The 56,874-nt window shown below is 63.5% G+C and carries 53 protein-coding genes and 1 pseudogene; 38 read left to right on the top strand and 16 right to left on the bottom strand.

What is annotated here, in order from left to right; genetic code table 11:
* The first annotated feature begins 250 nt into the window (after positions 1-250).
* The 5 genes and pseudogenes from AKG11_RS27920 to AKG11_RS27900 all read left to right on the top strand — a co-directional run bounded on the left by AKG11_RS27920 (position 251) and on the right by AKG11_RS27900 (position 5,196).
* Positions 251-1,243, top strand: coding sequence for an ABC transporter substrate-binding protein (locus tag AKG11_RS27920; protein ID WP_050746260.1), 993 nt, complete (start codon positions 251-253; stop codon positions 1,241-1,243).
* A pseudogene (locus tag AKG11_RS27915) lies at positions 1,240-2,280 on the top strand (FecCD family ABC transporter permease). The gene AKG11_RS27920 and the pseudogene AKG11_RS27915 overlap by 4 nt, the downstream one beginning before the upstream one ends.
* A gap of 2 nt (positions 2,281-2,282) precedes the next feature.
* Positions 2,283-3,317, top strand: a complete 1,035-nt coding sequence (locus tag AKG11_RS27910) for a FecCD family ABC transporter permease (protein ID WP_050746259.1) — start codon at positions 2,283-2,285, stop codon at positions 3,315-3,317.
* The gene (locus tag AKG11_RS27905; protein ID WP_023515878.1) at positions 3,314-4,135 is read left to right on the top strand and encodes an ABC transporter ATP-binding protein; all 822 of its coding nucleotides are present in this window, start codon (positions 3,314-3,316) and stop codon (positions 4,133-4,135) included. The genes AKG11_RS27910 and AKG11_RS27905 overlap by 4 nt, the downstream gene beginning before the upstream one ends.
* The gene (locus AKG11_RS27900) at positions 4,132-5,196 is read left to right on the top strand and encodes a DUF2218 domain-containing protein (protein ID WP_050746258.1); all 1,065 of its coding nucleotides are present in this window, start codon (positions 4,132-4,134) and stop codon (positions 5,194-5,196) included. Before AKG11_RS27905 ends, AKG11_RS27900 begins: the two co-directional genes overlap by 4 nt.
* A gap of 162 nt (positions 5,197-5,358) precedes the next feature.
* Here AKG11_RS27900 and AKG11_RS27895 read toward each other — a convergent pair whose 3' ends face one another.
* The 4 genes from AKG11_RS27895 to AKG11_RS27880 form a co-directional block, all read right to left on the bottom strand.
* Entirely contained in the window at positions 5,359-6,816 is a 1,458-nt protein-coding gene (locus tag AKG11_RS27895) for a UdgX family uracil-DNA binding protein (protein WP_050746257.1), read from the bottom strand.
* A complete protein-coding gene (locus AKG11_RS27890; RefSeq protein ID WP_024269883.1) occupies positions 6,816-8,045 on the bottom strand; it encodes a putative DNA modification/repair radical SAM protein in 1,230 nt (409 codons plus the stop codon). Before AKG11_RS27890 ends, AKG11_RS27895 begins: the two co-directional genes overlap by 1 nt.
* A 135-nt stretch (positions 8,046-8,180) precedes the next feature.
* Entirely contained in the window at positions 8,181-9,383 is a 1,203-nt protein-coding gene (locus AKG11_RS27885) for an NAD(P)/FAD-dependent oxidoreductase (protein ID WP_050746256.1), read from the bottom strand.
* Between the two features lie 22 nt (positions 9,384-9,405).
* Positions 9,406-10,368 (bottom strand): 2-hydroxyacid dehydrogenase, encoded by a 963-nt coding sequence (locus AKG11_RS27880; protein WP_050746255.1) that lies wholly within the window; start codon positions 10,366-10,368, stop codon positions 9,406-9,408.
* 217 nt (positions 10,369-10,585) lie between these two features.
* Here AKG11_RS27880 and AKG11_RS27875 point away from each other — a divergent pair, with 217 nt between their 5' ends.
* The 9 genes from AKG11_RS27875 (at position 10,586) to AKG11_RS27835 (ending at position 18,096) form a co-directional block, all read left to right on the top strand.
* Entirely contained in the window at positions 10,586-11,386 is an 801-nt protein-coding gene (locus tag AKG11_RS27875; RefSeq protein WP_050746254.1) for a creatininase family protein, read from the top strand.
* Between the two features lies 1 nt (position 11,387).
* The gene (locus AKG11_RS27870; RefSeq protein ID WP_023512614.1) at positions 11,388-12,212 is read left to right on the top strand and encodes an ABC transporter ATP-binding protein; all 825 of its coding nucleotides are present in this window, start codon (positions 11,388-11,390) and stop codon (positions 12,210-12,212) included.
* The gene (locus tag AKG11_RS27865) at positions 12,199-13,047 is read left to right on the top strand and encodes an ABC transporter permease (protein WP_371260158.1); all 849 of its coding nucleotides are present in this window, start codon (positions 12,199-12,201) and stop codon (positions 13,045-13,047) included. The genes AKG11_RS27870 and AKG11_RS27865 overlap by 14 nt, the downstream gene beginning before the upstream one ends.
* Positions 13,048-13,052: 5 nt before the next feature.
* A complete protein-coding gene (locus AKG11_RS27860; protein ID WP_050746267.1) occupies positions 13,053-14,267 on the top strand; it encodes an amidohydrolase family protein in 1,215 nt (404 codons plus the stop codon).
* Complete coding sequence (locus AKG11_RS27855; protein ID WP_023512617.1) at positions 14,264-15,631, top strand: FAD-binding oxidoreductase; 1,368 nt, start codon at positions 14,264-14,266, stop codon at positions 15,629-15,631. Before AKG11_RS27860 ends, AKG11_RS27855 begins: the two co-directional genes overlap by 4 nt.
* Before the next feature lie 22 nt (positions 15,632-15,653).
* Positions 15,654-16,664, top strand: a complete 1,011-nt coding sequence (locus tag AKG11_RS27850) for an ABC transporter substrate-binding protein (RefSeq protein ID WP_050746253.1) — start codon at positions 15,654-15,656, stop codon at positions 16,662-16,664.
* A gap of 73 nt (positions 16,665-16,737) precedes the next feature.
* On the top strand, positions 16,738-17,361 hold the full coding sequence (locus AKG11_RS27845; protein ID WP_050746252.1) for a TetR family transcriptional regulator C-terminal domain-containing protein: 624 nt from the start codon (positions 16,738-16,740) through the stop codon (positions 17,359-17,361).
* A gap of 3 nt (positions 17,362-17,364) precedes the next feature.
* A complete protein-coding gene (locus AKG11_RS27840; protein ID WP_050746251.1) occupies positions 17,365-17,745 on the top strand; it encodes a RidA family protein in 381 nt (126 codons plus the stop codon).
* 27 nt (positions 17,746-17,772) lie between these two features.
* Positions 17,773-18,096, top strand: coding sequence for a 2Fe-2S iron-sulfur cluster-binding protein (locus AKG11_RS27835; protein ID WP_023512077.1), 324 nt, complete (start codon positions 17,773-17,775; stop codon positions 18,094-18,096).
* Positions 18,097-18,181: 85 nt separating this feature from the next.
* Here AKG11_RS27835 and fabI read toward each other — a convergent pair whose 3' ends face one another.
* From fabI to AKG11_RS27790, 9 genes are all read right to left on the bottom strand, one after another.
* Entirely contained in the window at positions 18,182-18,928 is a 747-nt protein-coding gene (gene fabI, locus AKG11_RS27830) for an enoyl-ACP reductase FabI (RefSeq protein ID WP_050746250.1), read from the bottom strand.
* A complete protein-coding gene (locus tag AKG11_RS27825; RefSeq protein WP_050746249.1) occupies positions 18,925-20,037 on the bottom strand; it encodes an acetate/propionate family kinase in 1,113 nt (370 codons plus the stop codon). The genes fabI and AKG11_RS27825 overlap by 4 nt, the downstream gene beginning before the upstream one ends.
* Positions 20,034-20,963 (bottom strand): bifunctional enoyl-CoA hydratase/phosphate acetyltransferase, encoded by a 930-nt coding sequence (locus tag AKG11_RS27820; protein WP_050746248.1) that lies wholly within the window; start codon positions 20,961-20,963, stop codon positions 20,034-20,036. Before AKG11_RS27820 ends, AKG11_RS27825 begins: the two co-directional genes overlap by 4 nt.
* A gap of 39 nt (positions 20,964-21,002) precedes the next feature.
* Complete coding sequence (locus AKG11_RS27815; RefSeq protein WP_050746247.1) at positions 21,003-22,100, bottom strand: ABC transporter ATP-binding protein; 1,098 nt, start codon at positions 22,098-22,100, stop codon at positions 21,003-21,005.
* Between the two features lie 2 nt (positions 22,101-22,102).
* A complete protein-coding gene (locus AKG11_RS27810) occupies positions 22,103-23,146 on the bottom strand; it encodes an NAD(P)-dependent alcohol dehydrogenase (protein ID WP_050746246.1) in 1,044 nt (347 codons plus the stop codon).
* Between the two features lie 17 nt (positions 23,147-23,163).
* Positions 23,164-23,976 (bottom strand): carbohydrate ABC transporter permease, encoded by an 813-nt coding sequence (locus AKG11_RS27805; RefSeq protein ID WP_050746245.1) that lies wholly within the window; start codon positions 23,974-23,976, stop codon positions 23,164-23,166.
* Positions 23,973-24,836 (bottom strand): carbohydrate ABC transporter permease, encoded by an 864-nt coding sequence (locus AKG11_RS27800; protein WP_023512084.1) that lies wholly within the window; start codon positions 24,834-24,836, stop codon positions 23,973-23,975. Before AKG11_RS27800 ends, AKG11_RS27805 begins: the two co-directional genes overlap by 4 nt.
* A gap of 66 nt (positions 24,837-24,902) precedes the next feature.
* Complete coding sequence (locus AKG11_RS27795; RefSeq protein ID WP_082342712.1) at positions 24,903-26,180, bottom strand: ABC transporter substrate-binding protein; 1,278 nt, start codon at positions 26,178-26,180, stop codon at positions 24,903-24,905.
* 201 nt (positions 26,181-26,381) lie between these two features.
* The gene (locus AKG11_RS27790) at positions 26,382-27,344 is read right to left on the bottom strand and encodes an AraC family transcriptional regulator (protein ID WP_371260157.1); all 963 of its coding nucleotides are present in this window, start codon (positions 27,342-27,344) and stop codon (positions 26,382-26,384) included.
* A 436-nt stretch (positions 27,345-27,780) separates the two neighbouring features.
* Here AKG11_RS27790 and AKG11_RS27785 point away from each other — a divergent pair, with 436 nt between their 5' ends.
* The 8 genes from AKG11_RS27785 to AKG11_RS27750 all read left to right on the top strand — a co-directional run bounded on the left by AKG11_RS27785 (position 27,781) and on the right by AKG11_RS27750 (position 35,429).
* Positions 27,781-28,473 carry a GntR family transcriptional regulator gene (locus AKG11_RS27785; protein WP_050746243.1) on the top strand — a complete coding sequence of 231 codons (693 nt, stop codon included), beginning with the start codon at positions 27,781-27,783 and terminating at the stop codon, positions 28,471-28,473.
* Positions 28,470-29,330, top strand: coding sequence for an ABC transporter permease (locus tag AKG11_RS27780; RefSeq protein WP_023515415.1), 861 nt, complete (start codon positions 28,470-28,472; stop codon positions 29,328-29,330). The genes AKG11_RS27785 and AKG11_RS27780 overlap by 4 nt, the downstream gene beginning before the upstream one ends.
* Positions 29,327-30,115 (top strand): ABC transporter permease, encoded by a 789-nt coding sequence (locus AKG11_RS27775; protein WP_050746242.1) that lies wholly within the window; start codon positions 29,327-29,329, stop codon positions 30,113-30,115. The genes AKG11_RS27780 and AKG11_RS27775 overlap by 4 nt, the downstream gene beginning before the upstream one ends.
* Before the next feature lie 27 nt (positions 30,116-30,142).
* The gene (locus AKG11_RS27770; RefSeq protein WP_050746241.1) at positions 30,143-31,171 is read left to right on the top strand and encodes an ABC transporter substrate-binding protein; all 1,029 of its coding nucleotides are present in this window, start codon (positions 30,143-30,145) and stop codon (positions 31,169-31,171) included.
* A 67-nt stretch (positions 31,172-31,238) separates the two neighbouring features.
* Positions 31,239-32,363 carry an ABC transporter ATP-binding protein gene (locus AKG11_RS27765; RefSeq protein ID WP_050746240.1) on the top strand — a complete coding sequence of 375 codons (1,125 nt, stop codon included), beginning with the start codon at positions 31,239-31,241 and terminating at the stop codon, positions 32,361-32,363.
* Positions 32,364-32,377: 14 nt separating this feature from the next.
* Positions 32,378-33,073 carry an RraA family protein gene (locus AKG11_RS27760; RefSeq protein WP_050746239.1) on the top strand — a complete coding sequence of 232 codons (696 nt, stop codon included), beginning with the start codon at positions 32,378-32,380 and terminating at the stop codon, positions 33,071-33,073.
* The gene (locus AKG11_RS27755; RefSeq protein WP_050746238.1) at positions 33,066-33,788 is read left to right on the top strand and encodes an HpcH/HpaI aldolase family protein; all 723 of its coding nucleotides are present in this window, start codon (positions 33,066-33,068) and stop codon (positions 33,786-33,788) included. Before AKG11_RS27760 ends, AKG11_RS27755 begins: the two co-directional genes overlap by 8 nt.
* A gap of 27 nt (positions 33,789-33,815) precedes the next feature.
* Complete coding sequence (locus AKG11_RS27750; RefSeq protein WP_050746237.1) at positions 33,816-35,429, top strand: 5-guanidino-2-oxopentanoate decarboxylase; 1,614 nt, start codon at positions 33,816-33,818, stop codon at positions 35,427-35,429.
* Positions 35,430-35,530: 101 nt separating this feature from the next.
* Here the strand turns inward: AKG11_RS27750 and AKG11_RS27745 are convergent, their stop codons facing one another.
* Positions 35,531-36,400 (bottom strand): LysR substrate-binding domain-containing protein, encoded by an 870-nt coding sequence (locus AKG11_RS27745; protein ID WP_050746236.1) that lies wholly within the window; start codon positions 36,398-36,400, stop codon positions 35,531-35,533.
* A 75-nt stretch (positions 36,401-36,475) separates the two neighbouring features.
* On the opposite strand from AKG11_RS27745, the gene AKG11_RS27740 reads away from it, so the two are divergent.
* The 13 genes from AKG11_RS27740 (at position 36,476) to AKG11_RS27680 (ending at position 49,633) form a co-directional block, all read left to right on the top strand.
* Positions 36,476-37,645: a four-carbon acid sugar kinase family protein gene (locus AKG11_RS27740; protein ID WP_050746235.1), complete on the top strand. Its 1,170-nt coding sequence runs from the start codon at positions 36,476-36,478 to the stop codon at positions 37,643-37,645.
* Positions 37,642-38,643, top strand: coding sequence for a 4-hydroxythreonine-4-phosphate dehydrogenase PdxA (gene pdxA, locus AKG11_RS27735; protein WP_050746234.1), 1,002 nt, complete (start codon positions 37,642-37,644; stop codon positions 38,641-38,643). The genes AKG11_RS27740 and pdxA overlap by 4 nt, the downstream gene beginning before the upstream one ends.
* Before the next feature lies 1 nt (position 38,644).
* Positions 38,645-39,280: a 4-hydroxythreonine-4-phosphate dehydrogenase gene (locus tag AKG11_RS27730; RefSeq protein WP_245290256.1), complete on the top strand. Its 636-nt coding sequence runs from the start codon at positions 38,645-38,647 to the stop codon at positions 39,278-39,280.
* Between the two features lie 571 nt (positions 39,281-39,851).
* The gene (locus AKG11_RS27725) at positions 39,852-41,330 is read left to right on the top strand and encodes a sugar ABC transporter ATP-binding protein (protein WP_023516242.1); all 1,479 of its coding nucleotides are present in this window, start codon (positions 39,852-39,854) and stop codon (positions 41,328-41,330) included.
* A 54-nt stretch (positions 41,331-41,384) separates the two neighbouring features.
* Positions 41,385-42,389 carry an ABC transporter permease gene (locus AKG11_RS27720; RefSeq protein WP_050746265.1) on the top strand — a complete coding sequence of 335 codons (1,005 nt, stop codon included), beginning with the start codon at positions 41,385-41,387 and terminating at the stop codon, positions 42,387-42,389.
* Between the two features lie 84 nt (positions 42,390-42,473).
* Complete coding sequence (locus tag AKG11_RS27715; RefSeq protein ID WP_050746233.1) at positions 42,474-43,460, top strand: substrate-binding domain-containing protein; 987 nt, start codon at positions 42,474-42,476, stop codon at positions 43,458-43,460.
* Positions 43,461-43,520: 60 nt separating this feature from the next.
* Positions 43,521-44,294, top strand: coding sequence for an SDR family oxidoreductase (locus tag AKG11_RS27710; protein WP_050746232.1), 774 nt, complete (start codon positions 43,521-43,523; stop codon positions 44,292-44,294).
* An 11-nt stretch (positions 44,295-44,305) separates the two neighbouring features.
* A complete protein-coding gene (locus tag AKG11_RS27705) occupies positions 44,306-45,298 on the top strand; it encodes a dihydroxyacetone kinase subunit DhaK (RefSeq protein ID WP_050746231.1) in 993 nt (330 codons plus the stop codon).
* A 13-nt stretch (positions 45,299-45,311) separates the two neighbouring features.
* Positions 45,312-45,953: a dihydroxyacetone kinase subunit DhaL gene (gene dhaL / locus AKG11_RS27700; RefSeq protein ID WP_050746230.1), complete on the top strand. Its 642-nt coding sequence runs from the start codon at positions 45,312-45,314 to the stop codon at positions 45,951-45,953.
* A 136-nt stretch (positions 45,954-46,089) separates the two neighbouring features.
* Positions 46,090-48,207 (top strand): bifunctional sugar-binding transcriptional regulator/dihydroxyacetone kinase subunit DhaK, encoded by a 2,118-nt coding sequence (locus AKG11_RS33845; RefSeq protein ID WP_082342708.1) that lies wholly within the window; start codon positions 46,090-46,092, stop codon positions 48,205-48,207.
* 29 nt (positions 48,208-48,236) lie between these two features.
* A complete protein-coding gene (dhaL, locus tag AKG11_RS27685; protein WP_050746229.1) occupies positions 48,237-48,872 on the top strand; it encodes a dihydroxyacetone kinase subunit DhaL in 636 nt (211 codons plus the stop codon).
* A gap of 180 nt (positions 48,873-49,052) precedes the next feature.
* Positions 49,053-49,253 carry a type II toxin-antitoxin system VapB family antitoxin gene (locus tag AKG11_RS33840; protein WP_023517619.1) on the top strand — a complete coding sequence of 67 codons (201 nt, stop codon included), beginning with the start codon at positions 49,053-49,055 and terminating at the stop codon, positions 49,251-49,253.
* The gene (locus AKG11_RS27680) at positions 49,250-49,633 is read left to right on the top strand and encodes a type II toxin-antitoxin system VapC family toxin (protein ID WP_037406692.1); all 384 of its coding nucleotides are present in this window, start codon (positions 49,250-49,252) and stop codon (positions 49,631-49,633) included. Before AKG11_RS33840 ends, AKG11_RS27680 begins: the two co-directional genes overlap by 4 nt.
* Before the next feature lie 231 nt (positions 49,634-49,864).
* On the opposite strand, the gene AKG11_RS27675 is transcribed toward AKG11_RS27680, so the two are convergent.
* Positions 49,865-52,978, bottom strand: coding sequence for a multidrug efflux RND transporter permease subunit (locus AKG11_RS27675; RefSeq protein ID WP_050746228.1), 3,114 nt, complete (start codon positions 52,976-52,978; stop codon positions 49,865-49,867).
* A gap of 10 nt (positions 52,979-52,988) precedes the next feature.
* Positions 52,989-54,152: an efflux RND transporter periplasmic adaptor subunit gene (locus tag AKG11_RS27670; protein WP_037406702.1), complete on the bottom strand. Its 1,164-nt coding sequence runs from the start codon at positions 54,150-54,152 to the stop codon at positions 52,989-52,991.
* 161 nt (positions 54,153-54,313) lie between these two features.
* On the opposite strand from AKG11_RS27670, the gene AKG11_RS27665 reads away from it, so the two are divergent.
* From AKG11_RS27665 to AKG11_RS27655, 3 genes are all read left to right on the top strand, one after another.
* Positions 54,314-55,003, top strand: a complete 690-nt coding sequence (locus AKG11_RS27665) for a response regulator (protein WP_050746263.1) — start codon at positions 54,314-54,316, stop codon at positions 55,001-55,003.
* Positions 55,000-56,061, top strand: coding sequence for an ATP-binding protein (locus AKG11_RS27660; protein WP_024270423.1), 1,062 nt, complete (start codon positions 55,000-55,002; stop codon positions 56,059-56,061). Before AKG11_RS27665 ends, AKG11_RS27660 begins: the two co-directional genes overlap by 4 nt.
* 217 nt (positions 56,062-56,278) lie before the next feature.
* A complete protein-coding gene (locus AKG11_RS27655; protein WP_050746227.1) occupies positions 56,279-56,830 on the top strand; it encodes a GNAT family N-acetyltransferase in 552 nt (183 codons plus the stop codon).
* The last annotated feature ends 44 nt before the right edge of the window (positions 56,831-56,874 follow it).

Genomic DNA, 56,874 nt, shown 5'->3' with positions numbered 1-56,874 from the left:
GACGGCAGGTCCTGCCGAATGCCAGCCGGAACAGGCGTAAACCTGCGCATCCCCCCTCAGGCCGATGCGGCTGTCCCTTGAAGCGGGAATAACTTGAGACCTACTATCCAGTATTGTAGATTTCCATGGTTTTGTAGGAAACCCCGGAAACTTCGCCGCCGCCTCCCAACAAGCCGTGCCTTCGCCTTGACGCCGCCCAATGAACCTGAAACGGAAACTCCACTTTTAACCGCCCTGGAGGGTTTCGCCCATGTCGCGGCTTTTGCGCTTCCCGCTGATAGTTGTCGCCGCCTGCCTCTGGATTGCGACGACGGCATGGGCCGCGGACGAAACCGCCTATCCCATCGTCATCGAGCACGCCTTCGGAACGACGACGATCACGAAGAAGCCGGCGCGCGTGGCGACCGTCGCCTGGGCGAACCATGAAGTGCCGCTGGCGCTCGGCATCGTGCCCGTGGGCTTTGCCGCCGCCAATTTCGGCGACGACGATGGCGATGGTCTCCTGCCCTGGGTGGCGGAAAGGCTGACGGAACTCGGCGGCGAAAAGCCCGTCCTGTTCGACGAGGGCGACGGTATCGATTTCGAGGCGGTCGCGGCGACGAGGCCGGATGTCATCCTCGCCGCCTATTCCGGCCTCAGCCAGGCGGACTACGAGACGCTGAGCCAGATCGCCCCCGTCATCGCCTACCCGCAATCCGCCTGGTCAACCGACTGGCGCGAGACGATCCGGCTCAACAGCGCCGGGCTCGGCATGGCAAAGGACGGCGAAGCGCTGATCGTACGCATCGAGAAGGAAATCGCCGGCACGGTCGCCGGCTATCCGGTCCTCAAGGGCAAATCGGCGATCTTCGTCACCCATCTCGACGCGACCGACCTCAGCATGGTGAACTTCTATACCGCCAACGACACGCGCATCAAATTCTTCCGCGACCTCGGCCTCGCCTCTCCCAAAAGCGTGCTGGACGCAACGAAGCCCGGACAATTCGCCGCCAGCGTCAGCGCCGAACAGGTCGACGCCTTCGACGATGTCGATATCGTCGTCAGCTACGGCGGCACGCCGCTGCTCGACGCCGTGAAGGCCGATCTCCTGCTCTCGCGCATGCCCGCCGTCAGCAAGGACGCGCTCGTCATGCTCGGCCGCGACCCGGTCGGCACGGCCGCCAATCCAACGCCGCTGTCGATCTCCTGGGTGCTGAAGGACTATGTCGCGCTTCTTGCGGAAGCGGCCGGGAAATCGAAATGACATCGCACGCCGCCACGGCACGAAATCCGGCGCCGGCCGGACGCCTCAAGCGCCTGCGCGGGCTCTGGCTTTTGCTGGTCGCCGCTACGCTCGTCGTGCTGGTGGCGCTGTCGGTGGCGATCGGCACGCGGAATGTCGGCCTTGGCGACATCCTTTCCGCGCTTGGCGGCAGGGTCGAGACGATCAGTGAGGCGGCAGTGGCGATGCGCATTCCCCGCACGCTGCTGGCGCTGCTCGCCGGCGCCGCGCTCGGCCTTGCCGGCGCGATCATGCAGGGCGTGACGCGCAATCCCCTCGCCGATCCCGGCATTCTCGGTGTCAACATGGGGGCATCGCTCGCCGTCGTCGTCAGCGTCGCCTGGTTCGGTATCTAAACCGCCTATGCCTATATCGTCACCGCCATCCTCGGCGCGGGGGCGGCGGCGATCTTCGTCTATGTCATCGGCGCGCTTGGGCGGGGCGGGGCGACGCCGCTGAAGCTGGCGCTCGCAGGGGCCGCCACGTCCGTCGCCTTCTCCTCGCTGGTCATCGCCGTCGTCCTGCCGCGCGCCGACATTGCCGGTGGCGTGCGCGCCTGGCAGATCGGCGGCGTCGGCGGGGCGACCTTCGAACGCATCCTTCCTGTCCTGCCCTTCCTCACCGCCGGCTTCGCCATCAGCCTCCTCTCGGCCCGCAAGCTCAACGCGCTCGCGCTTGGCGACGAGCTTGCCGCCGGCCTCGGCGAACATGTCGCGACCACCCGCGCCGTCGCCGCCTTCGGCGCAATCCTGCTCGCAGGCGCGACGACGGCCGTCTGCGGCCCGATCGGCTTTCTCGGCCTCATCGTACCGCATCTCGTTCGCCTCCTGACCGGCAGCGATCATCGCTGGCTGCTGCCCTTTTCCGCCCTCGGCGGCGCCTGCCTGCTGATCGCCGCCGATATCGTCGGGCGCATCGTGGCAAGGCCGGCCGAACTGGACGTCGGCATCGTGACGGCGCTGATCGGCGCGCCCTTCTTCATCTGGATCGTCCGCCGCCAGCGGGTGCGGGACCTTTGACCATGCTCGCTCCCTTCATCGATTCCATTGCGAGAAACCGCCATCGCCGCGCCCGCCGGCACCACTGTGTCATCGGCCTCCTCTTCACGCTCGTCGCCGCGACCTTCCTGCTGACCCTGCTGCTCGGCCAGTCCTTAACCCCGCCGCAGGACATTTTCCGCGCATTGATGGGCGAGGATGTGCCTGATGTCGCCTTCACGGTCGGCCAGCTCCGGCTGCCGCGCGCCATGCTCGCGATCCTCGCCGGCCTCAGTTTCGGTCTCGGCGGCGTCGCCTTCCAGATCATGCTGCGCAATCCGCTGGCGAGCCCCGACATTATCGGCATAAGCTGGGGGGCGAGCGCCGCCGCGGTCTTCGCCATCGTCGTGCTCGGGCTTTCGGGGCCAATCGTCTCGATCCTCGCCGTTATCGCCGGGCTCGGCGTGGCGCTCGTCGTCTACGCGCTCTCCTTCCGCAACGGCGTCGCGGGCACGCGGCTCATCCTCGTCGGCATCGGCGTTTCGGCCATGCTGGAGAGCGTCATCGCCTACATCCTCTCCACCGCCCCCGCCTGGACCATGCAAGAGGCGCTGCGCTGGCTCACGGGCAGCGTCAACGGCGCACAGCTCGGCCAGAGCCTGCCGCTCGTCGTCGCGCTCGCCGTCTTCGGCGGCCTGCTGCTTTCCCGCGCCCGCGACCTCGAAGCCCTGCGGCTTGGCGACGACACCGCGGCCGCGCTCGGCGTTCGGGTCGGCCAGACCCGCGTGCTCGTCATCATCGCTGCTGTCGGCATGATCGCCAGCGCCACGGCCATTTCGGGACCGATCGCCTTCGTCGCCTTCCTCGCGGGGCCGATTGCCGCCCGCATCGTCGGCAACAACGGCTCGCTGCTCGTCCCAGCGGCACTGACAGGCGCGGCGCTGGTATTGGTCGGCGATTATTGCGGCCAGTTCCTGCTGCCGAGCCGCTATCCCGTCGGCGTCGTCACCGGGGCGCTCGGTGCGCCCTACCTGATTTTCCTGATCGTGCGCGTCAACCGGTCCGGAGGCTCCCTATGAAACCGCACACCCTCCTCGCCACCGGCCTTTCCGCCGGGTACGGCGAAACACGCATCCTCGACGGGCTGGACCTTGCCGTGCCGCCCGGGAGGATCACCGTCATTGTCGGGGCGAACGCCTGCGGCAAGTCCACGCTGCTGCGCACCCTCTCGCGCCTGCTGCCGGCCCAAAGAGGGCAGGTGTTGCTGGACGGCAAGTCGATCCATCGCATTCCCTCAAGAGATCTTGCCCGTACGCTCGGCCTCCTGCCCCAATCGCCCATCGCGCCCGAGGGCATCACCGTCGCCGACCTTGTCAGCCGCGGCCGCCATCCGCATCAGGGGGTCTTTTCCCGCTGGACGCGCGAAGACGACGTAGCGGTCGCCGCCGCCCTTGCGGCGACGAAGACCGACGACCTTGCGGAACGGCCGATCGACGAACTCTCGGGCGGTCAGCGCCAGCGTGTCTGGATCGCCATGGCGCTTGCCCAGCAGACGGACCTCCTGCTGCTCGACGAGCCCACCACCTTCCTCGACATCAGCCACCAGATCGAGGTGCTGGACCTCCTGACCGACCTCAACCAGACGCGCGGCACCACCATCGTGATGGTGCTGCACGATCTGAACCTTGCCGCGCGCTACGCCGACCACCTTGTCGCGATGGCGAACGGCCGACTGCATGTAGCCGGCCCGCCGGAGACCGTCCTGACGGAAGACCATGTGCGACAGGTCTTCGGACTCGAAAGTCGCATCATCACCGACCCGACCTCCGGTCGGCCGACCATGTTGCCGATCGGCCGCCATCGCATGATTTCCCCCGTAATCAAGGAGCCCGCATGAACGCCCTCCCGCAATTCAAGCTCACCGGTGTCGCGCTGCCGAAGGATGCGCTGAAAATGCTCGATGAGGTCTGCGAGCACTTCGTCGAGCACGCCGAGGTGCGGCGCACGGAAAATGCCGCAACGCTGACGAGCGAGATCGGCACAGCCGATATGCGTCTCGACGGCGGACGGCTCCTCATCGATCTCGCCTGCCCGAGCGACGAGACGCTTCAGATGAGCCGCACGGTCATCGCCGAGCACCTCTTCTATTTCGCCGGCGAGGACCCGCTGGAACTCACCTGGTCCGAACCGGCGACGCGTTCGCGGCTCGCCAATCTTCATGAAGTGACCGTCGTCTCGGCCGAGGACGTGACGCCGCACATGCGGCGCGTCATCTTTGCTTGCACAGACGTGAAGCCTTTCATCGGCGAGGGCATGCATGTGCGCCTGCTGGTGCCGCCGAAAGGCCGGACGCCGGTCTGGCCGGGGCTGCGCGATGACGGCCGCATTGCCTGGCCGGAGGGCGAGGATGCGCTGCTCGTGCGCGTCTACACGATCCGCGCCGTCAACGCCGAGCGCGGCGAACTCTCGGTCGACTTCCTGCAGCATCCCCTGCCCGGCGTTGCGACACCCGGCGCGGATTTCGCCCGGGATGCGCAGCCGGGGGACAGGCTCGCCCTGCTCGGCCCCGGCGGCGGCGACCTTCCGCAGGCCGAAACCATCTTCCTTGCCGGGGACGAAAGCGCCTTGCCCGCCATCGCCCGCATCGCCGCCGAAGCGCCCGAAGGCACGAGGATGCAGGCGATCATAGAGGTGGCGGATGCGGCGGAAGAGCAGCCGCTGCCGACCGCCGGAACGCTCGACATACGCTGGCTGCACCGCGCCAGCTACCCGGCGGGCAACAAGAACATGCTCGCGCAGACGGTGATAGAGGCACTTGCTGCCGTGGATGAAGAAGCCTTCGTCTGGGTCGCCTGCGAGCGGGAGGATGTCCGGCTTGTCCGCGCGTTCCTCAAGGGCCGCGGGCACGATCGCAAGCGCACCTATGCCGCCTGGTACTGGGATCGCGACAACGCCTGACGGAACGGCACCTTTCCCTATCCAAAGACGGCTTCTCCGGGTCGCAACCGGTTGAGATCCCGGCTGGCATGAGGCAACCCATAAATTGCCGGGCAGGGAACGACCTTTATCGAGAAGGCGGCGCAACGCCCCCTGAAGCCAAACGCCGCACCACCGATTCCTTCAGCAAAGGGAATGCGCCCGCTCGATCATTGCCCGGATGGCACGCAGATCCTCAACGAAAAGGGCATGCTGCCTCAACCGTTCCGCGCCGTCCGGAAGGCGCAGCAGATGGGATGGGTGGATTGTGGGGTAGAGCAACCGCGCGCCTTCCATGGCGATCGGCTTGCCGCGAACTTCACTGAGCGGGCGGCGCTCTCCGATCAGCGCATGGAGGGCGGTCGCGCCGAGCGTGACGACAAGGCTCGGCTGGACAGCATCGATCTCCTTGGCAAGCCACCACCGGCAGTGCTCGATCTCGCCCCTGTCCGGTCGCTGGTGAAGACGGCGCTTGCCACGAGGGACATATTTGAAGTGCTTTACCGCATTCGTCAGATAGAGACTGTCGCGGGCGATGCCCGCCTCGTGCAGCGCGGCGTCCAAGACCCTGCCTGCCGGGCCGACAAAAGGACGGCCAGCAAGATCCTCCTGATCACCCGGTTGCTCCCCGACCATCATGATCCGTGCACCCTGTGGCCCCTCGCCAAATACGGTTTGCGTGGCGGCGCAATGCAGCGTGCACCGCGTGCACCGTCCTGCCTCTTCGCGCAGCGCATCAAGCGTGCCCGGGCTTTCCAGCCCGACCTGCGGCAATGTCGGGGCGGCATCCTGAAGACGATGGTGAAAGAGCGGCGGATCGCTGGCGGCGCGTTCGGCCATGGCGCGCACATTCGCCTCGGCATGGGCGATGAGGCCTGGAATCAGCGCCGCCTCCGGCAGGTTGCGCCAGTACTTCTTCGGCATCTCCGTCTGCATGGCCTTCACCTTGAGCCGGGCCGGATTGAAGATGCTCGCATAGTAGGTGCACCAGAGGTCATCCGTCGGGTCGTCATGGCCGGGATTTTCACAAGGGCGCGGATCGAAGGCCAGGGTCTCGCCATCCCAGCGCGCCGACCCGCGCGGGGTGGCGATCATCCAGTCCATATCGGCAAAGCGTCGACGGAAGAAAGGCGCCGTGCGGGCAACCACGAAATGCGACGGCTCGAACCAGGCGACGAACCGGCGGCGGCCCACCGCTTCTCCGAAAACCTCCTTGAAGCGTACGAAGGCCGTCATCTTGTGGCTATCGCGATGAACATTTCTGGCAAGCAGCCGTGCCCGGGCAACATCCTCGTCCGCCGGCAGCGCGAGAAGGTTCCTATCGGATTGCAGGCGCCAGAGCAGCCTGTAGAGGAGATGGAAACGGCCGGGTTCGGTATGGCAGACGACCGCCTCGGCCAACTCCAGAAAACCGGCGGGAACGGTGAGCGCCCGCGCCCGAGGCAAGGCTTTCGGCAGGTTCTGCCCCGCCGCAAAGAGCTCGTTCTCCCCCGACGTCCGCCATTCCACCTCCCGCGGTGCAACACCGGCGGCAGCGAGTGCGCGGGCCGCATCCCGCCATTCGGCAAAGTCACCGCGGCCGAGAAGGAAGACCCTGTGCATCAGAGCAGCGAAAGCTGTACCGGCCTGGGTGCGAAGAACGCCTTCAGGTCGGCCCGGTCGGCAAGGCGGCGGGGCGTCCAACCGTCCGTTTCGATGAAGGCACGTACCTTGCGCAGCGAAACGCCGAGCCTTGCCAGGTCCTCCAGCCGCAGACGGCGGAGGCGGCGGCTGGAAAGAATGGCCTCCACGGTCTTCGTGCCGAAGCCAGGCACGCGCAGCAGCCGTTCCCGCTCGGCCCGGTTGACATCCACTGGAAACGCATCGCGATTGGCGAGAGCCCAGGCGAGCTTCGGGTCCATGTCGAGATCGAGCATGCCGCCGGTTGATGCCGTGATTTCGTCGACGCCGAAACCGTAGAAGCGATAGAGCCAGTCGGCCTGGTAGAGCCGGTGTTCACGAACCAGCGGCGGCTTGATCAGCGGAAGCGCACGGGAGGCGTCAGGGATGGGGCTGAAGGCGGAATAGTAGACACGCTTCAGTCCGTAGCTGCCATAGAGCCGGGCGCTCGTTTTCAGGATGGTTGCATCATCCGCACCGTCGGCCCCGACGATCATCTGCGTGCTCTGCCCACCCGGCACGAAGCGCTTGCGTCGTTTCGACTGTAAGGTCGGCTCGTCCGCCGCTTCGATCTTGCGGCGCAGGTCGCCCATCGCACGGCGAATTCCCTCCGGGCGCTTCTGCGGCGCGAAGCGCCCGATGCCGGCATCCGTCGGAAGCTCGATGTTGAGCGACAGGCGATCGGCGTAAAGCCCCGCCTGTTCGATCAGCTCCGGCGCGGCATCGGGAATGGATTTCAGATGGATGTAGCCGCCAAATCCATGCACCGTTCGCAGCTCCCGCGCCACGCGCACCATCTCTCCCATTGTGTGATCGGGCGAGCGGATGATGCCCGACGACAGGAACAGCCCTTCGATATAGTTGCGGCGGTAGAACTCCAGCGTCAGCCAGACCACCTCTTCTGGCGTGAACCGGGCTCGTTCCACATTGCTGGACGAGCGGTTGATGCAATAGGCGCAATCGAAGATGCAGAAGTTGGTGAGAAGAATCTTGAGAAGCGAAATGCATCGGCCGTCGGGAGCATAGGCATGGCAAATTCCGGCTCCCTCCGTCGAGCCGAGCCCGCCGCTTTCCATGGAGTCCCGCTTCACCGTTCCACTCGAAGCGCACGAGGCATCGTATTTGGCGGCATCCGAGAGGATCGCTAAGCGCTGCTTCATCGATTTCTTCATGAATGTTCACTATATGTTCTTTTGCGCACCGTCAAGCAACCGGCCCAGACGGCGCGCGCATGAATGCATCAGAACGCCGTACGGCCTGCACCACCGCGCCAGACAGACCGCACGGTGGAACACGGCTTGAACCCGTCATATCAGGGTTTTCAAATCGAAACCCGCATCGGCCACCTGCTCCGGCAAGGGTGAACGCCCGGCCTCGATCAAGCGCTTGCCCACCATGTAGCTGCGCGGCTCGTTCATCGCATCGACGGCAAGCAGCACGCCCTCGCGAAAATACCAGTGCGAACGTGCCTTCTCGTTCGCTCCCGATCGCACCACAACCCGGTCAAATGTCGTGTTCAGGCCGGCGATCTGCAGCTTCACGTCATACTGGTCGGACCAGAACCAGGGCTTCGGCACATAATCCATCGCCGCACCCAGCATATTGGCCGCGACGGCTTCAGCCTGGTCGATGGCGTTCTGCACACTCTCCAGCCGGATCATGTCACCGCGATAGGGCAGGCGCGCGCAATCACCGGCCGCCCAGATGGCGGGATCTCCTGTCCTGCCATGCGCATCGACGATAACACCGCCATCGCAGGCGAGACCCGCCGCCGCCGCGAGCCCGTCATTGGCCGTCACGCCGATGCCGGCGATGACGAAGTCCACCTCCCGGCGTGAGCCATCCGCCAACACCACCGAGATCGCCTCCCCGCGTTCCAGCCCAGCCAGGCCGGTGCCCTCGAGGATTTCGACACCGTTGCCGGCATGAAGGCTCCGGAAATAATCGGAAGTTTCCGGCGCGGCGACGCGCTGGAGAATACGGGGCGCCGCCTCAATGAGTGTCACCTTGAGGCCGAGCCTGGCCGCCACCGCCGCGGCCTCCAGCCCGATATAGCCGCCCCCGACGACCAGCACCCGTCGCCCCTCGCGGAACTCCGGGGCCATACGATCGACATCGGCCAGATTGCGCACCACATAGACGCCGGACAGGTCGCCACCGAGCGCGGCCGGCAGTGAACGCGGCGTCGCGCCGGTCGTCAGCGCCAGCTGGTCATAAGATACGCGGTCGTCATCGAGACGGATCTGCCGCGCGGCGCGGTCGATCGCGACGATCCTTTCACCGAGCCGCAGGGCAATGTCATTGTCCGCGTAGAACCGCTCGGGCCGCAGGTGCAGCTGCTCCAGCGTCATTTCCTTCATCAGGTATTTCTTGGAGAGTGGCGGGCGCTGGTAGGGCAGCGTGTCTTCTTCACCGATGAGCGTGATGCGCCCGCCAAAACCAAGGACCCGCAGTTTGGCCGCCAGCGACGACCCGGCCTGTCCTGCTCCCAGGATCGCTATGTGGTTCATGTCGTCCTCCCCTCGCTCCTGCTCACGCGACCCGGTTTTCCAGCGCATCGCCGCGGAAAAAGGCCTCCAGATTGTCGAGCGCCGTCATGCCCATCGCCGCGCGTGCCGCCTGCGTCGCCGAACCGAGATGGGGCAGCAGAACGACGTCGTCACGCTCGCGGAGGGCGGCCGGCACGGCGGGCTCGAATTCATAGACATCGAGCGCCGCCCCGGCGATCTGCCGGCATTCGAGGGCGCGGATCAGGGCCACCTCGTCCACCACCTCGCCGCGCGAGACGTTGACGAGATGCGCCTCAGGCCGCATCAAAGCGAAGGCACGCTCGTCGATCAGGTGGCGCGTCTCGCTGCCACCCGGCACGGTCAGAACGACAAAATCGGCGCGTTGCAGCAGATCGTCCAGGGGCACCTGTGTCGCGTCCATGCCGGACACGGTCTTCGGCGAGCGGTTGTGGAACAGCACCCGCATGCCGAAACCGGCAGCGGCGCGGCGGGCGACCTCCTGCCCGATACGCCCCATGCCGACAATGCCGATCGTGCTGCCGGAAACATCCCGGCCGAGAAGCTGTACGGGATGCCAGCCCTTCCATGCCCCGGACCGCACCAGCCGCTCCCCCTCGCCCGCACGGCGCGCGGTCATCAGGAGGAGCAGCATCGCAAGGTCGGCTGTCGGGCCGGTGACGGCCCCCGGCGTGTTGGTGACGGCAATGCCTGCGCGCGCCGCTGCCGCAAGGTCGATATGGCTGACCCCGGCGCCGAAATTGGCAAGGATGCGGCAGCGCGGCAATGCCCCATCGGCAAACACCGCCGGCGAGAAGACATCGCCGAGAGAAGGCAGGATCGCGTCGTGATCGCGGAGCGCGGCGGAAAGCTCCGCCGCCGTCGTGGCGCCGACGTCCTTGCGGATCGTCAGGTCGAAGAGGGCGCCGGCCCGCTCGTGCACGGCGGCCGGCAAGGGACGGGTGATCAGCAGGCGCGGTCGTTTCATAAATCCCTCCCAGACTGCATTCCAACCACCCTCCCGGCGGCAGAAAGCCACGAATAAACATGATGACAATCAAAAGCTTACCGTAACATCTGGAAAGAACATACCAAATAGTTTGACCATTTGCTATGAGTTTGTTTATCTAACCTCGGAGGAAGAGGAGGAGCAAGATGGAACTTCTGTCATCAACGGGTATCCGTAACGGCATGGAGGCTTCCCGATGAAGCGCTTCTGGGCCGACTATTCCAGCCGTGATTTCGCAGCGCTCGATCGGGGACGCCTCATCGCCGTCCTGCCCATCGGAGCCATCGAGCAGCACGGACCGCACCTGCCGATGTCCGTCGACAGCTGTACCGTCGACGGGGTAGCGCGCCGCCTCGCAAAAGCCCTGCCGGAGGATAGTCCGGTGCTGTTCCTGCCCACGCAGGCCGTCTGCAAGAGCGACGAGCATATCGACTATCCCGGCACGCTCACCCTTTCGGCCGAAACGCTGATCCGCGTGCTGACCGAAATCGGCGCCAGCGTGGCGCGCTCGGGGGTCCGCAAGTTCATCCTCCTCAACGGCCATGGCGGCAACATTCCGGTCATGGACGTCGTGACCCGCCAGCTGCGCGTTGCCCATGACATGCTGGCCTTCTCGGTCAACTGGTTCGGCTTTGGCATGCCCGAGGGCGTCTATTCCGATGTCGAGCGCACCCACGGCATCCATGCCGGCGACATGGAGACCTCCGTCATGCTGGCACTCGACCCCGGCAATGTAACCATGGCCGCGGCCCGTGACTTCCGCTCGCGCGGCCAGGACCTTTTCGAAAACTTCCGCCACCTCGGCCTCGGCCGGGGCGCAAAACCCGGCTGGAAGACACAGGATTTCAGCACGGCCGGGGCCTGCGGCGAGGCGCATCTCGCCACCGCCGAAAAGGGTGATGCGACCCTCGACCACGCCGTGGCGCGCCTCGTCGAGGCCATGGCAGAGATCGACAGCCTGCCAGCCGACTGGCTGGACAGAAAGCCGGAGTGGTAGCATGAACGCGGCAAGCCCTCTCCCCAAGGCCGCCGGCCTGACCGGCGCGCCCGCCCTCATCGACATGAAGGACGTCTACAAGCGCTTCGCAAACGGTACCGTGGCGCTGCGCGGCATGTCGCTGACGATCCGCAGCGGTGAGTTCGTGTCCTTTCTCGGCCCTTCGGGCTGCGGCAAAAGCACCGCGCTGAAGATGATCTCCGGTCTCCTGTCCCTCTCCTCGGGTTCGATCACGGTCAACGGTCATCCGGCCGGCGAAAGTCCCCACGGCAGCGATATCGGCTATGTCTTCCAGGAAGCGACGCTGATGCCCTGGGCAACGGTCTTCGACAACGTCTTCCTCCCCCTGAAACTGCAGGGGCTCGGCAAGGGCGAGGCGAAAGCCCGCGTGGAAGAGGCCCTTTCCATGGTGGGCCTTGCCAATTTCGCCCGCTCCTATCCGCGCGAACTTTCGGGCGGCATGAAGATGCGCGTTTCCATTGCCCGCGCCATGGTGACGAAGCCGAAGCTGCTCTTGATGGACGAACCCTTCGCAGCGCTGGACGAGATGACCCGATCCAAGCTCAACGACGAGGTGCTGGGCCTCTGGCGCTCGCACGGGCTGACAGTGATCTTCGTCACTCATTCGGTCTTCGAATCCGTCTATCTCTCCAGCCGCGTCGTGGTCATGGCCGCGCGCCCCGGCCGCGTGGTGCACGACATCGCGCTGCCCGGCGCCGAGACGCGCACGAGCGCCTACCGCATGACATCCGAGTACACCGAGAACTGCCGTCTGGTCAGCAACGCGCTCGAAGGGACCATGGACCATGTCGATCTCAACCATTGATCCGGCCGTTGCCGAAAGCGAAATCGCCGATCCGCGCATCCTGCTCGAACGCCGCGAACGGCGCCTGCGCGTCATCATGCCCATCATCTCGATTCTGGTGGTGCTTGGACTGTGGGAATTCCTCGTCTGGTACAACGAGGTTCCGCATTACCTGATCCCCGCGCCGAGCCTGATCGCAAAGACGCTGGTCGAGGACTGGTCGTCCCTGATGCAGAGCGCGGCCTTCACGGTGAAGCTGACGCTGCTGTCACTCAGCCTCGCCATCATCGGCGGCGTGCTGCTCGGCATGCTCTTTGCCTTGTCGCGCACGGTGGAAATGTGCCTCTTTCCCTTCGCCGTCATCCTGCAGGTAACGCCGATCATCGCCATCGCACCGCTGATCCTCATCTATGTCAGCAACACCTTCTTCGCGCTGCTCATCTGCGCCTGGATCGTCGCGTTCTTCCCGATCCTGTCGAACACTGCGATCGGCCTGCGCAGCGCCGACCATAACCTGCGCGACATGTTCCGGCTCTATCAGGCGACGCCCTGGCAGCGCCTGCGCCACCTGCTGATCCCCTCGGCACTCCCCTACTTCATGGCCGCGCTGAAGATCGCCGGCGGCCTGTCGCTGATCGGCGCGGTCGTCGCCGAATTCGTCGCAGGTACGGCGGGGCAGAACACCGGCCTTGCCTCACGCATCCTCGAATCGAGCTTCCGCAACGAGATCCCGCGCATGTTCGCCGCGCTGTTCCTCGTCTCGGTGCTGGGGGTCGGGATCTTCCTCGTCACGTCCTGGCTGTCGAACCTCGTGCTCGGCCACTGGCACGAAAGCGAAATCAAGCGCGAGACGTGAACCTCATGCGGACCATCGAGACCACCAGCCTCGCCGATGCCGGCGCAGCGGGCCTGCGCCTTGCAGGCGCCAGCCTGGCTGGCCGGGAGGGCCATTGGGACATCGCCATCAGCGGCGGCCGCATCACGACCCTCGCCCCCTCGGCAAGCCGCGATGGCGGCCTCATCCTGCCGCTCCTGGCCGACGTTCACACCCATCTCGACAAGACCTTCACCGCCTCCCGGATGCCGGCCCGTGCCACATCGCTCTTCCACGCCATCGAGATGATGCAGGCCGATGCCACACTCTGGGACGACGCCGATCTGCGCCGGCGGGCAGGCCGGGGACTGGATCGCGCCTATCGGCACGGCACGGCGCTGATGCGCAGCCATGTCGACTGGTACGGCGCGACGCCGCCGGCAGCCTGGACCGTGCTGCGCGGGCTTGCCGACGAATGGCAGGGTCGCCTCCATCTGGAGCTTGCCTCGTTGACGCCGCTCGATCTCTTCGCCGATATCGGCGAAGCCATCGCCGGTGAGGTCAAGGCGACGGGTGGGGTGCTCGGGGCATTCATCTATCGCAACAATGACCTCGAGGCCCGGCTCGCGCACGTCTTCGACCTTGCGGAAAAGTACGATCTTCTGCTCGACTTCCATGTCGATGAGGGGTTGGACATCGAGGCGCGCGGCATCGATGCCATCGTGGCGGAAACCGAAAGGCGTGGCCTTTCCGGCCGGGTGTTGTGCGGTCATGGCTGCGCGCTCTCGGTGCGTGATCCCTCGGAGGTGGCGGACATTCTCGCCCGAGCGGGCGCAGCGGGTGTCGGACTGACGGTACTGCCAGGCTGCAACGCCTACCTGCAGGACGCCAGGGCCGGCCGCACGCCGCGCCTGCGCGGCCTTGCGCCCCTGCATGAGGCGCGGGACGCAGGCCTTGCCGTGATGATCGGCTCCGACAACGTGCGCGACGCCTTCTTCCCCTTCGGCGACTATGACCTCTTCGACGCCTTTCGCAGCGCGACCCTGCTCGGCCACCTCCAGCCGGAGGACTGGCTGGACGCGGTGAGCGAGACACCGGCCCGTTGGATGGGCCGGAGCCTTGCGCTTGTCGAGGGCGGCCCCGCCGATTTCATCCGGCTCGACGCCGAGGATCTGACCGATGCCCTGAGCCGTCCCCGCGCCGACCGACAGGTCTGGCGGGGCGGCCGCATCCTGACCGACCACGAAGGAGAACAGACATGACCGGACACCGCGACTGGGCGTCGATCAAGACGGCGCTGAATGGGATCCGCCTGCATGACGACGAGAACTACATCGCCGCGCGTTCGCGCGACTACTTCTGGTATAGCCCCATCCTCAACGAGCAGCTGAAGGACAAGCTGGGCGAGCTGGTGGTCGTACCCCAGACCCTTGAGGAGGTCGTGCATGTCGCCTCCGTCGTCGCCCGCCACAAGGTTCCGCTTACACTGCGCGGCGGCGGCACCGGCAATTACGGCCAGTGCGTGCCGCTGGACGGCGGTATCGTCATGGACCTCACCCGCCTCGACAGAGTGATCGAGATCACGGACGGCCATGTGCGCGTGGAGGCGGGCGCCCGCATCTCGCGGCTCGATGACGCTGCGCACGAGACCGGGCAGGAACTGATGATGTATCCTTCGACCCGCCAGATGGCGACCATCGGCGGCTTCGTCGCCGGCGGCTCTGGCGGCATCGGCTCGCTGCGCCATGGCATGCTGCGCGACCCCGGCAACCTCACCTATGCCAAGGTCGTCACCGTCGAACCGGAACCGCAGGTCATCGAGCTCCACGGCGAAGACGTGCAGAAGGTGCAGCACGCCTATGGCACCAACGGAATCGTGGTGGAGCTCGGCGTCGGCCTCACCCGCGCAACGGACTGGATCCATACCGCCGCGCTCTTCAACGGCTACGACGCCGCGCTACGTTTCGCGTCGCTGGCGCAGCAGAAGGGGCTCGACTGCTACCTGCTGACCACCGTCGAGCGTCGCTTTGCGCCCTTCTACAACAAGCTCGGCGATCTCTTTCCCGCAGACCGGGACGCCGTCTTCGCCATGGTCGCGCCGCAGGAGATGGCCCGCTTCACCGCCGAGGCGGAGGCCCTTGGCGGGCGCATCTCGTTTGCCATGAGCAAGCCGGAGATCCGCGCCGCCGGCCTGCAACCGGCCTATGAATGCGGCTGGAACCACACCACGCTGCAGGCCCTCAAGGCGGACAAGAGCTGGACCTATCTGCAGGTCGCCTATCCGCGGCCCTTCGATCCCGACCTCGTGCTCCGCCAGATGGCCCGCTACGGCGAGGAGATCTACTGGCACCACGAAATGGCGCGTATGGACGGCGAGGTGCAGATCTTCGCCCTGCCGTTGGTGCGCTATCGCGGCGAAGAGGCCATGTACCGCCTGATCGCCGAACTGGAGGAGACGGACGGCTGCACGATCTTCGACCCTCATGTGGTGACCATCGAGGACGGCGGCATGAAGCAGATCGACCAGACGCAGATCGAGTTCAAGAAGCGCGCCGATCCATACGGCCTGATGAACCCCGGCAAGACCCGGGGCTGGACCGATGGCATGGCCCGCACCGACGCCTGAAACAACCAAAGGGGAAACGCGCATGAAACACATGACAAGTCTTTTCGCCGCCGTGGGCATGCTGCTCGCCGCCGGCTCCTCCTGGGCCGCCGACAAGGTCGTCTTCGGTACCAACTGGCTGGCCCAAGGCGGCCATGGCGGCTTCTACCAGGCCGTGGTGGACGGCACCTATGCCAAATACGGCCTCGACGTCGAGATCAAGATGGGTGGCCCGCAGGTCAACACCCGCCCGATGCTGCCGGCCGGCCGGCTCGACTTTCTGATGGGCGGCAACCTGCTGCTCGCTTTCGACAATGTGCGCAACGGCATTCCCACCACGGTCGTGGCAGCGATCTTCCAGAAGGATCCGCAGGCCTTCATGGCGCACAAGGGCGAATATGCCGATTTTGCGGCGCTCACCAAGGCACCGTCCGTGCTCGTTTCCAAGGACGGCCAGTTCAGCTTCTGGCAGTGGATGGTCACCCGCCTCGGTTTCCAGGATGAACAGCTGCGCCCCTACGGCTTCAACCTCGCGCAGTTCCTGAGCGACAAGAAGATGGTGCAGCAGGCCTATGGCACCGCCGAGCCGCTCTATGCCGCAAAGGAGGGCGCCGAGGTCGACGTGTTCCTGCTCGCCGATCAGGGCTGGAGCACCTACGGCTCGATCATCGAGACGCGCAACGAACTGGTCGAGAACAACCCCGACCTCGTGCAGCGTTTCCTCGACGCTTCCATTGAGGGCTGGAACAACTACCTCTACGGCGATCGCAAGGCGGCCTATGCAGCGATCATCGCCGCCAATCCGGAAATGACGGTCGAAAAGCTCGACGCCGAGATGGCGCAATTCGACAAGCTTCAGATCATCGATTCCGGCGAAGCGGTGGAAAAGGGCATCGGCGCGATGAGCCCCGAGCGCATCAAGGCCTTCCATGACCTTGCCGTCGAAAGCAAGATCATCGAGGCTGGCGCCGTCGATCTCTCGAAGGTCGCCGATACGCGCTTCGTCAACAAGGGCAAGGGGCTCGACATCAAGGCCAAGCTGACGGGCAAGTAAACAAAACCACGGACCGGCACCCACCCCGTGCCGGTCCGATCCCGACGCATCGCCAGGAAGGCCAGGACCGCCCATGAGCACCCTTCAGAAAAAGCGGCAGGAAATCCACGCCGCCATCCGCAACGCGGCCATCCAGGAGTTCGCGCGCAACGGCCTGTCAGGCACCTCCACCCAGGCGATCGCGCAGACAGCGGGCATCACCAAGGCCCAGCTACACTACTACATCTCCTCCAAGGAGGAGCTCTACCAGCAGGTCCTCAGCGACATCGTCGGAGCCTACAAGGACATCTTCTTCCTCTCCGCCTCGCGCGACGATCCGGCGCTAGCGATCACCCAGTATATAGAGCGCAAGGTACGCCATACGCTGGAATTCCCCGACCTCTCACGCTTCTTCGCCAATGAGATTGCCCGTGGCGCACCCGAGATGACGCCCCACTGGGCGGCGCTCAAGGCCGCGGTCGAGGAGGCGAACGCCGTGATCCAGCAATGGATCGACAGTGGCAAGATAACACCCGTCGATCCCCTGCTCTTCCAGATGAACATCTGGGCCGTGACCCAACACTATGCCGAATACGAGGCGCAGGCGCGCGTGTTGATGGACCGGCCGGAAAGCGAGGCACTCGATGCGGACCGCATCATCGCCGAAGCGACCGCACTTTTCCTGCGCCGCTGCGGACTTGCCGGCAAGGAGGCGTGACCCATGAAGACACTGCAACCCGCCAGCCTGCCCGCACCTTTCGGCCGCTATTCCCACGGTGTCGCCTCGGGAAGAATCGTCGTCACCTCCGGCCAGCTCGCCCTTGCCGGCGACGGCACGATCCCCGAAGGGGTCACGGCCCAGGCGGAACTGTGCTTCGCCAATATCCGCGCCATCCTTGCCGAGGCCGGCGCGGACTTTTCCCATGTCCTGCGCTTCAACGCCTTCGTGACGGAACGCGTGCACATGGCCGACTATATGGCGGTGCGCGACCGCCTCGTCGCCGATCTCCCGGTCAAGCCTGCCTCCACGCTCATGATCGTTTCCGGCTTCACCCGACCGGAATTCCTGGTCGAGGTCGAGGCAACGGCGCTTCTGCCCTGAAGAGTTCCAAACGAAAGGAAAGCGACCATGGTCCAGATCACCTTTGTGGAACATGACGGGAGCCTCCATGTCGTGGAAGCCGCCGCCGGGTTGACGCTAATGGAGGCGGCCCGTGACGATGATGTGCGCGGCATCCTTGCCGAGTGCGGCGGGGCCTGTTCCTGTTCCACCTGCCACGTCTATGTCGCGCCCGAATGGGTGGACCGTCTGCCGGCCATCTCGGCGCTGGAACAGGACATGCTGGACTTCGCCCACGACCCGGACCCCGCCCGCTCGCGCCTGTCCTGCCAGATCAAGCTGACGGACACGCTCGACGGACTGCGCGTCGATCTTCCGGAGCGCCAAGGATAGACCATCTCCTGCCCGCCGGATATCGAACTGCGCCTCGATCCCGCTATGACGCGGGCTGGGCGATAGATGGCGTCGCCGCCGGGTTTCAAGCCCGAACATTGTAGCCGGCATCGACATAGATCGTCTGTCCGGTGATGAACCGCGCCTTGTCCGACAGCAGAAACGACGCAGCCTCCCCGACCTGTTCAAGGGTGACCAGCTGTTTGAGCGGCGTCTCTTCCGCAGCCTTTGCCAACAGGTCGTCGAAATGCGAAAGGCCCGACGCGGCACGGGTCTTGACCGGCCCTGTGGAGAGCGCATTCACGCGGATCGCCTTGTCGCCCAGATCCACCGCCAGATAGCGCACCGTGGATTCGAGGGCTGCCTTAACCGGCCCCATGATGCCATAGCCGGGGACGACCTTCTCGGATCCATAAAAACTCATGGTGAGGATCGCGCCACCATCGGACATCAGTGGCTCCGCGCGTTTGGCAAGCCGAACGAGCGAATGGCAGGAAACATCCATGGCAGTCGAAAACCCGTCCGGCGAGCTGTCGACGACCCGTCCGTGCAGATCCGCCTTGGGTGCGAAGGCAATCGAATGCAGCAGGAAGTCGAGCCGGCCCCAGTGGGCCGCGATGGCCTTGAAGACATCGTCCATCTGTTCCGGCCGGCACACGTCGAGCGGCAGGACGATCGGCGCCCCGAGCTCCCTGGCAAGCGGCTCCACATGCGGCCTTGCCTTGTCATTTTGATAGGTGACAGCGATTTCAGCACCGAGCGCCTTGAGCGCCACGGCGCAGCCCCAGGCCAATGACTGGTCGTTCGCCAGACCGACGATCAGCCCTTTCATCGCCGTGCCTCCAGCAGTGCGCGTGCATGGATCGCCATCATCATTTCCTCGTTGGCCGGGACTACAAGGGTCTGGAACGGCGGCAGAAACGCAAGCCTTGCAACGATCGCCTCCCGGATCGGGCTCGCGTTCTCGCCGATGCCCCCCGTGAAGACGAAGGCGTCGAGTCCGCCCATCGAAACCGCCATCATCGCGGCATATTGCGAGACCTTGAGCGTGAAATAATCGAGTGCAAATCGGGCAGCCGGCTCGCCGCACTCCAGCAACGTCTTCACGTCGTTGCTGATCCCCGACAGGCCCTTCAGGCCGGAATGCTCGTAGAGAGCGGCTTCCACCTGTTCCACCGTCATGCCCAACGCACGCAGCATATAGGTCACCGCACCGCCATCGATCGCTCCGCTTCGCGTTCCCATGGGAATGCCGTCGAGCGCGGTCATGCCCATGGTCGTGTCGACGCTGACGCCGTTATCGAGAGCACAGAGGCTGGCACCGTTGCCGAGATGGGCGACAACCACCTTGCCCCGGGCGATATCGGGATGGTCCTGCTCCAGAGCCCGGGCAATCCACTCATAGGAAATGCCATGGAAGCCGTAGCGGCGCATGCCCCTGTCGCGCAGCGGCTTCTCGATTGCGAAAGTCTGGAAGAGCGGATCGTGCCCCGCGTGGAACGCCGTGTCGAAACAGGCAATGTCGGGCGCATGCCCCGCCAGCCGATCCGACGCCTCGATGCCCGCGAGATTGTAAGGCTGGTGCAGCGGCGCCAGCGGATTGAGCGCCTTGAGCGCCCTGACGATTTCCGGCGTCACGATGACGGGCTCGACGAACTGTGCACCGCCATGGACGATGCGATGCACCGCTGCCACCATGCGCCAACCGTCATCGAAGCGATCGATAAGGTCCAGAACGGCCGACAGGGCCGTGTCATGGTCGTTGCCATCAAGCGGGCTGTCGATCGTCCGTCCTGCATCCGCAACGGTTGCCGATAGGCGGGCGCTCGTGCCGATCCCCGTCACCTTCCCGTTGGCAAGTACCTCGAACCCCTCGTAGCCCAGCACCTGGAACTTGAGACTGGACGATCCTGTATTGAGGACAAGGAGGACGTCCTTCACTTGATCTGCCCCTTGTCGCGCGCCTCGGCCAGAAGCACCGCGAGCGCGCAGGACAACAGCCGCGTCCGCTCGTTGTCCGCCCGGCTCGTCAGAATAACGGGCACGCGCGCGCCGAGCACGATGCCGGCGGCCTCGGCCCCTCCAAGGAAGGTCAGCTGCTTGGCCAGCATGTTGCCGGCCTCGATATCGGGAACGACAAGGATATCCGCCTCGCCGGCAACCATGGAGACGATGCCCTTTTCCCGGGCGGCCTCCGCACTGATCGCGTTGTCGAAGGCCAGCGGGCCGTCGATGAGGCAACCTGTGATCTGGCCACGATCGGCCATCTTGCAAAGCGCTGCGGCATCAAGCGTCGCCTGCATCTTCGGATTGACCGTCTCCACGGCGGCAAGGACAGCCACCTTGGGAAGGTTTCCGTCACCGAAGACCACCCGCCAGAGATCGGCGGCATTCTGCACGATGTCGGCCTTGACCGGCAGGTCCGGGAGGATGTTCACCGCTGCATCGGTAATGATGAAGGGCTTGGGATAACTCGCAATGCTCATGAGATAGGCGTGGCTGATCCTGCGCTCCGTCCTCAGCCCGGCATCTGACCGCACGACGGCTCCGAGCAGTTCGTCGGTGTGGAGCGAGCCCTTCATGATCGCATCGACCTGATGCCCCGCCGCCAGCTCCGCAGCCGTCGCGGCAGCGGCGTGGCTGTGTTCCACGTCCACCAGTTCCCAGCCAGAAATATCGACCGAAGCAACCGTGGCCGCCTCCTCGATCTTTGCCTTGGGTCCGATCAGGATCGGTACGATGAGCTTTTCCCGCACCGCCTCGTCGATGGCTTCCATCACATTCGGCTTGACCGGGTGGACAACGGCCGCCCTGGTCGGCGGCAACGTCCTGCAAAGCGCCAGGATCGCATCGGTCGCCTCGGCCATGCAGGAACTCCTCTGTCCAGGGTGAATCACCCGCTGACCTTACGATCCCGTCCGCAACATCGAAAGACCCGTCATGCGATCGAAGAGGTGGAGGTTCGCTTCGTCGGCCGAGAAGGCGACGGGGGCGCCGGTTACGGGCCGGCTGCTCGCAGGAACGAGAGCGCCGATCTCCCTGCCGCCCACACGGAAGGAAACCAGGGCACTGTCACCGTGAAACTCGACGAGGTCGGCAATGCCGGCAAGGGTGTTCTCCCGCGTGTCTTCGCCAGCTGCGGGCGACAGCGACGACGGCCGCACGCCGAGGGTAAGGGCCTGTCCCTCCTTCAGGTCGAACCGGCTGCGATCGACCCTGAAACGCAGCCCGTCGCCCTCCAGCAGCCAGCTTTCACCAGCGGAGCGCGCTGTTACGTCGAGGAAATTCATGTTCGGCGTGCCGATGAAGCCGGCGACGAAGAGCGTGCGGGGACGCTCGTAGATTTCAGCAGGCGTGCCAACCTGTTCGATCGCTCCGCCTTTCATGAGCACGATACGATCGGCCAGGGTCATCGCCTCGAGCTGGTCATGTGTAACATAGATCGTCGTGGTCTTGAGCGTCTGGTGCAGCCGCGCGATCTCGACGCGCATGTGGTTGCGCAGCTTGGCATCGAGGTTGGAGAGCGGCTCGTCGAAGAGGAAGACGCGCGGCGTCTTGATCATGGCGCGGGCAATCGCCACGCGCTGCTGCTGGCCGCCGGAAAGCTCCGTCGGCTTGCGGGCAAGGTAGGGCTCCAGGCCGAGCGTGCCGGCGACCGTCTTGATGCGGCTGTCGATCTCGGTCTTGTCGACCTTCATGCGCCTCAGGCCGAAGGCGATGTTGTCGTAGATCGTCATGTGCGGATAGAGCGCGTAGTTCTGGAAGACCATCGCAACGCCGCGGTCGCGCGGTTCTAGGTCGTTAACGGTGCGGCCGGCGATGCAGACCTCTCCGCCGGAGATTTCCTCCAGCCCGGCGATCATGCGCAGGAGCGTCGATTTCCCGCAGCCGGAGGGGCCGAGGAAGACCACGAATTCGTGGTCCGCGATCTCCAGGTTGAAGTCCCTGATGACATTGACCGCGCCATAGGCCTTGTCGACGCGGGTGCAGACGATGTTTGCCATGCTCAGTTCTCCTCCTGCACGCGGATTTGCAGTTTCACGTCGGTCGGCCGCGCTTCGGCCGCCCGCTCAAAGGCGGCGACGCTTTCGCCAAAGGCATAGGTGCCCGTTATCAGCGGCTTCAGATCGACCTTGCCGGACGCGATGAGTTCAAGGGCGCGGTCGAAGACATTGGCGTAGCGGAAGACCGTTTCCACGCGCACCTCCTTGGAAATGGCGCCCGGGACGTCGAAGCGCACCGCATCGACCGGCAGGCCGACCAGCACGACGGCACCGCCCGGCCGCACGAGATCGAAGAGGCCCTCGAAGGCCTTCGCGCTGCCGCTGGCCTCGAAGACGACGTCGGCGCCCCATCCCCCGGTTGCGGCAGCGACGGCGGCTGCGAAGGGGGTCTTGCCGACATTCACCGGCTCGATGCCCGGATAGGCGGCCGCGATCGCCAGCTTCTCGGCGGAAAAATCCGAGATGAAGACCCGGCTGCACCCGCCGGCCAGCGCCGCCAGCGCCACCATGATGCCGATGGGACCGGCGCCGATGACCGCCGCGACGTCTCCCGGCACGATGCGGGCGCGGGTGGCCGCCTGCATGCCGATGGCGAACGGCTCGACCATCGCGCCTTCCGCGAAGGAAACATTGTCCGGCAGGCGGTAGGTGAAGGCGGCAGGGTGAACGGCATAGGGAGCAAGAACCCCATGCACCGGCGGCGTCGCCCAGAAGCGTACGGCGGGATCGACATTGTAGAGGCCGAGCTTCGCGGCGCGGGAGGAAAGGTCGGGAATGCCGGGCTCCATGCAGACCCGGTCGCCGACCGAGAGGGAGCGGACGTTTTCCCCGACCGCGACGACGGTGCCCGCGGCCTCATGGCCGAGCACCATGGGCGCCTGCACCACATAGGCGCCGATCGCGCCATGGGTATAGTAGTGCACGTCGCTGCCGCAGACGCCGACCGTATGGACGGCGATCTTGACATCCTCCGGCCCGACGGAAAGCGGGAGATCGATGTCGCGAAGGGCAAGCACGCCCTTCTCTTCGAGAACCAAGGCTTGCATGGAAGATTGTCCTGTCATCAATTGCTCTTGCGCCGGAACGCATTGTTGAGGAGGCCGCTGAGGATCCCGACAAGCAGGAGCGGCGGAATGGAGAGCAGCACCACCGAGGCGTTGAGGATGCCCCAGGGCACGTCGCGGCCGAGCTGGGTGAGTTCCGAGGCGACGATCGGCAACGTCTTGGCATCCGAGGTCGTCAGCATCAGCGCGATCAGGAACTCGTTCCAGACCAGCACGAAGGCAAAGGCGACCGCGCCTATGAGCGAGCGCGAGGCGATCGGCAAGGCGACGCGCAGGAAGACCGCATAGGGGCCGTAGCCATCGACCCGCGCCGCCTCCTCGACCTCTTTCGGCACGCGGGCGAAGGCCGGCACGCCGAGCCAGATGACGGTCGCGAGCGTCAACAGCGTATAGGTGACGATCAGCGAGAGCCGCGTGTCGTAGAGGCCGAGATCGAGCCAGATCACCATGAGCGGTATCGCCACGGCGACCGGCGGCAGGAAACGTAGCGACAACACGAAGAACTGGATGTCGGCCGACCAGCGGTTCGGATAGCGCGCGATGGCATAGGCCGCCGGCAGGCCGAGCAGCGCGCCGATCAGCACCGATCCGCCGGCAGCGAGCAGCGAATTGAGAAGGCCCGCCGCGACGCTTTCCCGACCCAGCACATAGGCGAAGTTGTCGAGTGTCGGCGTGAAGAGGAAGAGCGGCGTGGGCGTGACGATATCGACGCGGTTCTTGAAGGCGTTGATCGCCGTCCAGACCATGGGGAAGACGGCGGAAAAGGCCGCAAGATAGAGAACGGAGCGGCCGAGGAAACGGGAGACGTTCATGGCTTCACCCTCTTCCAGATCACCGTGAAGATGACGGTCGTCGCCAGCATCATCAGCACCGCCATGCTGGAGGCATAGGAGATGCGGCCAGATTCGATGAAACCCTGCGAGAAGGCATACATGTCGAGCGTTTCCGTCGCGATGCCGGGTCCCCCGCGGGTCATGACATAGATGAGGTCGAAGGCGCGCAGGGACTCGATCATCTTGATGAAGGTGAGCGAGATGAGTGGCGCCTTCAACATGGGCAGGGCGACATAGGCATAGATCTCCCAGCGCCGCGCATGGTCGAGGCGCGCGGCCTCGAAGGGCTGCGGCGGCAGGGTTTCGAGCAGTTTCAGCACGATGACCGAAAAGAACAGGCCCCATTGCCAGACATCGACCAGCGCGACCGTCATCAGCGCCGTGGCGGGGCTCGACAGCACGTCGAGCGGCTGGCCGGTGATCATCTTGTAGGGATAGGTGATGATGCCGTAGAGCGGGTGGAAGGCGAATTTCCAGACGAAGGCGGCCGAGACGCGCGGCAGGATGACCGGCACCAGGAAGACCAGCGTCAGCACCGCCCTCTGGCGCATCGAGGCAAATTCAAAGAGCAGGATGCCGAGCACGATCGCGACGAGAAGGGTCAGCGTGACCGTTATCACCTCCCATGTCAGCGACACGCCCACCGCATTGACGAAGCGGCGGTCGGAGAAGAGATCGATATAGTTGGCAAGGCCGACGAAGCTGCCGTCGGGACGGCTGAGCTCGCGGTTGCGGAAGGAAATGTAGATGGCATAGGCGGTCGGCACGAAGGCGAGCACCGCCAGGATGACGAGCGGCGGCGCCAGGAAGACGGCGGGCAGGCTGGTTCTTGATTTCATGGGGGTTTCCTCGGGATCGCGCGGCCGCCATCTCGGGAGGCGAAAGCGGCCGCGCGGCTCAAAGGTTTACTGGCTGCGGGCGACGAGGTCCTTGGCGAAACCTTCGAGTTCGGCAAGGCCTTCCTTGATGTCGGAACGCGAACCGGTGATCAGTTCCTCCAGGATGATACCCCAGCGGTCGCCGAGATCCGGCCAGAGCGCGCTCTGCCAGAAGTTGACAGCCGTGACCTTGCCGGTATCGGCAAGGGCCTGGCCGAGGTCCGGACCGTAGAGCTTGGCGAAGGCATCGCTCGCCATGATGCTGGTGCGGTTGAGTTCGCCGAACTGGTTGGCCTCCAGGCGCCGCTTCTCGTTCTCCTTCGATGTCGCCCAGGCGATGAAGAGGCCGGCGCAGGCCTTGGAGGCATCGTCCGGGTTGGCCTTGGTGCCGATGGCGAGGCCGTGGCCGTAGCCGCCGCCCGTCAAGGGAGTCGGGGGCGGCAGGTAGCCGACCTTGCCGACGACCTGCGAGGTCTTCGGATCGATCGCGAGGCCGGCGAGCGGCGTGGATTCGATCAGGATGGCGACCTGGCCCGAAAGGAAGGCGCCGGTCGATTCATCCCAGCTGCCGGTCTGCGTGCCGGGCGCGGAATATTTGAAGAGGTCGAGATAGGTCTGCGTCGCCTTGACGGCCGCCTCGCTGTTGAAGGCGGGCGTGTTGCCGTCGAACCATTCCCCACCGAAACCCTTGAAATAGGGCATCCAGCGCCAGACATTGGCACCCGATCCGCGCTGGCCGCGCAGCGCAATGCCATAGACGCCCTTGTCCGGCTGGTGCAGTTTCTGGACAGCGTCCTTCAGTTCATCGAGCGTTGTCGGCGGCTTGATACCCGCTGCCTCCAGGAGGTCCTTGCGGTAGACCATCAGGTCGCCGCCGCCCGTAACGGGCGCGAACCAGACCTTGCCGTCATAGGTCGCGACCTTCTGGCGGCCGGGGTCGAAATCCGTATAGTCGTATTCTTCGGGATAATAGTCGGTGAGCGGCACGACCCAGCCGGAGGAAGCGAAAAGCGCAACGTTCGCCTCATCGACATAATACACGTTGTATTTGCCAATGGTGGAGGCATCCGCCTTGGTCTTGGCGCGCCGGTCATTCTCGTTGAGATAGTCGATCTCGAAGGATGCGCCGCCGGAGAGCTTGGTAAACTCGTCCCTGTAGCCTTCCAGAAGCGTCAGGCCGTCGCGCGGCTGGGCAAGAATGCGGATCGTGCCGGAGCACTCCGCAGCCAGCGCGATCGACGATACCGAGCCGGCAAGAAGGCATGCATAGGCGATGCTCGAAGCGAGCGTCTTCACGGATGTCATGGATGAACCTCCCCTAAGGATTCTATGGTCGGCGCGGCTCGACCTCCTCGGGCCGGCGCCAATCTGTCAGCGAACAGTTTCGCTGGTGCTGATATTAGCGAAGAGAACCGGGGGAACTAGCGTGCCTGATGCAGAAATTCTGTACTTTAATGCGAAATGGCATGCTGCAGTGCAGAAATAACACCGTGTTTTCGCAAGGTTTCATCGGCTTGCTGCGGGATCATCCCGAAGCGAGCGACGATGGGGCGCCAGCCGGCGGTAGGCCGACGGCGTCATGCGGTGCTGTCGCAGAAAGGTGCGGTTGAAATTGGAAATGTTCATGTAACCGACCTCAAAGCAGATGTCGGTAATCGGCATGTCGCCTTCCGCCAGAAGCTTGCAGGCCTGCCAGATGCGCAGCTTGTTGACGTGATCGGTGAAGGTGTTGCCGGTGTTCTTCTTGAAGAAGCGGGAAAAGGCGCTTTCGCTCATGCCGGCAAGGTCCGCGACATCCGCAAGCCGGATATCGGTTGCGAAGTTGCGGTAGATGAAGACGAGGGCGCGCTGGAGGACATCGAGCGTCTCGGCATCGAGCTTCGGCGAATATTCCGGGGAAGACAGAATGTCATAGTCGCTGGATGTGCCGAGCAGGTCGAGCAGCTGAAGGAAGAGGGCAAAGCGGGCGACGCCCTTTTCCGCCCCCATGCGCTCGACCAGGTCGGCGCCCTTGGCCAGCGTTTCACCGTGAAAGACGAGGCCGCGCTGGGCGCGGGAGAAGAAATCCTCGAGTTGGGCAAATTCCGGGATCAGCCGTGTCGCCTCGCGGATCCGGTCGGGATGGAACTGGAGCACGACGTCCCGCCCCTCGATCACCTCACCCGGCGCCGTCATCGTCACCCAGTCATGCGGCAGGTCGCTACCGATGACGGTGAGATAGGTCGCCGAAAAAGCGCCGATATAGTCACCAACAAAGGCAATGCCCGTGCCCTTGCGGATCAGATGGATCTCGAATTCCGGGTGGAAATTCCAGACGTTGCGCTCCCAGGGATAGTCATCGAGCCGCCAGAGAAAGCTTTCGTCGATGCCGGTGATGATGTGCTCGAAGGTCGGTGTGCTTGAGGAAAACGGACCGGGTCTTGGGTCTGCAGCGCTCTGGGCTTCACGCATCCTGGTGAGAGTGGCCACATTCTTCTCCGGCAGGGTTTCACTCGATGGAAGGTGCAGGCGAGCGATCACCGGTGCGGTTTGGAGCCACGCCTTCCGCTCCCATTGTGGCGTGGAACAGACGCCGGGACAATCCGCACCCACCGCAGCTACCCGTTCACGCAGCCGATGAAGCCGCGGCCGGGGGGATAAAACACGTCTCTCTAGCCGGACGGAATGTTGCTGGCACCATTGGTAAGCGCTGGTGTTTGCGCAAGCGACGACTTCGCCTCCACTGCTTTCCAGGGGCCCCGCTCCCGGCCAAAGTCGTCGGTTGCCCATCCAAACCCTTCCCTCTCAGGTGCTTCGTGCATGGCCCGATTTTCCGGCCTGTCACTTTCATCGGATTTTATCGAGAGCCGTTGACAGGAAATATTTCGACGATATCTTGAAAATATATTTTATGGAGTGACAAGCCTTGCAGCCCTTCTCCACCAAGAAAATGCGCCTCAGCGACGTCGCCTATCACGGGCTGCGCACCGCCATCATCAAGGCCGAGCTGCTGCCGGGATCACCGATCGACGAGAAGGAATGCATGGAGCGCCTGTCGGTCGGTCGCACGCCGCTGCGCGAGGCGCTGCAGCGACTGGCGCAGGAGGACCTGCTGCTCGCGGTGCCGCAGCGCGGCTATTTCGTTTCCTCCACCTCGGCGACGGATTTCTTCCAGCTCCAGGAATTTCGCCTCCAGGCCGAAGTCTGGGCCGCCCGCCTTGCCGCGACGCGCATCAGCGACGCCCAGCTCGATCGCCTCGCCGCGCTGATCGAGGAAGCGCGGGCCGGTGTCGAAGCAAAGCGCATGGAGATCGAATGGCATCTCGGCATCGATGAGGAGATGCACAAGCTGATCGCCGAAGCCTCCGGCAACACTTCCCTGATGCAGGCGCTGAACCGCCTCTACGCGCTCTCGGTGCGCAGCCTCTATGTCTCGCGGATGCCGGTGGCGCTGCTCTTCGAAGACCTGAAGGACATGGTGGTCATCCACGAAGCACTCACGAGCCGCGACCCGGACCAGGCCGAGACCGCGATGCGTGCGCATCTTTCCGTCAGCGCGACGAACCTCATCCGCCCGGTCGAGCCCGCCCGCCAGGCCCGCGTGGAGATCCGCAAGTGACCGCCGCGCGCCGCGGCAACCTCGTGACGCTGGCGCTTCTCGCCCCGTCCCTCCTCAGCGCCATCCTTCTCCTCGTCATCCCGATCCTGATCGTCATCGCCTTCTCCTTCGCCGAGCAGGACACTTATGGCGGTGCAAAATTCGGCTTCACGCTGGCGAGTTACCGCGAGCTTTTCCAGGCCATCTATGTGCCGATCTTCGTCAACTCGCTTCAGCTTGCCGCCGTCTCCACCTTCGTCTGCCTGCTGGTCGGCTATCCCATCGCCTATTTCATCGCGCTACGCGCCGGCCGCTACGCCGGCATCCTGCTCGCGCTGCTGCTCATCCCGTTCTGGATCGATTTCATCGTGCGCATGTCGGCCTGGATGGTGCTGCTCGGCCGGAGCGGCACGATCAACAGCGCGCTTCTCGGCCTCGGTTTGGTCGAACAGCCGATCCGCATGATCGGCACCTATCCCGCCGTGCTCGTCGGCATGCTCTACGCCTTCCTGCCGACGACGGTGCTGCCGATCCACGCCGCGCTGAACGGCCTCGACAAGCGCCTGCTCGAAGCCGCCGACGATCTCGGCGCGACGCCGCTGCAATCCTTCTGGCGCGTCACCTTCCCGCTGTCTCTGCCGGGCGTCATGGCAGCGATCCTCTTCGTCTTCGTGCCGGCCATGGGCGTCTATGCCATCCCGGTCCTGCTCGGCGGCGGCAAGAGCATCATTCTCGGCAACCTCATCGTCCAGCTCTTCCTCGATTTCCGCAACATCCCGCTGGGGGCCGCCGTCTCCGTCGTGCTGCTCGCCATCTCCTCGGTCATCATCGTCTGCTACATGCGCGTGCTGCGCTCGGTCGAGGAGGCACGGGCATGAAGAAGGTTCTTTCGCTCTACGTCCCGGCCGCAACGCTCGTCGGCTATATCTTCCTCTTTGCGCCGCTCGTCGTCCTCGTCGTCTACGCCTTCAATGCCGGCCGCTCGACGGTGATCTGGGAAGGTTTTTCGCTCGCCTGGTTCGCCGAAGCGCTGGGCGACCGCGGCCTACGTGCCGGCTTGCAGGTCAGCGTCATCGTCGCCGTCGCCTCGGCCGCGCTTGCCACCGCCATCGGCGCGAGCGCCGCGCTCGCCGTCGTCAAGCGGCCTTTCGCCGGCAAGAACCTCTTCTCGACGCTCGTCATCGCCCCGCTCGTGCTGCCGGAGATCGTGCTCGCCGTCGGCCTCCTCGTCGCAACCGTCTGGACCGGCGTTCCGCTTGGCTACGGCACGTTGATTGCCGGCCATGTGCTGGTATCGATCCCCTTCAGCTTCCTCATCGTGCGCGCCGCCGCCTCGGGTCTCGATCCGCGTCTCGACGAGGCCGCCGCCGATCTCGGCGCCAACGGCCGGCAAGCCTTCCTGCGGGTGACGCTGCCTTTGCTCGCTCCGGCCATCCTCTCGGCCTTCCTGCTCTGCGCGGTCATCTCCTTCGACAATTTCGTCGTCTCGACCTTCGTCTCCGGCGTCGGCTCCACGCCGCTGCCGATCCAGATCTACGCCGCGCTGAAAACCGGCCTTACGCCCAAGATCAACGCGCTCGGCGCCATGCTGATCGCCGTCAACGTCATCGTCATCCTGGTCGTCATGGGACGCTATCTCAAGACGGTCCGCAAACCATCATAACCACCAACCAAAATGGGGAATGCGATAATGAAAAACTGGAGAACCCTTCTTGCCTCGGTCAGCCTGATCGCCTTCGCGTCGGGCGCCTCGGCCACCGAACTCAACATCTATGCCTGGTCCGGCGAAGTGCCGCAGGAGATCGTCGACGATTTTGCGAAGGAGACCGGCATCACCGTCACCTTCGACACCTACGATTCCAACGAAACGATGATGGCGAAGCTTTCGGCCGGCGCCAGCGGCTACGACCTCATCGAGCCGAGCCAGTACACCGTGCAGGTGCTCGCCAAGCAGGGCTTGCTCAAGGAACTCGACCACGCGAAAATCCCGAACCTCGGCAATCTCGGCGCGCCGTTCAAGGACGTCTCCTACGATCCCGGCCAGAAATGGTCCGTACCGTATATCTGGGGCACGACGGGCTTTGCCTATAACGAGGACTGCGTGAAGACGCCGCCGACGAGCTGGAAGGCGCTGTGGGATCCGCAGTATGAAGGCCGCATCTACATGCTCGACAACATGCTGGCCGCCTATATCGCCGGCCTCCAGGTCAACGGCTTCAAGGCCGGCACCACCACGCCCGCGGAAATCGAAAAGGCGACCCAGTCGCTCATCGAGCAGAAGAAGGTGCTCGGCGGTTACAACAGCACGAATTTCGGCGATCTCGTCGCCTCGGGCGAAGCCTGCATCGTGCAGGGCTGGAACGGTTCCATCGCCCAGGTGATGGCGACCAACCCGAAGGTCAAATATGTCGTGCCGGATGAAGGCGGCTCGATGTGGATCGACGGTTTCGCCATTCCGTCCTCGGCAAAAAATGTCGAGGAAGCCTACAAGTTCATCGACTACATCATGCGCCCGGATGTGGCCGCCAAGGCGGCGAACCTTTCGAAGTCCGCAACGGTGATCGACAAGGCCAAGGAACTGCTGCCGAAGGAAGTCGTGGAGAACGCCGCCATCTATCCCGCGGAAGACAAGCTGATGAAGGCCGACTTCATCCTCGACGTGGGTGACGCGACGAAACTCTACCAGGACGGCTGGACCAAGGTGAAGACCGCCCAGTAAAGCGCTTGCGGCGGCCGGCTCGAAACCTCCGGCCGCCCCTCCCCTTCCATCACGAGTTCTGAACGATATGCCGCCTGACACCACGACAGGGACGGCCGGCGAAAGCCGTGCCGCCATCGAACTGATCGATATCCGAAAAGCCTTCGGCACGGCCGGCGGCGAGACGACCTACGCCGTCGACCGGATGAACCTTTCCATCCGGGCGGGCGAGTTCTTCACCTTCCTCGGCCCCTCCGGCTGCGGCAAGACGACGACGCTGCGCATGATCGCCGGCTTCGAGGAGCCGACCTCCGGCCGCCTGCTGCTCGACGGCAAGGACGTCACCGGCATTCCCGCCCACCAGCGCAACGTCAACACCGTGTTCCAGAGCTACGCGCTCTTCCCGCATCTCACCGTCGGCGAGAATGTCGGCTTCGGCCTTTCGGTGAAGGGTGTCGGCAAGGACGAGATCCGCCAGCGCGTCAAGGCGGCGCTCGAAAGCGTGCACATGGCGCACGCCGTCGACCGCAAACCGTCCGCCCTGTCCGGCGGCCAGCAGCAGCGCGTGGCGCTCGCCCGCGCGCTGATCAACCGCCCCTCCGTGCTGCTGCTCGACGAACCCTTCGGCGCACTCGATCTCAAGCTTCGACGCGAGATGCAGATGGAGGTGAAGGACATGCAGCGCAAGCTCGGCATCACCTTCATCTTCGTCACGCACGACCAGGAAGAGGCTCTGACCATGTCGGACCGCATCGCGGTCATGAACAACGGCACCGTCCAGCAGGTCGGCGGCCCCTCGGACATCTACGAGCGCCCCGCCAACCGCTTCACCGCCGGCTTCATCGGCGACATGAACCTGATCGACGCGCGCGTTCTCGGCCGCAACGGCGAGGACCTCATCGTCGAAGCCGCTGGCGGCCGCTTCGAAATGCCTTGCACCCTGCCCCTCAACGCCGGGGATGCCTGCGCCCTCGCGATCCGCCCGGAAGCCCTGCACTTCGTCGCGGGCGAGGCCGGCGGGGCGATCCGCTTTTCCGGCACGGTCAGCGAAGCCGTCTACATCGGCACCGACACCGTCTACGGCCTGGCGCTCCCCGACGGCACGCGCCTCCACGCCCGGGTCCGAAACGGCGACGGCCCGCCGCCTCCCCGAACCGGAGAGCCGGGCACGCTTGCCTGCGCCCCCTCCGCCATCAGACTTCTCACGCAATAGGACGCATTTCCATCATGTCGATCAAATCCTACCGGATCGCCGATCCCGCACCGCAGCTCGACGCCGGCCTTCTCGCCCGCTTCGCCCGCGTCGAGGCGGCGACCGTCGGCCACTACCTGCACGACCGTTTCATGCGCAACGACCTGCGCCCGCTGATCGACGGCGTGCGCATCGCCGGCACCGCCCAGACCGTTTCGATCCCCGGCCCCGATTCCACCCTGCTCTACCACGCGATGGACCGGGTGCGCCCCGGCGACATCCTCGTCATCGACCGGGCCGGCGACGAGCGCCACGCCGCCTGGGGTGGCTTCATGGCGGCGGTCGCCAAGGAGCGCGGCCTTGCTGCCGTCATCGTCGACGGCATGATCACCGACCCCGCCGCCATCATCGAGGCCGGCGTTCCGACCTGGGCGCGCGGCGTCTCGCCGATCACCACAAAACTGCTCAATCTCGGCGGCGGCTACAACATCCCCGTCTCCTGCGGCGGCGTCACCGTCAATCCCGGCGATGCGATCCTCGCTGACGATTGCGGCATCCTCGTCCTGCCGCCCGCCGAGGTCGCCGGCATTGCCGACGTCGCCCTCGCCGACCAGGAGGATGAGGGAAGCTGGGTTGCGCGCATCCGCGACGGCGCGAAATTGCAGGACCTCGTCGATATCGCCGCCATGATCGCCGAGCGGCACAACAGGGATGGAGCCGCCCATGGCTGACGCGCTGAACAATCTCGCCGTCTGGCTCTCCACGCCGCACCAGGCGATGATGGAGATCGCCCATGACATCGGCTACCGCCATGTGGTGCTCGATATCGAGCACGGGCTGTTCGACCTCGAAGCCCTCGACCGCATCCTCGCGCTCGGCAAGGCGCTCGGTATGACCATGCACGCCAAGGTGCTCGGGCCGGGAGCGATCCCGATCCAGCAGGCGCTCGATATGGGTGCCGACAGCGTCATCATCCCCCATATCGGCGATGTCGAGCACGCCCGCCGCGTCACCGCCTCCGCAAAGTATCCGACACTCGGCACGCGCAGTTTTTCCGGCACCCGCCCCGCCCGCTACGGCGGCGTGAAGCCGGAGTACTACGACAACGAGAACGCCAGGACGCGCTGCTATCCGATGATCGAGTCGGCCGCCGCGCTGAAGGATGTCGAGGCGATCCTCGCGCTGCCGACCGTCGACGGCCTCTTCGTCGGCCCGAGCGACCTCTCGCTCGATTCCGGCCGCGGCGCCTATCGCAACACGGATGCCGACAAGGCCGATCTCAAGACGATCGCGGATGCCGCCGCGAAAGCCGGCAAACCCTGGATCATGCCCGCCTGGTCGCGCAGCGAGCGCGCCTTCGCGCAAAACCTCGGCGCGAGCCTGATGGTCGTCGCCGACGAATACGGCTCGATCTGGATGGGCCTCGAAGACGCCGCCAAACCCTGACACCGCTTTTCCGAACGGATTTTTTCCATGAACGAGACCATTTCCTGCGGCAGCCGCCTGATGCAGATTCTCAAAGCCTATGGCGTCGACACCGTGTTCGGCATGCCGGGCGTGCACACGCTCGAAGCCTATCGCGGCATGGACGCCGCCGGCATCCGCCATATCGGCGTGCGCCATGAACAGGGCGCCGGCTTCATGGCCGACGGTTATGCCCGCATGTCCGGCAAGCCGGGCGTCTGCGTGCTGATCTCCGGCCCCGGCGTCACCAATGCCGCAACGCCCATCGGCCAGGCCTATTCCGACAGCGTGCCGATGCTGGTCATCACGTCGGTCGCCGCCAACAAGGACCTCGGCATGGGCCGTGGCACGCTGCACGAGATCACCGACCAGTCGGCCGTCACCCGCCCCCTCACCGCCTTCTCCGAAACCGCCACCAGCCCCGAGCAGGTGCGCGAATACATTGCCCGCGCCTTCGCCCTCTTCGAAAGCGGCCGCCCGCGCCCCGTCCATCTCTCGATCCCGCTCGACGTCTTCAAGGCGCCGGACGACAGGCTGGCGAGCCGCCGCACCACCGCCCGCCGCCGCGCCCCCGATGGCGCGCAGGTCGAAGCCGCCGCCGCCATTCTCAATTCGGCCAAACGCCCGGTCATCCTTGCCGGCGGCGGCGCAGTCTCGGCCGCCGCCGAGGTGAAGGCGCTCGCGGAAAAGATCGGCGCGGCCGTGGTGCCGACCATCGCCGCCAAGGGCATCCTGCCCGACGACCACCCGCTCGCCCTGGAGGTGACGGTCGACCGCCCCGCGACCCAGGCTTTCGTGCACGACGCTGACGCCGTGCTGCTCGTCGGCACCGAGCTTGCCGAGCCCGACATCTGGCTCGACGGCCGGCTGCCGATGACCGGCAAAATCATCCGCATCGACATCGACCCGGCAACGCTGGTGCGCGACTATGATGTCGATGTCGCGATGGAGGCGGATTCGAAGCTGGCGCTCGCCGCGATCACTGAGACGGTCGCGCCAGCCGCGGGCTTCAGGGAAAGCAACGCCATCGCCGAACTGCGCGCAGCCGAGCGCGCCGGGCTGAGCCAACTTGAGCAGAAACATGTGCGCGTGCTCGACAGCCTGCGCAACGCCATCCCCGACGATGGCGTGATCTACACCGACATGACGCAGCTCGCCTATACCGGCTACGCCTTCTACCGCAGCGCCCTGCCGCGCACCTGGCATTTCCCCGCCGGCTTCGGCACGCTGGGTTATGCCCTTCCCGCGGCCATCGGCGGCAAGATCGCGAGCCCGAAAACGCCGGTCGCCGTCATCGTCGGCGACGGCGGTTTCCAGTTCACGCTGCAGGAACTCGGCACCGCCGTGGAAAACAAGCTGCCACTCGCCATCATTCTCTGGAACAACAACAGCCTCGCCCAGATCCGCGACGGCATGATCGCCCGCGACATCCCGACCATTGGCGTCAACCAGCACAATCCGGATTTCGTCAAGCTCGCCGAAGCCTATGGCTGCCATACGGCCGAGCCCCAAAGTTTTGCAGAGCTGGAAGCCGCGGTGAAAGCCGCTTTTGCCGCAGATGGGCCGACGGTGATTCATGTCCAGGAATCCGCACCGTTCCTGGGAGCCAGCCAGAGCGCTTAACCTCGACTTGACCTGGCGGTATTTCTTTCAGGCGGTCGGCGATGAAAACATCTCCGGCCGGCCTTGTCGGTGGGTGCTCCCGTACGGGACCTGCGACGTTTTTAGGAAGCGTTAAAACCAGCAAGAAGCCATGAAACGAATGTGTCGAGGGATGGGGTTGGCTCGACGGAGGGCGCGCGAATGATGCCGTAGTGCGAACCATCCGGCTGGAAGCCCATCGGCGCGACGAGACGGCCCTTGCGGATGTCGTCAATGGCGACAATCTTCGGGCACATGGCAACGCCCAGCCCACTGGCCGCCGCCTCCACCATCAGGAAGTGATGATCGAACCAGCGTGTCGATCGCGGCTTTGGCGCATTCGGGCAGGCTGCGGACCATTTGCTCCAGGCGTCGGGCCGGGTCTTTGCAGCGAGCGCAACATAGTTGCCGGCAGAAAACCGCTCCGCCATGTCGGGGTGCATGACGGGCCCGACTTCCTCGGCAATCATGCGCTCGACATGCCACCGCGGATCGATCGCGAAATCCAGTCGGCGGATGGCCAGCGTGATGCGTTCGCGCGCAAAATCGAAACTGCCGCCCCCGACGGACAGATGAAGGTCGATATCCGGATGGCGGTCCTGGAATTCCGACAGCCGCGGGATCAGCCAGCGCATGGCAACAGATCGCTCGCAGGAAACGACAATCGGCGGCGATGTCTCGACTTTGCGGATATCCTCCAATGCGGCCGAAACCAGCGACAGGGCATCGGTCGCGGCTTGCGCCAATCGCACGCCCTCCTTCGTCAACCGCAGGCCGCGGCCGTCGGGTTCCAGCAGCCTTATACCGAGATGATCTGACAGGTTCGACACACGTCGGCTGACAGCACCATGGGTGAGGTTGAGATCGGCGGCCGCCGCGCGCACGGAACCGAGGCGCGCCACGGTCTCGAACGCGTGCAGGTCATCGAGAGAGGAAAGGTCCGACCGTTTCATTGGTGATATAATATCACCAGTATTCGTCAGATCATATCGATTTTTCTTCCGCTTACCCGCTGATATCCAGGGTTCATGGAAGAGATCATTGACCAGAACGAACATGTCGGCATCGTCGCCGATGACCTGACGAGCGCTGCAGATGGAGCCGGCGCCTTCTTGACGTACGGCTATCAACCACTCGTCCGCCGGCAGCGGCAGGCGAGCGTCGGTGCACCGGTCGTCGCCGTCGATACCGGCAGCCGGCTCATGGAAGAGGCCGATGCCATGCGTGCAACCGGGCAGGCGATCGCGTCGCTTGCCGGCTACCGGCACCTCTACAAGACAATCGATTCCACCCTGCGCGGTCACATTCGTGCGGAAATTGCCGCGGCGTTCAAGGCCAGTGGTCGGCCACGGCTGGTAATCGCTCCGGCATTTCCGACCGCGGGACGCACCACGGTTGACGGTATCCAGCTCCTGCACGGTGTGCCGGTCGCACAGACCGCCTATGGCCACGACCCAGTTCATCCTGCGCGCGCATCGCTGATTGCAGATCTGATCGCACCCGATCTTGGCCGAATGGCAACGGTTCCCGTTAGCGCAACCGACAGCGATATCGGGAAGCACATTGCTGGCGCTTCGATCATCGTCGTCGATGCACACAGCCAGATCCTGCTGAATCGCCGGATTGCAGAGATTGCGAAACACGGCCCGGCTCTGTGGGTCGGATCCCCGGGCATGGCCGAGGCCCTGGCCGCGGTCGTCGGCCAATCGCCCGATCGCCAGACCTTCACGCCCCCAAACGCTCCGCGTCGCATTCTCGTCCTCGTTGGCAGCGCAAATCATCTCAGCCACGCCCAATACGAGGCACTGGCCGCGACTGGCGCCTCGGTCGCCGACAGAGCCGAAGGCATCGCTAAAACGGCATCCGTCGCGTGCATCCATGCCCCGCGCGCTCGCACGGCGGATCCGTCGAAAGTCCTCTGCGCACTGGTGGACGAGGCGGACATCGCGCTGTCGCGGCAATGGTACGACGCCATCGTCGCGACCGGCGGAGAAACGATGAGTGCGCTTATGGAGCGGCTTTCCATCCATACGTTCACCCTGGTCAAGGAACTCGAGCCCGGGTTCCCGCTTGGCTGCGCGCGCCTTTCGAACGGACGACCGATACTGCTTGCCATGAAAGCAGGCGGTTTCGGTTCGGTCATGACCTTGTGCAATGCCGCAAATGCCATCCTTCAGATGGGAAGGAAGTCCACATGAAAACCATTCTACGGCCTCTTGCCATTACCATGGGCGACCCGTCGGGTATTGGACCGGAGATCCTCGCGAAGACGCTCCTTGCCCGTGCCGATTTGCGTCACAACGTCGTCGTCGGCGATCCGGCTGTTCTGGCGAAGGCGATCGCCAGGTTCGGCAGCGGGCTGCGCCTGAACGAAATCGATACGGTCGCCGATGCAAAGCCGGAAGGCTCCCTGAACGTCCTCGCCTCGTCCAGGGTTGAAACGCCACCCCCGCTCGGTACGGTCAGCGCCGTCAGCGGCCGCTTGGCCTATAATGCTATCGTTGCGGCGATCGACCTTGCCAGGTCAGGTGCGGTCGCTGGAATTGTCACGGCACCAATCCACAAGGAAGCACTGGCTCAGGCCGGGCTTTCCTACCCCGGCCACACGGAAATCCTCGCGGACAGAGGCGGCGCGATGCGCGTGGCGATGATGCTCGCCAATGACGACATCCGCACCGTTCTGGTGACGATCCACTGCTCGCTCGCCGATGCGATCCGCCGGGCGGATTTCCCAGCGCAGATGTCCGCAATCCGCCTCGCCCACCAGGGCGGCCGTGCCCTGGGTATCGCCCATCCCCGTATCGCGGTCGCGGGACTCAATCCGCATGCCGGCGAAGGCGGCCTCTTTGGCGACGAGGAAATCCGCATCATCGCCCCCGCCATTGCGGCAGCCCGCGCGGAGGGCATTGACGCCAGCGGCCCCTGGCCGGGCGATACGGTGTTCATGCAAGCGCGAAATGGCCGCTTCGACGTGGTCGTCGCGCAGTACCACGACCAGGGGCTCATCCCGGTCAAATATCTGGGGCTGGAAAAGGGCGTGAATATCACGCTTGGCCTGCCCTTCATACGCACAAGCCCAGACCATGGCACCGCCTTCGATATCGCAGGCCAGGGCATTGCCGATCCGGGAAGCCTCGAAACAGCAATCGACTACGCCTGCCGACTGACAAGGGCGTCATCCGAACGGGAGAACTGACATGTCCGACACAGACTTCATCTTCATGCTGACCCGCAACGACCGGACGATCCCGGACGCGCGGGAGCAACTACCAGCAGTACTTTCGGCGGGCGTTCGTCACATCGGATTCAAGGATATCGGCCTGCCCCTGTCGGCGCTTACCGACCTGAACCGGGAAATCCAGCAGGCGGGTGCAAAAAGTTACCTCGAGGTGGTTTCGCTCGACAGAGACAGCGAGATCGCATCGGTGCACGCCGCCCTCACGCTCGGGGTCGACTATCTCCTTGGCGGCACCCATGTGGACGATGTGCTTCCCCTCATCGAGGCAAGCGGCCTGCGATACTATCCGTTCCCCGGTCGCATAACCGGGCACCCGAGCATTCTCGAGGGGTCGATGATGGAGATCGTCGCAAGCGCCCGAGACCTTGCAAGCCGCGACGGCGTGCATGGCCTCGACCTCCTTGCCTATCGTGCCGATGTCGACGCCGCGGAACTGATCAGGGCCGTCTGCAACACCGTTGTCAAACCCGTCGTCGTCGCAGGATCCATCGACCGGGCCGAGCGCATCCACGCGGCCGTCAGTGGCCGGGCCGCCGGCTTTACCGTCGAACCGCGGCCCTTGACGGCCGGTTCCCCGCAGCCATGCCGGGCCTGACCCATCAGCTTCTGGCGATAGCAGCGATCCAGAAACAAACTGGGCGGTTCATCGAAGAGTGAACCTGGAAGCGATCGAGAGCTGACCATCCCTCAATACACTCAAACCGAGGCACGACACTGAACAATAAAACGGCTCTTGAAGAGAGCAGAACCACCGATCCGTTACCCGGATCGGCACTCGAATAATCGCTCTTTGAGATGCAGGGGGGCTCTTTGGACCCCTGACATTTTCGCCTCCACATCGCCAACACCACCTGCCTCCGCGGTCCCCACCGACAGAGGGCAATACAAATCCCGCCCCACCCAGCGGCAGGAACTGGCGGATGACCACTGCCTGCATGGGCGCGATGCGCCTCCGGAAAAAGCCCGATCACGCTTACATCCCGATTTAGGTCACGGCGCGAAAAGCGAGGCGTAACAGCAAGATACCCGCATAAGGCACCCTACACTCTTACAAATGACAAACGGTGAAGATCGTTTGTCATTTCTTACGATTGACATTTGTCGATAGATAAACATATTTTGTAAAGCGCGATGAGGGAGTGTCGCGGAAATGCGTGGAGGAATGCATGGGTCCGCTTTTGAAAGTGGAAGGCCTGAAAAAGTCCTTTGGCGGCGTTGCCGCACTTCGCGACGGCCGCTTTGAGCTGGAAGCCGGCTCGGTGCACGCGCTGTGCGGCGGCAACGGCGCAGGCAAATCGACGTTCCTTTCCATCCTCATGGGCATCCACAAGCGCGACGGCGGCACGATCCTGCATCGCGGCAACCCGGTGGAATTCGGCAATCCGGCCGAAGCGCTTCGCTCCGGCATCGCCATCATTGAGCAGGAGCTGAGCCCGGTTCCGCACATGACAGTGGCGGAAAACATCTATCTCGGCCGCGAGCCCTCCGCCCGCTTCGGCGGCATCGATTTCAAGACGATGAACCGCAATGCGCAGGCGCTGCTCGACCGCCTCGAGTTCAGCATTTCCGCCACGCAATACATGATGAACCTCTCGGTCGCGCAGATGCAGCTGGTCGAGATCGCCAAGGCGCTGAGCCACGAGGCAGACGTCATCTTCATGGACGAGCCGACATCGGCGATCGGCGAAAAGGAGGCACAGCACCTTTTTTCTGCGATCGAGCGCCTGAAGGCAGAGGGCAAGGGCATCGTCTATGTCTCGCACCGTCTTTCGGAGATCTTCCAGATCGCCGACAGCTACACGGTGTTCCGCGACGGCGGCTTCGTCGGAGCCGGCAAACTTGCCGACATCGATCGGCCCGGCCTCATCCGGATGATCGTCGGCCGCGAGCTCGGCGAGGAGTATATCAAGACCAACACGCCGACCGAGATCGCCGGCCTTGAGGTGACGGGCCTGTCGGCCCCCGGCAAGATCGAAGACATCTCGTTTACCGCCCACAAGGGCGAGATTTTCGGCATCTACGGGCTGATGGGCTCGGGGCGCACAGAAATCTTCAATTGTCTTTTCGGCATGGATCGCCCGTCGGCGGGCGACATCCGCCTCGACGGCACGGCCGTGACGATCCGCCAGCCGTCCGACGCCATGGCAGAGGGCATCGCCTTTGTCACCGAGGATCGCAAGGTCACGGGCCTCAACCTGACGGACAGCGTGCGCAACAATATCTGCCTGGCCAGCCTGCCGGAAATGAGCCCGGCCTTCGTGATGCGCAAGAGCAACGAGCAGGCCGCCAGCGCCGACATGATCGCCCGCTTTGCCATCAAGGCGGCGCGAGACACGATGCCGGTCTCCGGCCTGTCGGGCGGCAACCAGCAAAAGGTCGTGCTCGGCAAGTGGTTCCTGCGCCAGCCGCGCGTGCTGCTGCTCGACGAGCCGACCCGCGGCGTCGATGTGGGCGCCAAGCGCGAGATCTACCGCGTCATCTGCGATTTTGCCGCGGCCGGCGGCACGGTCGTGATGATCTCCTCCGAAATCGACGAAATTCTGGGAATGTCCGACCGCATCCTCGTGATGCGCCAGGGACGGTCCGCCGGCATCCATGACCGGCGCGAGACCGATGCCCAGTCCCTCGTGCATCTGTCGACCTGACGGAAACGAGACCCCAAGCGACGCATCGACCCCCGCATGGCAAGAGGTGACACCGTGTCCAGTGCAGAAAACAACACCGCCAGCAGCTGGCTGAATTCCGACCGCCGCAAGCTGATCCTGCAGGAATACGGCATCTTCCTCGCCTTCCTGCTGCTGGTCGGCATTCTCGCATTGTCGAACGAATTCTTCCTGACGCCGGGCAACATTTCCAACGTACTGCTCCAGACGTCGATCAATGGCATTCTCGCGATCGGCATGACCTTCGTCATCCTGACACGCGGCATCGACCTTTCTGTGGGCTCGGTCGTCGCACTCGCCGGCATGGTGAGCGCGAGCTTCGTGACCAGTTCGGCAACGGCAGGCATTGCCGGTGCACCCTATCCCATGGTCGTGGCGCTCGCAGCCGGCATTCTCGTGGGCGTTGCCTGCGGCGCGCTGGTGGGTTTCATCGTCTCACGCTTTTCCGTGCCCGCCTTCGTGGCGACGCTCGGCATGCTCTCGGCCGCCCGCGGCGCCACGCTGATCTATGGCGGTGGCAAGCCGGTGCCCGGCCTCAGCCCGGAATTCCGCTGGATCGGCACGGGCAACATCCTTGGCATCCCGATGCCAGTCATCCTGCTCGCCCTGGTCTTCGGCGTCTCCTGGTGGGTCCTGACCCGCACGCGCTTCGGCCGCTACATCTATGCCGTCGGCGGCAACCCGCATGCGGCCAAGACCTCAGGCCTCAACGTCAGCCGCATCCGCTTCATGGTCTACGTTATCTCGGGTGCGCTGTCGGGCCTTGCCGGCATGATCCTCTCGGCCCGCACGGGTTCGGCCCTGCCACAGGCCGGCATCGCCTACGAGCTCGATGCCATCGCGGCGGTCGTCATCGGCGGCACCAGCCTTTCGGGCGGCGTTGGCCGGGTGACGGGAACACTGATCGGCGCCCTCATCATCGGCGTCATGAACAACGGCCTCGATCTCATGGGCATCCAGTCCTACTACCAGCAGGTCCTCAAGGGCGCCCTCATCGTCGGTGCCGTCATGCTCGACCAGAAGCGAAATCAGGGCCTCTAGCCCGAAGAAACCGGGCGTCTTCCCACGCCCGCGGACGAACGGCACGCCTGAGAGCGGCCGCAATTCTCAAAGGAGGAGAATGACATGAAGAAACTGATGATCGCACTTGCCTCTGCGACGGTGCTGCTCGCCTCGTCCGCCCTGGCCCAGGAGAAGCTGAAGATCGGCGCGGCGCCTTACGGCCTCAACGCGGAATTCATGCAGATCTGGTCCGCAGCGCTTGAGGAACACCCGGCCGTGAAGAGCGGCGAAGTCGAACTGACCGTTTTCGACGGCCGCTACGATGCGCTGGTCCAGCAGGAACAGTTCAACACGATGATCACCCAGAAGTTCAACGCGATCATCTTCGTGCCGATCGACATCGAAGCCGGCGCTACCGCCGTACAGGCTGCCCATGACGCCGGCATTCCCGTCATCGGCTCCAACACCCGCGTAAACTCCGACCTGCTCTCCTCCTATGTCGGTTCCGACGACACGATCTCCGGCTACATGGAAGCCAAGGCAGTGCTCGACAAGATCGGTTGCAAGGGCAATGTCGTGATCATCGAAGGCCCGATCGGCCAGTCCGCGCAGATCTCGCGCCTGGAAGGCAACCAGAAGGCGCTTGCCGAATGCCCCGACGTCAAGGTTCTCGAGCAGCAGACCGCCAACTGGTCGCGCGCCGAAGCCCAGACGCTGATGGAGAACTGGCTGACCTCGCATCCCGGCCAGATCAACGGCGTCATCGGCCAGAACGATGAAATGGCGCTCGGCGCCGTCGAAGCGATCAAGTCCGCCGGCCTGAAGACAGAGGATTTCGCGATTGCCGGCATCGACGGCATCACGGACGCGCTGACAGCCGTCAAGGAAGGCACGATCACCTCGATCCTGCAGGACGCCCGCGCCCAGGCACAGGGTGCACTAGACCTTGCGATCCTCCACGCCAAGAAGGGCGACTATAAGCCGCAGTCCGATATCTGGGCACAGTATCCGGACATGCCGTTCAACGACGGCAAGGACAAGGAGTACAATGTTCCGTGGACGCCGGTCACGGCGGAGAACGTCGATAAGCTCCTGGAAATGCGCAAGTAACAACCATCTGCGGGGCGGCGAGTGTCGCCCCGCTTTCCCAACCCTTCGAAGGCTGAACCGATGTCCGACACACCTCCCAAGATCGATCTCAACTTCCCGCTCGACGGCAGGGTCGCGCTCGTCACCGGCGGCGCCTCCGGCATCGGCGCGGCTATCGCCGCCGCCTTTGCGGCCAAGGGCGCCAAAGTCGCCGTGCTCGACATCAATGCCGATGTCGCCAAGGCGAAGGCGGAAGAACTCGGCGGTTCGGCAAAGCCCTTCGTCTGCGACGTTTCCAGCCCGGCCTCCGTCGAAAAGGCCGTTGATGATGTGGTCGAAACCTTTGGCGGCATCGATATCGCGGTCAATAGTGCCGGCATCGTCGCGCTTGCCCCGGCCGAAGACCTGACGCTTTCCCAGTGGGACAGGACGATCGACATCAACCTCAAGGGCAGCTTCCTGATCACCAAGGCGGTCGGCCGCCGCATGATCGCGGCCGGCAGGGGCGGCAAGATCGTCAACCTCGCCTCGCAGGCCGGCACGGTCGCCATCGAGGAGCATGTCGCCTACTGCGCCTCAAAGTTCGGCGTCATCGGCATGTCCAAGACCTTCGCCGCCGAATGGGGCAAACACGGCATTACCGTCAACACGATTTCGCCCACCATCGTTCTCACTGAACTGGGCAAGCAGGCCTGGGCCGGCGAGAAGGGGGAGAATGCGAAGAAGCGCATCCCCACTGGCCGTTTCGCGTTCCCGGAAGAGATTGCCGCCGCCGCCGTTTTCCTGGCCTCGCCGGGCGCCGACATGATCAACGGCGCCGATCTCCTGATCGACGGCGGCTATACCATTCTGTGAGAGGACTTATCATGCAGCGTTTCATCAACGATCCGGACCTGGTGGTCGAAGATACCGTCAAGGGCTTCATCAAGGCTCATTCGGACATCGTGCGCCTTGCGGAAAACCCACGCGTCGTCGTCGCCAAGGATGCCCCCTTTGCTGGCAAGGTCGGCGTGGTGACGGGCGGTGGTTCCGGCCACGAGCCGGCCTTCATCGGCTACACCGGCAGGAACATGCTCGACGCCGTTGCTGTCGGCGAGCTCTTCTCCTCGCCGACAGCCAAGAGTTTTCATGACGCTATCCGCGAGGCGAACGGCGGTAAGGGCGTCGTCGTCCTCTACGGCAACTATGCCGGCGACAACATGAATGTGAAGATGGCAACGAAGCTTGCTGCCAAGGACGGGATCGAGGTCGTGACCGTCGTCGCCAACGACGACGTCTGCTCCGCCCCGCCGGAGGAGCGCGAGAAGCGCCGCGGTGTCGCCGGCGAGATCTTCATGTGGAAGATGGGCGGCGCCAAGGCTGCGACCGGCGCCAGCCTCGAAGAAGTCCGCGCCACTGCGCAGAAGGCAATCGATAATTGCCGCTCGATCGGCGTGGGCCTCGGCCCCTGCACGCTGCCGGCCGTCGGCCATCCGAATTTCCAGATCGAGCCCGGCACGATGGAGGTCGGTATCGGCCATCACGGCGAACCGGGCGTACGCGTCGAAAAGCTGAAGACGGCCGACGAGGTCGCCAGGGACATGGTGAAGATCGTGCTCGACGATCACAAACTGCCTGAGGGCACCGAGGTCGCCGTGCTCGTTTCGGGTCTGGGCGCAACACCGCTCAACGAGCTCTATATCCTCAACGACACGATCGAGAGCGAGATTTCGGCCCGTGGCCTGAAAATCCGCAAAACCTGGATCGGCAATTACTTCACTTCGCTGGAAATGGTCGGCGCAACGCTGACCGTCATGGCGCTCGACGACGAACTGAAGACGCTGCTCGACGTCGAGACGCGTTGCACGATGATCCTGTAACGGAGGAAGACATATGCAGACCTTCGACAATGCTTCCGCCGGTGCCATCGTTCTGTCGATGGCCGAGCGGATTATCGAGAACCGTGCCTATCTCAGCGAGATCGACGGCAAGATCGGTGACGGTGACCATGGCGTGAACATGGCCAAGGGTTTTGGCATGGCCGCCGAGCGTCTTAAGGACAAGAATGCCTCGCTTGCCGTGTCTCTCGACACGCTCGGCACGGTGCTGATGACGGAAATCGGCGGCTCGATGGGTCCGCTCTACGGCGTCATGTTCACCGAGTTCGCCGAAACGATCGAGGGTGTCGAGACGATCGACGCCGCGGCCTATAGCAAGATGCTGCACGCAGGCCTCGCTGGCATCCAGTCGATCGGTTCGGCCAAGGTCGGCGACAAGACGCTGCTCGATACTTTCGTGCCCGCAGTCGAGGCTTTCGACGCGGCGACGGCGAATGGCAAGTCGTTCGGCGAGGCGCTGGAAGCCCTCGTTGCTACAGCAGAAACCGGCCGTGACTCGACAATCAACCTCGTGGCCAAGATCGGCCGCGCCAGCCGTCTCGGCGAACGTTCGCTCGGCGTATTGGATGCGGGCGCCACCTCCTGCGCTATCATCCTCAAGGAACTGTCCGACGGCGCGCGCGCACGACTTGCCTGAGCCGGGCGAAAAGGTCCTCCCAGGACGCGCGGCCTGTCCTTTGTGACGGGTCGCGCACCGCTTTTTTGCCCAGGCATGTTGCAAACCGGCGGCGTTGCTCTCATCTTCGCCGCCTGATGGGGGACCAGCGAAACCGATGGCATTGAAGACTTCCGCAGCGCGCAAGGGCGGCCCCGGCCGGGGCAACGGGCCGGAAGGCATAGACTTGATTCCGCTGCGCTATGGCGATGACCCCTATGTCTGGGCCTGCTGGCTCTACTACGAAGACGGCATGACGCAGGGCGAGATCGCCGAGGCGATGGGTGTGTCGCGCGCCACCGTCAACAGCTACCTCGCGGATGCCCGCGAGAAGGGCATCGTCAACATCTCCATCGAGCCCGCCCGCCTCGCCTCGCTCACCATCGCGCAGGAACTGAAGCGTCATTTCGGCCTCGCCGACTGCCTCGTCGTACCAAACGATGACGATTCACGTCCGCTGATCGGCCGGCTTGGGGCAGCTGGCGCGCAGGCGCTTTCCAAGATGATCAAGTCCGGCGACACGCTCGCCGTCGCCTGGGGCCGTACGGTCCTCTCGGTCGGCGAGCACCTGGAAATGGCTCCTCTACAGGATGTTACCGTCGTTCAGGCAACGGGCGGCACCACGGCAAGCTTCAACTACACGCCGGAACTGACAACCGCCGCCCTTGCCCGGGCGATCTCGGCACGCTGTGTCAACATCACCGCCCCCGCCGTCGTCGCCTCCGCCCAGATGCACGATCTGCTGCTCGCCGAGCCACTGATCCGCGAACAGTTCGACACACTCGCCCGCGCCAACCGCATCGTCTTCGGAATCTCCTCGCTCCGCCCCAACTCGACGATCCACACCAGCGGCTTCTTCGAATCCGTGCCGTTGCAGCACTATCTGGCGAAGGGGGCGGCCGGTGTGCTTGCCGGACGCTTCATCGATGAGCGCGGCCGTCCGGTCGCCGGCCCTCTTGATGACCGCACGATCGGCATTTCGCTGGAAATGCTGCGCGGCATCGGTACGCGCGTTGCCGTCGCTGGTGGTTTCGACAAGGTGCCGGCCCTGCTGGCAGCATTGCGTGGCGGCTATGCCAATGTCCTGGTGACCGATGCTGCCACCGGCGCCGGCATCCTGCGCGCTGACGGGGTGACGAGCCTCGACGGGAAACTTTCACAACGCCAGAAGAGCGCACCTGTCGCCAACAGCTATCGCACGCGCGTCAAGAAATTCCTCAACAATCCCAATGACGTGGTCGAAGAAATGCTGGACGGCCTGATCGCCGCACACAAACCCTACCTCCAGCCCATTGGCACGTCACGTCGAGCACTCGTTGCGCGCAATGGCCCGCGACAGGGTAAGGTAGGCCTCGTCATCGGTGGCGGCACGGGGCACGAGCCCTGCTTCGTCGGCTATGTCGGCAAGGGACTTGCCGATGCGGTCGCCCTCGGCAACATCTTTTCCTCGCCGCCACCGGACCCAATCACCAAATGCGCCGTCGCCGCTTCGGGGGGAGCGGGTGTGCTTTTCGTCTACGGTAATTACGCCGGCGACGTGATGAACTTCGAAATGGCAGCCGAGCTCGCAGAAGAACAAGGCATCTCGATTCGCACAGTGCTGACCACCGACGACGTCGTTTCGTCTCCCGTGGAGGACAAGGAAGGACGACGCGGCGTCGCCGGCAACTTCTTCGTCTTCAAGGTGGCGGGGGCGGCCTGTGATCGCGGCATGACGCTTGACGAGTGCGAGGCCGTCACTCGCAAGGCGAACGACCGCACCTTCACAGTCGGTGTCGCGCTCGAATCCTGCTCCATGCCGCAGACGCAACGGTACAATTTCGAGATCGGGCCCGAGGACATGGAGCTCGGCATGGGCATCCACGGCGAGCCGGGCGTTTCGCGCGAGCGTATCCGCACGGCCGACGAGATCGTCGATACGATCATGGACACCATCTTCAAGGAAATGAAGGCGGAACCCGGTGACCGGGTGGCGGTTCTGGTCAATTCCTTCGGCGCAACGCCGTTGATGGAACTCTACATCCTGTTCCGCCGGGTGGCGCAGCGGCTGGCGGCCAAGAACATCACGATCGAGGCCAATTGGATTGGGCACTATTGTACATCGCTCGACATGGTGGGCGCCTCCATCTCGATCATGCATCTCGACCGGGAATTGACCGACCTGCTGCACCATCCATGCCAGACGGCGATCCTGACCATCAATGCGCCTGAAACAGGAAGTGCGACGCAGGGCTAGGGCCGCCTGCATCAAAGGGGGAGGAAAACATGTCGGAAAATGCGGCACGGGTTCTCGCCAGGATGTTCGAACGGATGTCCCAGGTGATCGAAGCAGAGAAGGACCACCTCTCGGAACTTGACGGCGCCATCGGCGACGGGGACCACGGCATCACCATGTCGATCGGCTTCAAGGCGGTGACGACGGCACTCGCTACACTCGATGTCGATACGGCAAGCCCGTCGGACGTGATATCGACGACGGCGACGAGCTTCCTCGACGCGGTCGGCGCCTCGACAGGTCCCCTCTACGCTACGGGTTTCCGCCGGGCGGCACAGGTGCTTATCGGCCGTCACGAGCTCGATCTTCAAGCCTTCCGTGACATACTTGCTGCAATTTCGGAGGGCATTCGGGACCGCGGTAAGGCGCAGCGCGGTGACAAGACCATGCTCGATGTCTGGCTCCCAGCCGCCGAGGCGGCTACGGCAGCCCTCGCTGAAGGCAAGTCGAAACATGAATTCTGGTCCGCCGTCACTGCCGCGGCCGACAACGGTGCTGCCGCGACGGCCACGATGGTTGCAGCCAAGGGGCGCGCAGCGCACGTTCGCGAACGGTCCCTGGGCCACCTCGATCCGGGTGCAGTTTCCGCCGCGGCATTGATTAAGGCAATGTCGAAGACATGCTAGACCTTCGCCGAAACAAGATGCGCTTGGTCTTGATCAGCAAGGGCTCTTGATGGGATTTGAACCAAAAACTCTAAGATGATTCTGATCGGTAATCGGCCGCCGCATTGGAGTGAGTACAGCAAGGCGTAGATTTCAGCACCAAATGGTGCTATCGATGCCACTCTATGCAGGAGCTTTTTCATGCGATCCACGATCAATCTCGACGACAACCTCATGGAACGAGCAAGATTCCTAACCGGAACCAAGGAAACGGCTGCGCTTGTCCGCCAGGCATTGGAAACACTTGTGCGAATCGAATCAGGAAAGCGACTGCTCGCGCTCGGGGGCTCCATGCCCGATGCTGAAGCAGCCCCTCGGCGCCGGAGCGAAGCGGCAAAGTGATCCTTGTAGACACCTCCATCTGGATCGATCATTTTCGCTACGGAGACTCGGAGCTACGCACAATCATTGAGGACGACCTCCTACTCTGCCACCCTGCGATTATCGGCGAATTGGCGCTTGGCAGTCTTCGGGACCGTGATGCCGTAGTGGCGTATTTAGCGGCACAGCGCGAAGCATTCGTCGCCACGCACGCTGAGGTCATGACAATGATCGATCGTCATTCGATTTTCAGTATGGGAATCGGTTACACCGACGCACACTTGTTGGCTTCGACGCTGCTTGACGGGCGATCGAGCTTGTGGACCAGGGACAAACGCCTAACAGCAGCAGCTCAAAAGGCAGGCGCCGTGCTGCATACACCTATGGTCCCACCCAATTAGTCGGTGTAGGACGTGAGCACCGGCCGAATGCATAACTTAAAATGCTCTTGAAGGGATCAGAACCCGCGCCCCGCGGCTCACCACTTTATATTCAGATCAAGTTTCCGATACGGGCACCACTTGATGTCCCCAATGGCCGGTTTGGGGCCGTGACAAGACTGTCCGCTTCTGTCTCGTGGACAAGAGAAGCGGACAATCTCGTTGGGGGTTGTGCCGTATCGGTCCAGCTGGCTAGCCGTTGCCGGGCAGCGCACTTGAACGTCCGAGCCAGCGTGTGAACCGCGTCACGATCACGTACAAGGCCGGGACAAATAATACCGCAAGTACCGTTCCGGAAATCATTCCGCCGAATAGGCCGGTCCCAATTGCATTCTGGGTTTCCGAGCTTGCACCTGATGCAATGACCAGCGGAACGACGCCCAGCGTAAAGGCGAGCGAGGTCATGACGATAGGGCGCAGACGAAGGCGCGCGGCTTCGACGACGGCTGCGGCAAGAACCAGCCCGTCTCGCTGGCGCTTGCGCGCGAACTCGACAATCAACACCGCATTCTTGGCGGAAAGGCCGATCAGGGTGATCAGGCCGACCTTGAAGAAGACATCGTTTTCCAGGCCACGCAGGTGAACAGCGATCACCGCCCCGAGGATCCCGAGCGGGACAACCAGCATGACGGAGAGTGGAATGGTCCAGCTTTCGTACAAGGCTGCGAGCACCAGAAAGACAATGAGGAACGAAAAGGCCATGAGCATCGGCGCCTGCGTACCCGATTGCCGCTCCTGCAGGGACTGCCCCGTCCATTCGACGGCAAAGCCCTTGGGAAGCTTGAGCGCCAATTGCTCAATTTCATCCATGGCTTCACCGCTCGACACACCTTTTGCTGCCGAACCCGACAGGCTGAGGGACGGATATCCATTATAGCGTGTCACCTGCAGTGGGATGGTGGACCATTCTGCTGTCACAATTTCCGAAAGCTGAACCATTTTGCCCGCATCGCTGCGAACATGCAGGTTAAGGATGTCATCGACCTGCATACGGCTTTTCGGCTCGGCCTGGAGGATGACCTGTTGCAGCCGACCGTCGCGCGGGAAGTCATTGACATAGGTCGAGCCAACGGAACCGCTGAGCGTGTCACTAATCGTCGTGTAGGCGACCCCCAGCGCACTTGCCTTCTGGCGATCGACGACAAGGGTAACACTGGGACCGTTTGGCAGCCCGTCCACGCGCACGTCGCTCAGCAGCGTGCTCTCGGACGCAAGCTTCGTGAGTTGGGCTGCAGCCGCAGAAAAGGCTATCTCCCCATGGTTAGCGCGGTCTTGAAGCCTTAGCGCAAATCCAGAGGTTGTACCGAGCTCATCAATGGCCGGCGGCTTCATGCTGAGAATCTCGCCCTCTGGTGCTGCAGCCATGGCTTCGGTTGCTAGATTCACCTCGTCATCGACGCTACCTGAACGCTTATCCCAATCCTTGAGGCTCGTAAACGACATGGCGGTATTGGAACCTGAACCCGAGAAACCGAAACCCATGATTGTCAGGTTGTTGACGATATCCGGTCGTGTCTGGACATGTTTTTCTAAGAGATCAACGACGTCTCGGGTGCGTTCAGCCGTCGCCTCCGCCGGAAGTGTGATGGAGGTCATGAACGAGCCCTGATCTTCCTCAGGCACGAATGCCGTCGCCAGCGTGCCGTAACCATAGGCGACTGCGCCCACTATCGTGACATAGACAAGCATGGTCCGACCGGTCCTCTGAACAAGACGTGCGACCCAGCCCGTGTAGCCCTCGGTCAAGCGATCAAAGCCGCGGTTGAACCAGCCGAAAAGTCCGTTTCGCCGATGGTGCCCGCTATCGATCGGCTTCAACAAGCTCGCGCAAAGCGCCGGGGTCAGGCTGAGAGCCAGAAAGGCCGAGAAAGCGACCGACACGGCCATAGATACCGTGAACTGACGATAGATCGCGCCAACCGCGCCGGAGGCAAAGCCCATAGGAAGAAGCACGGCTGTCAAGACGAGCGTGATCTCGATCACCGCGCCCGTGATCTCGCCCATGGCCTTTCGCGTCGCCTCACGGGGGGACAGACCTTCCGTCGCCATCAGCCGCTCGACGTTTTCCACGACCACGATCGCGTCGTCTACGATAATCCCGATCGCGAGAACCATGCCGAACATCGTTAGGACATTGATGGAATATCCCAATGCCAGCATGACCGCGAAGGTGCCGAGCAGCGCTATCGGTGCGACGATGGCCGGAATGAGGGTGTACCGGATGTTCTGCAGGAAGAGCAGCATGATGAGAAAGACGAGCACCATAGCCTCAGCCAGTGTCTGCGCCACTTTCTGGATCGAGACCTTCACGAAGGGTGCCGCGTCGTACGAGATCGCATATTCGATCCCCGCCGGCATGTTCAGCGAAAGCTCTGCCAGTCTCGCGCGAACACCGCTAGAGGTGCTAACCGCATTTGCCCCGGGTGTGACCTGGATGGCGGCTGCCGTGGCAGGCTTGCCGCCGTCGAGAATGGCGAAGCTCGACGACTGGGATCCAACCTCAATGCGGGCAACATCACCCAGCGTCAGATGGGAGCCGTCCGGATTTGAGCGGAGGACGATGTCCGAGAATTCGTTGACGGTCTGAAGCTGGCCTTCGACATTGAGCGGTACGCTGACCTTTTGCCCTGGAACTGTCGGCGCATCTCCAAGTCGCCCAGGCGCCACCTGAAGGTTCTGCGACTGGATCGCCTGTATGACCTCGGCCATCGAAACAGAATGCGCGAGCAAGCGCGTCGGATCGACCCAGATCCGCATGGCAGCCTCGGACCCGAAGGACTGGACGCGGCCGACGCCTGAAACCCGCTTGAGTTCCGGGGCGATGTTGCGCACGAGATAGTCATCAAGCGCCAATGCGTCGATGGCGCCGTCTTTCGACTTCAGGGAGACAATCATCAAGAACCCTGACGAAGCCGATTCCACCGATAGGCCAGCCCGACGGACTGCCTCTGGCAATCGCGGCTCCACGGCCTTGAGCCTGTTCTGGATGTCCACCTGAGCCAATTCAGCGTCCGTGCCCGGCTTGAAGGTGACGGTGACGGTTGTCGATCCCGAGGAGTCAGCAGACGAGTCGAAGTAAAGCACATTCTTTGCGCCGGAAACCTCGCGTTCGATCAGACTGGTGACGCTATCGTTGATGACCTGCGGAGTGGCGCCGGGATAGCTCGCGTAAATCGACACGCTAGGCGGAGCAATCGCCGGGTAACGCGACACGGGCAGTTGCGGGATGGCGATCAGACCGGCGATCACAATCATGATTGCGATGACCCATGCGAAGACGGGCCGTTCGATGAAAAATTGCGGCATGATGGCTGTCTCAGCTCTGCGTACCAGGGACGGGTTGGACCGGCGATGTCTCCAAAAGCTGGCCACTTTGGACCCTCTCCTGCCCTTGAACGACAATCGTTTCTCCAGCCGACAAGCCGCGTCTTACGAGGTAGTTGCGATCGATAAGCGGCCCCAGTTCCACCAGACGTTTTTCGCTCGTCTTCTTTGCGTTGACGATGACGAGTTGCGGCTTTCCGGTGAGGTCGCGCATCACGGCCTCTTGAGGCACAAGAAGTGCTGCGGAATGGACCTCTCGCGGCACGAGTGCGCGCACAAACATACCAGGCAGCAACTGGTCCTCGGCGTTCGGCACGACTATGCGGATGGCCAGACTCCCTGTTGCGCTGTCGACGGAGATATCGGAAAACACGATAGTGCCCGTATGGGCGTACGGCCTGTCCGTGATGGTTTTGATCTTGACCGGCAGTTTTTCCGGATCTTTGACTTCGGAACTCGATGCCGTCTCGCGCAGGCTTTCGAGGCTCATCGATGATTGACGAACATCTACATAGACCTGGTCGATCTGCTGGATCACTGCAAGCGGTGCGCTCCCGGAAGACGAGGCTAGGCCGCCTTCTGTCATGAAGGACTGACCGATCGTCCCACTAATCGGGCTGCGAATTGTCGCATTCGACAATTCGAGCTTTCGCCGGGTCAAATTGGCCGTGGCCTCGGCCACGCTCGCCTTAGCCTGAGCAAGCGTCGCGGCCGCATTGTTGAGAGCTTCGTCACTGGTGATCTTCTGTGCCGAGAGCAGCTCAGCGCGCTCGAACTTCACCTTCGCATTGACAAACTCGGCTTCGGCACGCGCAAGCGCGGCGGCGGCAGCATCGACATCGGCCGCAAAGGGCGATGGATCGATCTGGAAGAGTGGCGCATCTGCGTCCACGAAAGAGCCCTCTTGAAAGAGCTTCTTTTGAATGATTCCGCTGACCTGCGGCCGGATTTCGGCCGTGCGCAAGGCACTGACACGTCCTGGCAGCTCGTCATAGACCGTCACGGCTTGCGGCTGCACCGTCATCACGCTGACGCGCACGGCCTGCGGTTCGGCCGCTCCATTCGCTTCAACATCCTGCTCAGCACAGCAAGCAAGCAGCAGCAATAATGGCACGCATAACATGCAGAAAAGCCAAAACCGCGCGACATTTCGCATCTGTGTCACCATCATCTCGTGAGGGAGTATCGATGGTGACGCTCTAAGAGTCTTCCATTGGCGGTTTGTGGAGGTTCTGTTGCGATATTATGGAGGCGGGGCACGGCCGCTCGACGGACGGACCGTTCGGTGCCATGTAAATTGCAAGGAGTGCGATGAGCATGGCAGAACTTGTTTTGATAGCTGAGGACGATGCGGAGATCGCCGGCATCCTTGAGGCGTACTTTGCCCGCGAAGGCTTCCGCACCGTGCATGCCCGCGACGGGCAGGTGGCGCTTGATCTGCACCGGTCGTTGAAACCCGACATCGTCTTGGCTGATATCACTATGCCGCGCCTGGATGGCTGGGAGCTTCTCGCAGAGATCCAGAGACGAGGCCGCACACCTGTCATCATGATCACGGCACTTGATGAGGATGTCGATCGGTTACAGGGCCTGCGCATCGGCGCGGACGACTATATCGTCAAGCCCTTCAATCCGATCGAGGTCGTCGCGCGAGCCAAGGCCGTGTTGCGTCGCGCGGGTCTCAGCCAAGCGGGCGCAGTGATCCGGGTCGGAAACCTGGCAATCGATCTCGATAGCTATCAGGTTAAGATTGAGAAGGAGGACGGGCCAGTGACCGTACCTCTCACGCTGTCGGAATTCAGGCTTCTGGCCCATCTCGCTCGGACACCCACCAAGGTGTTCTCGCGAGCCGAACTTGTTGGCGCCTGCCTGCCCGGCTCGGATGCGCTGGATCGAACGATCGACAGTCATTTGAGCAAGCTTCGCAAGAAGCTCGAACAGATGGGAAGCGAAGGCTTGTTGATCAGCATTCGAGGCGTCGGCTACCGCCTTGGGGTCGATCCATGATCGTGAAGGGGCTCAGTCGGCAGATATTGCTCGCCATGGCCTCGGTCACCCTGGCGGCTGGCCTGCTGGTCTTCTTTGGAACCTATCTCGCCTTCACCGCCCTCTTCTATTTTTCTCCCTGGTCTGAAGACGCTGACAATTGGCTGACGGGCTTCGATTTCATTACTCTGGCCATTCTCATCTTAATCGCGCTGATCGTCGCGGCGATCGCATCGATCCGATTGGCGCGCCGCATCCTCGAACCGTTGGAATCATTGGCGATAAGCGCCAGGCAGATCAAAGACGGCGATCTTTCGGCTCGCGCCATCCCCGGCGATCACTCTCTGGGGGAGACGGCCGTTCTTGTCGAAGACTTCAACGCCATGGCCCAGCGTCTGCAGGACATGGCCTCGGACATGACACTCTGGAATGCCACGATCGCCCATGAACTGCGTACACCTTTGACCATTCTCAAGGGGCGACTCCAAGGCATGATTGATGGGGTCTTCGAGCCCGATGAAAAGTCGCTTAGTGCCCTCGTGCTGCAGGTCGATTCATTGGCAAGGCTGGTGGAGGACCTGCGAACGGTGACGCTCGCTGACAGTGGTCACCTTGATCTTCGCCTTCAGCCTGTTCGTCTCAAGGACGAAATCTTGCGGCTTGCTGCGGTGTTGGATCGGGAACTGCAACAGGACGGCTTCGAGCTTAGCCTAGACCTTTGCGATGTCACGGTCCGGGTCGATGCGATGCGGATCCGGCAGGCGCTTCTTGCCCTGGTCACAAATGCGCGTCGATACGCGCAACGCGGCCTCATCGAAATCAGCCTTTGCGTGGAGAGGAACGAAGTGATCCTGCGTGTCGCCGACGAAGGTCCGGGCCTTGCACCGGACATCGCCGCTTCCGCGTTCGAACCTTTCCGAAGAGGCGGAGAGTCCGGCTCGTTGGAAAAGGGCGGCAATGGTCTGGGTCTATCCGTCGTCCGTGCGATCGTTGAGGCTCATGGCGGCAAAGTCCAATACGCAAAATCTGACACAGGCGGCGCCATGTTCGAGATGGTTCTTGGCGAGGCAGTCTCGTGACGTTTTGTTCGTCGCCGCTTCCTTACGGATTCTACGGCTCGTTCAACTCCACCGGTCGTCTCCACGTCGTCTCCACACGCCCTCCACGAACCCTCAAACTTGGCTTGCTAACGCAGTCATCCCAGGCCCAACCAAGATGCTGTGCTCGGGATTATGGAAAGCGCACTTATGGGCACCGAATCCGGCCCCGCGTTCGATAAGCCGTTGGAGAAACGTTATGACCATACAAACTGTCAGTCTGGCCGTTGCAGATCAGAATGATCTCCCGGACTTCAAGAAAGAGCTCCAGGAGGCATTTTCTCTTGCTGTTATCGATGAATACGGAGCGCTGCCCGATGGCCCCATACCTTCCGACGAGGACCTAGACAGCTCTATCGCCGCCCCCGGAGCTGTCGCACTGCGTATTCTCTCAGACGGCGAGAAGATCGGTGGCGCAGTTGTGACCATCGATGAGAACACGCATCACAACACGCTGGATCTATTTTTCCTGAAGGTTGGCGAGCATGGGCAGGGTCTGGGTCACAAAGCCTGGCTTGCGATCGAAGCCCGTTATCCGAAGACGATCACGTGGCGAACCCATACGCCCTATTTCGAGAAGAGGAACATCCACTTCTACGTCAACAAATGTGGCTTCAAGATCATCGCGTTTCATCACGCCAAGTATCCGGACCCACATCATCCCGCGTCGAATGATCTTCCGGATGACGAAGGGTTTCTATTCGAGAAGGTGATTAATGAGACCTGTGCGCGGAAATTTGTAGACGGCTGAATTTATTGATGATTCAATTCCTTCGTCGAACAATGGGGGTGAGT

This window comes from Shinella sp. SUS2 (assembly GCF_001262505.1).
Classification (GTDB): Bacteria; Pseudomonadota; Alphaproteobacteria; order Rhizobiales; family Rhizobiaceae; genus Shinella.
Note: the sequence above shows the minus strand (reverse complement) of the source record. Positions and strands in the feature narration are given on the sequence as shown.

Excerpts from the sequence above, each read along its gene's own strand:
- AKG11_RS27660 (WP_024270423.1), top strand. The coding sequence starts at position 55,000 with ATGATCGTGAAGGGGCTCAGTCGGCAGATATTGCTCGCCATGGCCTCG.
- AKG11_RS27845 (WP_050746252.1), top strand. The coding sequence starts at position 16,738 with ATGAGCACCCTTCAGAAAAAGCGGCAGGAAATCCACGCCGCCATCCGC.
- AKG11_RS27750 (WP_050746237.1), top strand. The coding sequence starts at position 33,816 with ATGAACGAGACCATTTCCTGCGGCAGCCGCCTGATGCAGATTCTCAAA.
- AKG11_RS27835 (WP_023512077.1), top strand. The coding sequence starts at position 17,773 with ATGGTCCAGATCACCTTTGTGGAACATGACGGGAGCCTCCATGTCGTG.
- AKG11_RS33840 (WP_023517619.1), top strand. The coding sequence starts at position 49,053 with ATGCGATCCACGATCAATCTCGACGACAACCTCATGGAACGAGCAAGA.
- AKG11_RS27810 (WP_050746246.1), bottom strand. The coding sequence starts at position 23,146 with ATGCAAGCCTTGGTTCTCGAAGAGAAGGGCGTGCTTGCCCTTCGCGAC.
- AKG11_RS27860 (WP_050746267.1), top strand. The coding sequence starts at position 13,053 with ATGCGGACCATCGAGACCACCAGCCTCGCCGATGCCGGCGCAGCGGGC.
- AKG11_RS27800 (WP_023512084.1), bottom strand. The coding sequence starts at position 24,836 with ATGAAATCAAGAACCAGCCTGCCCGCCGTCTTCCTGGCGCCGCCGCTC.
- AKG11_RS27725 (WP_023516242.1), top strand. The coding sequence starts at position 39,852 with ATGGGTCCGCTTTTGAAAGTGGAAGGCCTGAAAAAGTCCTTTGGCGGC.
- AKG11_RS27870 (WP_023512614.1), top strand. The coding sequence starts at position 11,388 with ATGAACGCGGCAAGCCCTCTCCCCAAGGCCGCCGGCCTGACCGGCGCG.
- AKG11_RS27710 (WP_050746232.1), top strand. The coding sequence starts at position 43,521 with ATGTCCGACACACCTCCCAAGATCGATCTCAACTTCCCGCTCGACGGC.
- AKG11_RS27730 (WP_245290256.1), top strand. The coding sequence starts at position 38,645 with ATGTCCGACACAGACTTCATCTTCATGCTGACCCGCAACGACCGGACG.
- AKG11_RS27875 (WP_050746254.1), top strand. The coding sequence starts at position 10,586 with ATGAAGCGCTTCTGGGCCGACTATTCCAGCCGTGATTTCGCAGCGCTC.
- AKG11_RS27820 (WP_050746248.1), bottom strand. The coding sequence starts at position 20,963 with ATGGCCGAGGCGACCGATGCGATCCTGGCGCTTTGCAGGACGTTGCCG.
- AKG11_RS27675 (WP_050746228.1), bottom strand. The coding sequence starts at position 52,978 with ATGCCGCAATTTTTCATCGAACGGCCCGTCTTCGCATGGGTCATCGCA.
- AKG11_RS27745 (WP_050746236.1), bottom strand. The coding sequence starts at position 36,400 with ATGAAACGGTCGGACCTTTCCTCTCTCGATGACCTGCACGCGTTCGAG.
- AKG11_RS27760 (WP_050746239.1), top strand. The coding sequence starts at position 32,378 with ATGTCGATCAAATCCTACCGGATCGCCGATCCCGCACCGCAGCTCGAC.
- AKG11_RS27755 (WP_050746238.1), top strand. The coding sequence starts at position 33,066 with ATGGCTGACGCGCTGAACAATCTCGCCGTCTGGCTCTCCACGCCGCAC.
- fabI (WP_050746250.1), bottom strand. The coding sequence starts at position 18,928 with ATGAAAGGGCTGATCGTCGGTCTGGCGAACGACCAGTCATTGGCCTGG.
- AKG11_RS27775 (WP_050746242.1), top strand. The coding sequence starts at position 29,327 with ATGAAGAAGGTTCTTTCGCTCTACGTCCCGGCCGCAACGCTCGTCGGC.
- AKG11_RS27880 (WP_050746255.1), bottom strand. The coding sequence starts at position 10,368 with ATGAAACGACCGCGCCTGCTGATCACCCGTCCCTTGCCGGCCGCCGTG.
- AKG11_RS27655 (WP_050746227.1), top strand. The coding sequence starts at position 56,279 with ATGACCATACAAACTGTCAGTCTGGCCGTTGCAGATCAGAATGATCTC.
- AKG11_RS27910 (WP_050746259.1), top strand. The coding sequence starts at position 2,283 with ATGCTCGCTCCCTTCATCGATTCCATTGCGAGAAACCGCCATCGCCGC.
- AKG11_RS27740 (WP_050746235.1), top strand. The coding sequence starts at position 36,476 with ATGGAAGAGATCATTGACCAGAACGAACATGTCGGCATCGTCGCCGAT.
- AKG11_RS27905 (WP_023515878.1), top strand. The coding sequence starts at position 3,314 with ATGAAACCGCACACCCTCCTCGCCACCGGCCTTTCCGCCGGGTACGGC.
- AKG11_RS27665 (WP_050746263.1), top strand. The coding sequence starts at position 54,314 with ATGGCAGAACTTGTTTTGATAGCTGAGGACGATGCGGAGATCGCCGGC.
- AKG11_RS27815 (WP_050746247.1), bottom strand. The coding sequence starts at position 22,100 with ATGGCAAACATCGTCTGCACCCGCGTCGACAAGGCCTATGGCGCGGTC.
- AKG11_RS27795 (WP_082342712.1), bottom strand. The coding sequence starts at position 26,180 with ATGACATCCGTGAAGACGCTCGCTTCGAGCATCGCCTATGCATGCCTT.
- AKG11_RS27855 (WP_023512617.1), top strand. The coding sequence starts at position 14,264 with ATGACCGGACACCGCGACTGGGCGTCGATCAAGACGGCGCTGAATGGG.
- AKG11_RS27770 (WP_050746241.1), top strand. The coding sequence starts at position 30,143 with ATGAAAAACTGGAGAACCCTTCTTGCCTCGGTCAGCCTGATCGCCTTC.
- dhaL (WP_050746229.1), top strand. The coding sequence starts at position 48,237 with ATGTCGGAAAATGCGGCACGGGTTCTCGCCAGGATGTTCGAACGGATG.
- AKG11_RS27850 (WP_050746253.1), top strand. The coding sequence starts at position 15,654 with ATGAAACACATGACAAGTCTTTTCGCCGCCGTGGGCATGCTGCTCGCC.
- AKG11_RS27920 (WP_050746260.1), top strand. The coding sequence starts at position 251 with ATGTCGCGGCTTTTGCGCTTCCCGCTGATAGTTGTCGCCGCCTGCCTC.
- AKG11_RS27765 (WP_050746240.1), top strand. The coding sequence starts at position 31,239 with ATGCCGCCTGACACCACGACAGGGACGGCCGGCGAAAGCCGTGCCGCC.
- AKG11_RS27895 (WP_050746257.1), bottom strand. The coding sequence starts at position 6,816 with ATGCACAGGGTCTTCCTTCTCGGCCGCGGTGACTTTGCCGAATGGCGG.
- AKG11_RS27805 (WP_050746245.1), bottom strand. The coding sequence starts at position 23,976 with ATGAACGTCTCCCGTTTCCTCGGCCGCTCCGTTCTCTATCTTGCGGCC.
- AKG11_RS27890 (WP_024269883.1), bottom strand. The coding sequence starts at position 8,045 with ATGAAGAAATCGATGAAGCAGCGCTTAGCGATCCTCTCGGATGCCGCC.
- AKG11_RS27715 (WP_050746233.1), top strand. The coding sequence starts at position 42,474 with ATGAAGAAACTGATGATCGCACTTGCCTCTGCGACGGTGCTGCTCGCC.
- pdxA (WP_050746234.1), top strand. The coding sequence starts at position 37,642 with ATGAAAACCATTCTACGGCCTCTTGCCATTACCATGGGCGACCCGTCG.
- AKG11_RS27705 (WP_050746231.1), top strand. The coding sequence starts at position 44,306 with ATGCAGCGTTTCATCAACGATCCGGACCTGGTGGTCGAAGATACCGTC.
- AKG11_RS27840 (WP_050746251.1), top strand. The coding sequence starts at position 17,365 with ATGAAGACACTGCAACCCGCCAGCCTGCCCGCACCTTTCGGCCGCTAT.
- AKG11_RS33845 (WP_082342708.1), top strand. The coding sequence starts at position 46,090 with ATGGCATTGAAGACTTCCGCAGCGCGCAAGGGCGGCCCCGGCCGGGGC.
- AKG11_RS27900 (WP_050746258.1), top strand. The coding sequence starts at position 4,132 with ATGAACGCCCTCCCGCAATTCAAGCTCACCGGTGTCGCGCTGCCGAAG.
- dhaL (WP_050746230.1), top strand. The coding sequence starts at position 45,312 with ATGCAGACCTTCGACAATGCTTCCGCCGGTGCCATCGTTCTGTCGATG.
- AKG11_RS27670 (WP_037406702.1), bottom strand. The coding sequence starts at position 54,152 with ATGCGAAATGTCGCGCGGTTTTGGCTTTTCTGCATGTTATGCGTGCCA.
- AKG11_RS27885 (WP_050746256.1), bottom strand. The coding sequence starts at position 9,383 with ATGAACCACATAGCGATCCTGGGAGCAGGACAGGCCGGGTCGTCGCTG.